At 66.5% G+C, this 53,453-nt stretch carries 58 protein-coding genes, 1 pseudogene and 2 riboswitches (1 of these 61 cut by a window edge); of the genes and pseudogenes, 24 read left to right on the forward strand and 35 right to left on the reverse strand.

The features are described from left to right. A partial coding sequence (locus AC3FKG_RS09675) for a lytic transglycosylase domain-containing protein (protein ID WP_488742933.1) occupies positions 1 to 1,912 on the reverse strand: 1,912 nt, incomplete at its 3' end. 112 nt (positions 1,913 to 2,024) lie between these two features. Between AC3FKG_RS09675 and AC3FKG_RS09680 the strand changes: the two genes are divergently transcribed. Continuing rightward, entirely contained in the window at positions 2,025 to 2,615 is a 591-nt protein-coding gene (locus tag AC3FKG_RS09680) for a 5-formyltetrahydrofolate cyclo-ligase (protein ID WP_483710201.1), read from the forward strand. A 44-nt stretch (positions 2,616 to 2,659) separates the two neighbouring features. Here AC3FKG_RS09680 and AC3FKG_RS09685 read toward each other — a convergent pair whose 3' ends face one another. The 6 genes and pseudogenes from AC3FKG_RS09685 to ahcY all read right to left on the reverse strand — a co-directional run bounded on the left by AC3FKG_RS09685 (position 2,660) and on the right by ahcY (position 6,509). Beyond that, a complete protein-coding gene (locus AC3FKG_RS09685; protein WP_488742934.1) occupies positions 2,660 to 3,403 on the reverse strand; it encodes a Mut7-C RNAse domain-containing protein in 744 nt (247 codons plus the stop codon). A 37-nt stretch (positions 3,404 to 3,440) separates the two neighbouring features. Beyond that, positions 3,441 to 3,635: pseudogene (locus tag AC3FKG_RS09690) on the reverse strand (TfoX/Sxy family protein); the annotation flags it as partial. A gap of 12 nt (positions 3,636 to 3,647) precedes the next feature. Next, positions 3,648 to 3,782, reverse strand: coding sequence for a TfoX/Sxy family protein (locus AC3FKG_RS09695; RefSeq protein ID WP_488742935.1), 135 nt, complete (start codon positions 3,780 to 3,782; stop codon positions 3,648 to 3,650). 2 nt (positions 3,783 to 3,784) lie between these two features. Beyond that, positions 3,785 to 4,615, reverse strand: a complete 831-nt coding sequence (gene metF, locus AC3FKG_RS09700) for a methylenetetrahydrofolate reductase [NAD(P)H] (RefSeq protein WP_488742936.1) — start codon at positions 4,613 to 4,615, stop codon at positions 3,785 to 3,787. Positions 4,616 to 4,676: 61 nt separating this feature from the next. Further along, positions 4,677 to 5,027, reverse strand: coding sequence for a phage holin family protein (locus tag AC3FKG_RS09705; protein ID WP_011296404.1), 351 nt, complete (start codon positions 5,025 to 5,027; stop codon positions 4,677 to 4,679). A 63-nt stretch (positions 5,028 to 5,090) separates the two neighbouring features. Beyond that, entirely contained in the window at positions 5,091 to 6,509 is a 1,419-nt protein-coding gene (gene ahcY, locus AC3FKG_RS09710) for an adenosylhomocysteinase (RefSeq protein WP_488742937.1), read from the reverse strand. A 141-nt stretch (positions 6,510 to 6,650) separates the two neighbouring features. Next, positions 6,651 to 6,732, reverse strand: a riboswitch (S-adenosyl-L-homocysteine riboswitch). Between the two features lie 70 nt (positions 6,733 to 6,802). Here ahcY and thiD point away from each other — a divergent pair. Both thiD and AC3FKG_RS09720 read left to right on the forward strand, forming a co-directional pair. Further along, positions 6,803 to 7,639 (forward strand): bifunctional hydroxymethylpyrimidine kinase/phosphomethylpyrimidine kinase, encoded by an 837-nt coding sequence (gene thiD / locus AC3FKG_RS09715; RefSeq protein ID WP_488742938.1) that lies wholly within the window; start codon positions 6,803 to 6,805, stop codon positions 7,637 to 7,639. Between the two features lie 11 nt (positions 7,640 to 7,650). Next, positions 7,651 to 8,085: a PGDYG domain-containing protein gene (locus AC3FKG_RS09720; RefSeq protein ID WP_488742939.1), complete on the forward strand. Its 435-nt coding sequence runs from the start codon at positions 7,651 to 7,653 to the stop codon at positions 8,083 to 8,085. A gap of 1 nt (position 8,086) precedes the next feature. On the opposite strand, the gene AC3FKG_RS09725 is transcribed toward AC3FKG_RS09720, so the two are convergent. The 7 genes from AC3FKG_RS09725 to thiC all read right to left on the reverse strand — a co-directional run bounded on the left by AC3FKG_RS09725 (position 8,087) and on the right by thiC (position 14,349). After that, positions 8,087 to 8,533 carry a PaaI family thioesterase gene (locus tag AC3FKG_RS09725; protein WP_483710194.1) on the reverse strand — a complete coding sequence of 149 codons (447 nt, stop codon included), beginning with the start codon at positions 8,531 to 8,533 and terminating at the stop codon, positions 8,087 to 8,089. Between the two features lie 108 nt (positions 8,534 to 8,641). Further along, positions 8,642 to 8,866, reverse strand: a complete 225-nt coding sequence (gene relB / locus AC3FKG_RS09730; RefSeq protein WP_488742940.1) for a type II toxin-antitoxin system RelB family antitoxin — start codon at positions 8,864 to 8,866, stop codon at positions 8,642 to 8,644. Between the two features lie 81 nt (positions 8,867 to 8,947). Next, a complete protein-coding gene (locus AC3FKG_RS09735) occupies positions 8,948 to 10,084 on the reverse strand; it encodes a thiamine phosphate synthase (RefSeq protein ID WP_488742941.1) in 1,137 nt (378 codons plus the stop codon). Beyond that, entirely contained in the window at positions 10,081 to 10,917 is an 837-nt protein-coding gene (locus AC3FKG_RS09740; protein ID WP_483710191.1) for a thiazole synthase, read from the reverse strand. Before AC3FKG_RS09740 ends, AC3FKG_RS09735 begins: the two co-directional genes overlap by 4 nt. 5 nt (positions 10,918 to 10,922) lie before the next feature. After that, a complete protein-coding gene (gene thiS, locus AC3FKG_RS09745) occupies positions 10,923 to 11,120 on the reverse strand; it encodes a sulfur carrier protein ThiS (RefSeq protein WP_483710190.1) in 198 nt (65 codons plus the stop codon). Between the two features lie 10 nt (positions 11,121 to 11,130). Beyond that, entirely contained in the window at positions 11,131 to 12,339 is a 1,209-nt protein-coding gene (locus AC3FKG_RS09750; RefSeq protein ID WP_483710189.1) for an FAD-dependent oxidoreductase, read from the reverse strand. Positions 12,340 to 12,468: 129 nt separating this feature from the next. After that, positions 12,469 to 14,349, reverse strand: a complete 1,881-nt coding sequence (thiC, locus tag AC3FKG_RS09755; protein ID WP_483710188.1) for a phosphomethylpyrimidine synthase ThiC — start codon at positions 14,347 to 14,349, stop codon at positions 12,469 to 12,471. Positions 14,350 to 14,449: 100 nt separating this feature from the next. Continuing rightward, a riboswitch (TPP riboswitch) is annotated at positions 14,450 to 14,552 on the reverse strand. A 199-nt stretch (positions 14,553 to 14,751) separates the two neighbouring features. Here thiC and AC3FKG_RS09760 point away from each other — a divergent pair. Further along, a complete protein-coding gene (locus AC3FKG_RS09760; RefSeq protein ID WP_488742942.1) occupies positions 14,752 to 16,413 on the forward strand; it encodes an acyl-CoA dehydrogenase family protein in 1,662 nt (553 codons plus the stop codon). A gap of 15 nt (positions 16,414 to 16,428) precedes the next feature. On the opposite strand, the gene AC3FKG_RS09765 is transcribed toward AC3FKG_RS09760, so the two are convergent. The 3 genes from AC3FKG_RS09765 to metK all read right to left on the reverse strand — a co-directional run bounded on the left by AC3FKG_RS09765 (position 16,429) and on the right by metK (position 20,483). After that, positions 16,429 to 18,108 carry a GMC family oxidoreductase gene (locus AC3FKG_RS09765; protein WP_488742943.1) on the reverse strand — a complete coding sequence of 560 codons (1,680 nt, stop codon included), beginning with the start codon at positions 18,106 to 18,108 and terminating at the stop codon, positions 16,429 to 16,431. A gap of 154 nt (positions 18,109 to 18,262) precedes the next feature. Further along, the gene (gene kdoO, locus AC3FKG_RS09770) at positions 18,263 to 19,171 is read right to left on the reverse strand and encodes a Kdo hydroxylase KdoO (RefSeq protein ID WP_483710185.1); all 909 of its coding nucleotides are present in this window, start codon (positions 19,169 to 19,171) and stop codon (positions 18,263 to 18,265) included. A 148-nt stretch (positions 19,172 to 19,319) separates the two neighbouring features. Next, entirely contained in the window at positions 19,320 to 20,483 is a 1,164-nt protein-coding gene (metK, locus tag AC3FKG_RS09775; RefSeq protein WP_488742944.1) for a methionine adenosyltransferase, read from the reverse strand. 307 nt (positions 20,484 to 20,790) lie between these two features. Between metK and AC3FKG_RS09780 the strand changes: the two genes are divergently transcribed. The 4 genes from AC3FKG_RS09780 (at position 20,791) to AC3FKG_RS09795 (ending at position 24,365) form a co-directional block, all read left to right on the forward strand. Continuing rightward, complete coding sequence (locus tag AC3FKG_RS09780; RefSeq protein ID WP_488742945.1) at positions 20,791 to 21,675, forward strand: lysophospholipid acyltransferase family protein; 885 nt, start codon at positions 20,791 to 20,793, stop codon at positions 21,673 to 21,675. After that, a complete protein-coding gene (locus AC3FKG_RS09785) occupies positions 21,672 to 22,565 on the forward strand; it encodes a lipid A biosynthesis lauroyl acyltransferase (RefSeq protein ID WP_488742946.1) in 894 nt (297 codons plus the stop codon). Before AC3FKG_RS09780 ends, AC3FKG_RS09785 begins: the two co-directional genes overlap by 4 nt. A 43-nt stretch (positions 22,566 to 22,608) precedes the next feature. Next, positions 22,609 to 23,475 (forward strand): diaminopimelate epimerase, encoded by an 867-nt coding sequence (gene dapF, locus AC3FKG_RS09790; RefSeq protein WP_488742947.1) that lies wholly within the window; start codon positions 22,609 to 22,611, stop codon positions 23,473 to 23,475. An 80-nt stretch (positions 23,476 to 23,555) separates the two neighbouring features. Then, positions 23,556 to 24,365, forward strand: coding sequence for a polyphosphate kinase 2 family protein (locus AC3FKG_RS09795; RefSeq protein WP_488742969.1), 810 nt, complete (start codon positions 23,556 to 23,558; stop codon positions 24,363 to 24,365). A 30-nt stretch (positions 24,366 to 24,395) separates the two neighbouring features. On the opposite strand, the gene AC3FKG_RS09800 is transcribed toward AC3FKG_RS09795, so the two are convergent. Both AC3FKG_RS09800 and pyrE read right to left on the reverse strand, forming a co-directional pair. After that, the gene (locus AC3FKG_RS09800; RefSeq protein WP_488742970.1) at positions 24,396 to 25,577 is read right to left on the reverse strand and encodes a patatin-like phospholipase family protein; all 1,182 of its coding nucleotides are present in this window, start codon (positions 25,575 to 25,577) and stop codon (positions 24,396 to 24,398) included. 187 nt (positions 25,578 to 25,764) lie between these two features. Next, positions 25,765 to 26,466 (reverse strand): orotate phosphoribosyltransferase, encoded by a 702-nt coding sequence (pyrE, locus tag AC3FKG_RS09805; protein ID WP_211946943.1) that lies wholly within the window; start codon positions 26,464 to 26,466, stop codon positions 25,765 to 25,767. Positions 26,467 to 26,496: 30 nt separating this feature from the next. On the opposite strand from pyrE, the gene AC3FKG_RS09810 reads away from it, so the two are divergent. Next, entirely contained in the window at positions 26,497 to 27,273 is a 777-nt protein-coding gene (locus AC3FKG_RS09810) for an exodeoxyribonuclease III (protein ID WP_488742948.1), read from the forward strand. A gap of 9 nt (positions 27,274 to 27,282) precedes the next feature. Here AC3FKG_RS09810 and AC3FKG_RS09815 read toward each other — a convergent pair whose 3' ends face one another. Next, positions 27,283 to 27,684: a type II TA system antitoxin MqsA family protein gene (locus AC3FKG_RS09815; RefSeq protein WP_488742949.1), complete on the reverse strand. Its 402-nt coding sequence runs from the start codon at positions 27,682 to 27,684 to the stop codon at positions 27,283 to 27,285. A gap of 31 nt (positions 27,685 to 27,715) precedes the next feature. Further along, entirely contained in the window at positions 27,716 to 28,012 is a 297-nt protein-coding gene (locus tag AC3FKG_RS09820; RefSeq protein WP_488742950.1) for a type II toxin-antitoxin system MqsR family toxin, read from the reverse strand. A 172-nt stretch (positions 28,013 to 28,184) separates the two neighbouring features. Here AC3FKG_RS09820 and argC point away from each other — a divergent pair, with 172 nt between their 5' ends. Further along, positions 28,185 to 29,132, forward strand: coding sequence for an N-acetyl-gamma-glutamyl-phosphate reductase (argC, locus tag AC3FKG_RS09825; RefSeq protein ID WP_488742951.1), 948 nt, complete (start codon positions 28,185 to 28,187; stop codon positions 29,130 to 29,132). A gap of 61 nt (positions 29,133 to 29,193) precedes the next feature. On the opposite strand, the gene AC3FKG_RS09830 is transcribed toward argC, so the two are convergent. Further along, the gene (locus AC3FKG_RS09830; protein WP_488742952.1) at positions 29,194 to 30,150 is read right to left on the reverse strand and encodes a M48 family metallopeptidase; all 957 of its coding nucleotides are present in this window, start codon (positions 30,148 to 30,150) and stop codon (positions 29,194 to 29,196) included. Positions 30,151 to 30,271: 121 nt separating this feature from the next. On the opposite strand from AC3FKG_RS09830, the gene AC3FKG_RS09835 reads away from it, so the two are divergent. Further along, a complete protein-coding gene (locus AC3FKG_RS09835) occupies positions 30,272 to 31,531 on the forward strand; it encodes a muropeptide transporter (protein WP_488742953.1) in 1,260 nt (419 codons plus the stop codon). Positions 31,532 to 31,550: 19 nt separating this feature from the next. Here the strand turns inward: AC3FKG_RS09835 and AC3FKG_RS09840 are convergent, their stop codons facing one another. The 6 genes from AC3FKG_RS09840 to argB form a co-directional block, all read right to left on the reverse strand. Next, the gene (locus AC3FKG_RS09840; protein WP_488742954.1) at positions 31,551 to 32,402 is read right to left on the reverse strand and encodes an acyl-CoA thioesterase; all 852 of its coding nucleotides are present in this window, start codon (positions 32,400 to 32,402) and stop codon (positions 31,551 to 31,553) included. Between the two features lie 87 nt (positions 32,403 to 32,489). Continuing rightward, positions 32,490 to 33,101, reverse strand: a complete 612-nt coding sequence (gene metW / locus AC3FKG_RS09845; protein ID WP_483710173.1) for a methionine biosynthesis protein MetW — start codon at positions 33,099 to 33,101, stop codon at positions 32,490 to 32,492. Further along, on the reverse strand, positions 33,098 to 34,270 hold the full coding sequence (gene metX, locus AC3FKG_RS09850; RefSeq protein ID WP_488742955.1) for a homoserine O-succinyltransferase MetX: 1,173 nt from the start codon (positions 34,268 to 34,270) through the stop codon (positions 33,098 to 33,100). Before metX ends, metW begins: the two co-directional genes overlap by 4 nt. Before the next feature lie 275 nt (positions 34,271 to 34,545). Next, complete coding sequence (slmA, locus tag AC3FKG_RS09855; RefSeq protein ID WP_483710171.1) at positions 34,546 to 35,211, reverse strand: nucleoid occlusion factor SlmA; 666 nt, start codon at positions 35,209 to 35,211, stop codon at positions 34,546 to 34,548. After that, positions 35,208 to 36,173, reverse strand: coding sequence for a pyrimidine 5'-nucleotidase (locus tag AC3FKG_RS09860; RefSeq protein ID WP_488742956.1), 966 nt, complete (start codon positions 36,171 to 36,173; stop codon positions 35,208 to 35,210). The genes slmA and AC3FKG_RS09860 overlap by 4 nt, the downstream gene beginning before the upstream one ends. Before the next feature lie 78 nt (positions 36,174 to 36,251). After that, positions 36,252 to 37,181 carry an acetylglutamate kinase gene (argB, locus tag AC3FKG_RS09865; protein WP_483710169.1) on the reverse strand — a complete coding sequence of 310 codons (930 nt, stop codon included), beginning with the start codon at positions 37,179 to 37,181 and terminating at the stop codon, positions 36,252 to 36,254. 237 nt (positions 37,182 to 37,418) lie between these two features. On the opposite strand from argB, the gene AC3FKG_RS09870 reads away from it, so the two are divergent. From AC3FKG_RS09870 to AC3FKG_RS09880, 3 genes are read left to right on the forward strand one after another with little or no spacing between them, the layout of a single operon-like run. Further along, a complete protein-coding gene (locus AC3FKG_RS09870; protein ID WP_483710168.1) occupies positions 37,419 to 38,012 on the forward strand; it encodes a sigma-70 family RNA polymerase sigma factor in 594 nt (197 codons plus the stop codon). 29 nt (positions 38,013 to 38,041) lie between these two features. Then, a complete protein-coding gene (locus AC3FKG_RS09875; protein WP_483710167.1) occupies positions 38,042 to 38,272 on the forward strand; it encodes a zf-HC2 domain-containing protein in 231 nt (76 codons plus the stop codon). Further along, the gene (locus tag AC3FKG_RS09880) at positions 38,269 to 38,487 is read left to right on the forward strand and encodes a cysteine-rich CWC family protein (protein ID WP_483710166.1); all 219 of its coding nucleotides are present in this window, start codon (positions 38,269 to 38,271) and stop codon (positions 38,485 to 38,487) included. The genes AC3FKG_RS09875 and AC3FKG_RS09880 overlap by 4 nt, the downstream gene beginning before the upstream one ends. Here the strand turns inward: AC3FKG_RS09880 and AC3FKG_RS09885 are convergent. Then, positions 38,472 to 38,987 carry a DMT family transporter gene (locus AC3FKG_RS09885; RefSeq protein WP_483710165.1) on the reverse strand — a complete coding sequence of 172 codons (516 nt, stop codon included), beginning with the start codon at positions 38,985 to 38,987 and terminating at the stop codon, positions 38,472 to 38,474. The two genes, AC3FKG_RS09880 and AC3FKG_RS09885, sit on opposite strands and share 16 nt — an antisense overlap. A 94-nt stretch (positions 38,988 to 39,081) precedes the next feature. Here AC3FKG_RS09885 and AC3FKG_RS09890 point away from each other — a divergent pair, with 94 nt between their 5' ends. Continuing rightward, positions 39,082 to 40,017: a LysR family transcriptional regulator gene (locus AC3FKG_RS09890; protein WP_483710164.1), complete on the forward strand. Its 936-nt coding sequence runs from the start codon at positions 39,082 to 39,084 to the stop codon at positions 40,015 to 40,017. On the opposite strand, the gene AC3FKG_RS09895 is transcribed toward AC3FKG_RS09890, so the two are convergent. Both AC3FKG_RS09895 and AC3FKG_RS09900 read right to left on the reverse strand, forming a co-directional pair. Next, positions 39,981 to 40,160 carry a hypothetical protein gene (locus AC3FKG_RS09895; RefSeq protein ID WP_488742957.1) on the reverse strand — a complete coding sequence of 60 codons (180 nt, stop codon included), beginning with the start codon at positions 40,158 to 40,160 and terminating at the stop codon, positions 39,981 to 39,983. The genes AC3FKG_RS09890 and AC3FKG_RS09895 overlap by 37 nt on opposite strands. Positions 40,161 to 40,184: 24 nt before the next feature. Next, positions 40,185 to 40,661, reverse strand: coding sequence for a copper chaperone PCu(A)C (locus tag AC3FKG_RS09900; protein ID WP_483711582.1), 477 nt, complete (start codon positions 40,659 to 40,661; stop codon positions 40,185 to 40,187). 173 nt (positions 40,662 to 40,834) lie between these two features. Between AC3FKG_RS09900 and AC3FKG_RS09905 the strand changes: the two genes are divergently transcribed. Next, on the forward strand, positions 40,835 to 42,190 hold the full coding sequence (locus tag AC3FKG_RS09905) for an ATP-binding protein (protein ID WP_488742958.1): 1,356 nt from the start codon (positions 40,835 to 40,837) through the stop codon (positions 42,188 to 42,190). Beyond that, a complete protein-coding gene (locus tag AC3FKG_RS09910; protein ID WP_488742959.1) occupies positions 42,187 to 42,798 on the forward strand; it encodes a response regulator transcription factor in 612 nt (203 codons plus the stop codon). The genes AC3FKG_RS09905 and AC3FKG_RS09910 overlap by 4 nt, the downstream gene beginning before the upstream one ends. 35 nt (positions 42,799 to 42,833) lie before the next feature. Here the strand turns inward: AC3FKG_RS09910 and AC3FKG_RS09915 are convergent, their stop codons facing one another. Beyond that, positions 42,834 to 43,127 carry a hypothetical protein gene (locus AC3FKG_RS09915; protein ID WP_483711581.1) on the reverse strand — a complete coding sequence of 98 codons (294 nt, stop codon included), beginning with the start codon at positions 43,125 to 43,127 and terminating at the stop codon, positions 42,834 to 42,836. 270 nt (positions 43,128 to 43,397) lie between these two features. Between AC3FKG_RS09915 and AC3FKG_RS09920 the strand changes: the two genes are divergently transcribed. Next, positions 43,398 to 43,955, forward strand: a complete 558-nt coding sequence (locus AC3FKG_RS09920; protein WP_483710160.1) for a YcnI family copper-binding membrane protein — start codon at positions 43,398 to 43,400, stop codon at positions 43,953 to 43,955. A 69-nt stretch (positions 43,956 to 44,024) separates the two neighbouring features. Here the strand turns inward: AC3FKG_RS09920 and hslU are convergent, their stop codons facing one another. The 3 genes from hslU to AC3FKG_RS09935 all read right to left on the reverse strand — a co-directional run bounded on the left by hslU (position 44,025) and on the right by AC3FKG_RS09935 (position 47,173). After that, complete coding sequence (gene hslU / locus AC3FKG_RS09925; protein WP_488742960.1) at positions 44,025 to 45,356, reverse strand: ATP-dependent protease ATPase subunit HslU; 1,332 nt, start codon at positions 45,354 to 45,356, stop codon at positions 44,025 to 44,027. Between the two features lie 50 nt (positions 45,357 to 45,406). Next, on the reverse strand, positions 45,407 to 45,943 hold the full coding sequence (hslV, locus tag AC3FKG_RS09930) for an ATP-dependent protease subunit HslV (RefSeq protein ID WP_483710158.1): 537 nt from the start codon (positions 45,941 to 45,943) through the stop codon (positions 45,407 to 45,409). A 243-nt stretch (positions 45,944 to 46,186) separates the two neighbouring features. Continuing rightward, on the reverse strand, positions 46,187 to 47,173 hold the full coding sequence (locus AC3FKG_RS09935; RefSeq protein WP_488742961.1) for a tripartite tricarboxylate transporter substrate-binding protein: 987 nt from the start codon (positions 47,171 to 47,173) through the stop codon (positions 46,187 to 46,189). A 319-nt stretch (positions 47,174 to 47,492) separates the two neighbouring features. On the opposite strand from AC3FKG_RS09935, the gene AC3FKG_RS09940 reads away from it, so the two are divergent. The 6 genes from AC3FKG_RS09940 to AC3FKG_RS09965 form a co-directional block, all read left to right on the forward strand. After that, positions 47,493 to 48,011 carry a Fur family transcriptional regulator gene (locus AC3FKG_RS09940; protein ID WP_483710156.1) on the forward strand — a complete coding sequence of 173 codons (519 nt, stop codon included), beginning with the start codon at positions 47,493 to 47,495 and terminating at the stop codon, positions 48,009 to 48,011. A 30-nt stretch (positions 48,012 to 48,041) separates the two neighbouring features. Next, positions 48,042 to 49,097: a CobW family GTP-binding protein gene (locus AC3FKG_RS09945; RefSeq protein ID WP_483710155.1), complete on the forward strand. Its 1,056-nt coding sequence runs from the start codon at positions 48,042 to 48,044 to the stop codon at positions 49,095 to 49,097. 582 nt (positions 49,098 to 49,679) lie between these two features. Beyond that, a complete protein-coding gene (dksA, locus tag AC3FKG_RS09950; RefSeq protein WP_211947140.1) occupies positions 49,680 to 50,099 on the forward strand; it encodes an RNA polymerase-binding protein DksA in 420 nt (139 codons plus the stop codon). A 190-nt stretch (positions 50,100 to 50,289) separates the two neighbouring features. Continuing rightward, positions 50,290 to 51,477 (forward strand): GTP-binding protein, encoded by a 1,188-nt coding sequence (locus tag AC3FKG_RS09955; RefSeq protein ID WP_488742971.1) that lies wholly within the window; start codon positions 50,290 to 50,292, stop codon positions 51,475 to 51,477. After that, a complete protein-coding gene (locus AC3FKG_RS09960; protein ID WP_483710154.1) occupies positions 51,467 to 51,877 on the forward strand; it encodes a hypothetical protein in 411 nt (136 codons plus the stop codon). Before AC3FKG_RS09955 ends, AC3FKG_RS09960 begins: the two co-directional genes overlap by 11 nt. Positions 51,878 to 52,032: 155 nt before the next feature. Beyond that, positions 52,033 to 53,453, forward strand: partial view of a TonB-dependent receptor gene (locus tag AC3FKG_RS09965; RefSeq protein WP_488742962.1) — the 5' portion only. Its footprint extends 709 nt past the window's final position; 1,421 of the gene's 2,130 nt are visible here — the first part of the coding sequence; it begins with the start codon at positions 52,033 to 52,035; the stop codon falls past the right edge of the window.

Below are 53,453 nucleotides of genomic sequence, written 5' to 3' on the forward strand. Positions count from 1 at the left end.
GGCGATACTTCAGCGACTGGGGCTGGCCACTCATCAATGCAGCATAGTACGTAGCGTTGGAAAGCACATTCTTCACGTATGTGCGCGTTTCGTTGAACGGAATGGTCTCGGCGAAGATGGCGCCTTCGACCGGGCGCGTCAGCGTGCTGCGCCAGGCCTTGGGCCGTCCCGGCCCGGCGTTGTAGGCCGCCGAGGCCAGCGTCCACGAGCTGTCCAGGTCGGTCAGCACCATGCTCAGGTAGTTGGTGCCGAGCACGATGTTGATGTTGGGATCCCCCATCATCGACGGCGAGAACTCCGCCATGCCGATCTTGCGCGCGACGTACTTGGCCGTGGCCGGCATCACCTGCATCAGGCCATGCGCACCGGCCGACGAGCGCGCGCTCATGATAAAGCGCGATTCCTGGCGGATCAGGCCATAGGCCCACGCCATGTCGAGGCCGACGTCGTCGGTGGCGCGCTGCATGAGCTCACGATACGGCATCGGGAAGCGCAGCGAGAAATCATGCTCGGCGCGCGTGCGGTCCGCGGTATTGACGGTGCGGTCCAGCAGCTCGATCCGGCGCGCATACTCGGCCGCGGCCAGCAGCTCGCGGTCGTTCATGCCACGCAGTTCCCAGTTCCATTCACGGGTACCCTCGAAGCGCAGGTTCAGGTTGTAGAACTTCTGCGCGCGCTGGAAGCCGGCGCGGCTGCGCATGGCCATGGCTTCGGCATCGGTCACCGTGGTGCGCACCGGCAACGTGATGCGGTTGCCCAGCTCTTCGGTGGCCAGCTGGCCGTAGAAGTTGAACTGGCCTGCGATCTGCTGGAACTGCTGCTGGGCCTCGGCATCGCGACCATCGGCCTTCAGCGAGCGGCCGTACCAGTAGGTCCAGGCCGGATCCTTGGCGCGCAGCTGGGGGCGCATCATTTCGATGGCCTGCCGCACCTGCTTCCAGTCGCCCTGGCGCAGCGCCGCACGCACGCGCCATTCCTGGGTTTCGTCGGACAACCACTGGTTGCCGCCCAGGTCCATCTGGCGGCGGTAGTAGCCGGCGGCGTCCGGCAAAAGCTTCTTGGCGGCGTACTGCCCCACCACGCCCCACGCCGCGCCCTGCTCGTCGCGCGACAGGGTGCCGGCGCTGGCGGTCAGGTAGGCCGCGGCCTGCGACGGGTCATTGCGCGCCATCTTGACGATGGTGGCCAGCATGTCGCTGTCCATGCGCGCATCGGGCACCGTGGCCGCGATCCTGGCGGCCAGCGAAACCAGGTTCTGTTCCAGCGCCTGGCGCGTCTGGAAAGCAACATCGCTGCGCTGGATCTGCTGGCTCTGCACCAGGTAGCTGATCAGGTCGACGCAGCCTTCGCCGTAGTAGCGCACATCGCTCAGCACGTTGCGCGTATCGGCCGCCACGTTCTGGCCCTTGAGCGCGCGCGACAGCAGCGCGTAGCACTCGACCTGCGTGTCGTCCTTGAGCACGAACTGCGGGTACTCCGCGTCGAAGTTGGCCCAGTCGCGCTTCTTGCCGAGCACCAGCAGCCAGTCGTTGCGCATGCGGTCGGCAATGGCTTCGCCCTTGTAGCGCTGCAGGAAGGCGCGCACCTGGTCATCAGGTGCATCGATGCGCGCCAGGCCGCTGCCGTCGAACATTTGCGGCTTGATGCGGAAGTACTCGACGTATGACGGAATCGGATAGTCCACCAGCGTCGCGGAGATCGCATAAGCGCGGTCCGCGTCGTTCTTGCGCGCCGCTTCGCGCAGCGCCGTGAACGCATCATCCGGGTCGGACGGGATGACCGGCGGCTGGGGCGCGCGCACGGCCGGTTGCTGCGGACGCTTCTGCGCCAGCACGGGGGTGGCAAGCAAGGCACACGCCACGGCGACCCATGCGGCCCGGCCGGCACGCCGCAGATATACTCCCTTCAGCATTCTTTGCTTCCTTGTTGTCGACGCGAGGCCGCGCCCGTCATGCCAGGCCTATCGCCACGCATGCGCGCCGCCGCCGTCAGTGTTGGTTTGTTCGCAGACATTATCCCACGCCATGTCAGCCACCCATACGCCTTCGCCGCCACCCGGCAACGGCGCCGAAGAAGATCGCCGCGCGCTGCGCACGCGCCTGCTCGCACAACGCGCGGCGGTGTCCGACCGCGCCAGCGCCGAGGCCAGCATCGCCGCCAGCCTGCTGCCTTTGCTCGAGCGGCTGGCGATCCGCTGCCTCGGTTTTTACTGGCCCATCCAGCAGGAATTCGATGCGCGCGCCGTCGTGACCCGGTGGCTCGCCGCGGACACCAGCCGCCATGCCGCGCTGCCGGCGGTCAGCCGCCCCGGCGTGCCGCTCGACTTCCATCTCTGGACCCCGCAGACCCCGATGGTCAAGGGGCACTACGGCATTCCGGTACCGGACGGCACCGACGCAGCCCAGCCCGATGCCTTGCTGATTCCTTGTGTCGGTTTCAGTGCCGACAAGTTCCGTCTCGGTTACGGCGGCGGCTTCTACGACCGCACGCTGGCCGCCATGCCGACGCCTCCAGTCGCCATCGGCATCGGCTTCGAGGCCTGCCGCATCGCCCTGCAGGCCCGGGAACATGATTTGCCGATGGATTGGATCGTCAGCGAAGCGGGCGTGTTCTGACGCCAGCACTAACCTAACGGTGAAACAGCGCGATGCTCTAGGACTCAGTTGGCTTGCACCAGCTCGTCCACGAGCATGCGCATGCAGCGCCAGTGCGAGCCTTCCCAGAACACGCGGCGGCACTGATCGCAGGTGACGAAGCGCTCATGGCGCTCCAGCACCGCCGGCGGCACGCGCCCCGCCACGGCCTCGCGCGCGACGTGCTGCAGCGGTACGTTGCAATCGAGGCAGAGCGAAAACGGCCGCGCGCTGCGGGCCAGGTCGAGCCGGCTGAAGATCTCGCGCACCTGAGGCGTGGACTTGATCGCGCGCACGTAGCAGCCATGGGTGATGCCGCGGCGCTTGAGCAGCTCGCGATCGCGCGTCAGCACGACACGGCCTTCCTGCGCGGCGATGCGCTCGATTTCGCTGTCTTCGAAGTGATTGTCGTAGAGGGTGTCGAAGCCCATCATGCGCAGCAGGTGCGCCAGGCCGCCCAGATGGGCGTCGGCCACGAAGCGGAGAATCCGCAAGGGATGCGCGCGTACCCGCAGCAGCGGGGAGACATCGAGGCATTCGAACTTGGGATAGACCGAGACGCGGTCGCCATCGCTCAGGATCCGCTCAAAGCCTGACGACTCACCGTTGACCAGGATGAGTTCGACCTCGGTATGCGGCACGCCCAGTGCCTCGATCATGTGCTTGACCGTGGCGGCGCGCGCGCATGGGCAGGACAGGTCACGCCCGCGCTGGTCCGGCGCAAGGAAGTCGTTCAGTTCCTCGTAGAAGCGGAAGGTGGCGGTGACCATGACACCGAGTATGACACCGATGGCACCGTGTCGGCACTCAGCCCTTCTGGTTCGCTAGGCGCAACGCCGCCTCCACCGCCATCTGCGCCCACGGCGTCATCGCCGCCCGCGATTCCAGGCATTCCGGCGGCAGCGTCAGATAGTGGCGCAACGTCACCTCGCCCCTTGACGAGACATAGCGGAACGCATGGCTGCCCTGAGCTTCAAAGCGCGCCAGCGTCTTGTCGTCGGCCTTGAGATAGCATTACATCAGCCCGTCGTAGAACAGGCCGTGGCCGCCGAACATGCGGCGCGCGGAGATCGCGCCGATGCGCGCCGCCAGCGGCCCCATCAGTTCGAGCAAGTGCTCGATGAAGGGATCGGGTCGGCGCGCGGCCACGCTCAGAGCTTCAGGCGCTGCCAGATCGCCTTGGTGGCGCCGGCGGCGTTGAGCGTATAGAAATGCAGGCCCGGCACGCCGCCCGCCAGCAGCCGTTCGCACAGCGCCGTGACCACGTCCAGTCCGAACGCGCGGATCGACTCGCGATCGTCGCCGAAGCCTTCGAGCCGCTTGGCCACCCAGCGCGGCACTTCGGAGCCGCACATCTCGGAGAAGCGCATCAGCTGCGAGTAGTTCGTGATCGGCATGATGCCCGGCACAATCGGCACGTCCACGCCCATCGCGCGCGCATCGTCGACGAAGCGGAAGTACGCGTCGGCGTTGAAGAAATATTGCGTGATGGCGGAGTTGGCGCCGGCCTTCACCTTGCGCACGAAGTTCTCCAGGTCATGGCGCGGCGACTTGGCCTGCGGATGGTATTCCGGGTAGGCCGCCACTTCGATCTGGAACCAGTCGCCAGTCTCGGCGCGGATGAACTCGACCAGCTCGTTGGCGTAGCGGAATTCGCCGATCTCGCCCATGCCCGACGGCATGTCGCCGCGCAGCGCGACGATATGGCGGATGCCGCCGTCGCGGTACTGCTGCAGGATCGTGCGGATGCTCTCGCGCGAGGACCCGACGCACGACAGGTGCGGCGCGGCCTCGATGCCTTCGCGCTGGATTTCCAGCACGGTGTCGAGCGTTCCCTGCTGCGTGGTGCCGCCGGCACCGAACGTCACCGAGATGTACTTCGGGTTCAGCGGAGCGAGCTGCGCGCGCGTATTGCGCAGCTTCTCGGCGCCCTCCGCCGTCTTGGGCGGGAAGAATTCAAAACTGTAGTAGCGGTCTTGCATGATAGTGGCGCGCCGCGTTGGCGCGGCGCGCTTGATAGGACCCCGCGGCAGTGCGTGGCCGTCAGGCCGCGCGTTCGCCCAGCAGCAGGCTGGACAGCAGCCACGAGATCACGCTGTACAGGATGGAGCCCAGCAGGGCCGCCCCGAAGCCGCCGACCGAGAAGCCCGACAGCAGGTTGCCGACGAACAGGAACAGCAGCGCGTTGATCACGAAGATGAAGAGCCCGAGCGTCAGCACCGTCACCGGCAGCGTCAGGATCACCAGGATCGGCCGGATCAGCGTATTGACCAGGCCCAGCACCAGCGCGGCCAGCATGGCCGAGCCAAAGCTCTTCAGATGGATCGACGGCAGGATGTACGGCAGCACGAACAGCGACACGGCGTTGATGATCCACACGATCAGCAGTCTCATGACGGCTCCTTGAAAGCGGTTTTTCCCCTCTCCCGCAAGCGGCAGAGGGGCCTTCCCTTCAGATCAATAGCGGTAGTGATCGGCCTTGTACGGGCCTTGCTTCTGCACGCCGATGTAGGCCGCCTGCTGCTCGGTCAGCTCGGTCAGCTGTGCATTCAGCTTCTTCAGCTGCAGGCGTGCCACCTTCTCGTCCAGGTGCTTGGGCAGCGTGTAGACGCCCACCGGGTACTTGCCGCTGTCGCGTTCCTGCCAGAGTTCGATCTGCGCGATGGTCTGGTTGGCGAACGAGCTGCTCATCACGTACGACGGGTGGCCCGTGGCGCAACCCAGGTTCACCAGGCGGCCCTTGGCCAGGATGATCAGCTTCTTGCCGTCGGGGAACTTGACGTGATCGACCTGCGGCTTGATCTCGTCCCATTCGTACTTCTCGATCGAAGCGATGTCGATCTCGTTGTCGAAGTGGCCGATGTTGCAGACGATGGCCTGGTCCTTCATTTTGGCCATGTGGTCATGCGTGATGACGTGGTAGTTGCCAGTGCAGGTGACGAAGATATCGCCGTGCTCGGCGGCGTAGTCCATGGTGACCACGCGGTAGCCTTCCATCGCGGCCTGCAGTGCGCAGATCGGGTCGATTTCGGTGACCCACACCTGGGCCGACAGCGCACGCAGTGCTTGTGCGCTGCCCTTGCCCACGTCGCCGTAGCCTGCGACCACGGCGACCTTGCCGGCGATCATCACGTCGGTGGCGCGCTTGATGCCGTCCACCAGCGATTCACGGCAGCCGTACAAATTGTCGAACTTGCTCTTGGTGACCGAGTCGTTGACGTTGATGGCCGGGAACTTCAGGTCGCCCTTCTGCGCCATCTGGTACAGGCGGTGCACGCCGGTGGTGGTTTCCTCGGTTACGCCGCGGATGGCGGCGAGGTTGCGGCTGTACCAGCTCGGATCCTTGGCCAGCTTTTCCTTGATCGCGGCGAACAGGAAGGTCTCTTCCTCGCTGCCCGGATTGGCGATCAGCGAAGCGTCCTTCTCGGCCTTGGCGCCCAGGTGCAGCAGCAGCGTGGCATCGCCGCCGTCGTCCAGGATCATGTTCGGGGTGCCGCCGTCGGCCCAGTCGAAAATGCGGTGCGTGAAATCCCAGTATTCCTTCAGCGACTCGCCCTTGAAGGCGAACACGGGGGTGCCACCCGCGGCGATCGCGGCGGCGGCGTGGTCCTGCGTCGAGAAGATGTTGCACGAAGCCCAGCGCACATCGGCGCCCAGTGCCGCCAGCGTTTCGATCAGCACGGCGGTCTGGATCGTCATGTGCAGCGAGCCGGCGATGCGCGCGCCCTTGAGCGGCTGCGCGGCGGCGAATTCGTCGCGGATCGCCATCAGGCCCGGCATTTCGGTTTCGGCGATGGCGATTTCCTTGCGGCCCCAGCCGGCCAGGCCGATGTCGGCCACGAGGTAATCTTGCTTGAGGTCGGTCACAGCGTTCATGTTTCACTCCCGGTGAAGAGTGGACGACGGTGACGGGCGGGAAATCAGGCCGCGCTTCCTGAAGGCACGAAACGCGATGCGTAACGTGCGCAACACCAATGAAGCGGGCGGATAGGTCGACTCGCCACCGTGCGAACCACGGATCAGCGAGCGCCGTTTGAGACAGTCCGAGCCTGGCGGAGGGCATGTTACGCCACGATCCGTTGCAACGCTCCTCGGAGTGGCGGTATTGTAGCCTGCCGGCGTGAACCCGTGCAAAATGCCGCCGGCTTTTTTCCGCTCACCTCTCTGACATGACCCCGACACCACCCCGCACCCTCACCATCGCAGGTTCCGACTCGGGCGGCGGCGCCGGCATCCAGGCCGACCTCAAGACCTTCTCCGCGCTGGGCTGCTTCGGCATGAGCGCCATCACCGCCATCACCGCGCAGAACACACTCGGTGTCAGCGGCGTGCATGCGATTCCCGCCGACATGGTGGCGGCACAGATCGACGCGGTGGCGAGCGATCTCGGCGTCGACGCGGCCAAGACCGGCATGCTGGGCACCGCCGCCATCGTCGAGGCCGTCGCCGCGGCGGCGGACCGCCACGGCATCCGCAAGCTGGTGGTCGACCCCGTGATGATTTCCACCTCCGGCGCGACGCTCTCCGATGACGCCACCAGCCAGGCCATGGTGCGCCTGCTGTTTCCGCGCGCCGTGCTGGTGACGCCTAATCTGCCCGAAGCCTCCTATCTGCTCGGCCGCACCATCACGCGCCGCGCAGAGATGGAGCAGGCCGCCGCCGACCTGATCGCAATGGGCTGTCCCGCGGTGCTGCTCAAGGGCGGCCACCTCGACGATGATGGCCCGGCCAGCACGAACGGCGCACTGGACGACCTGCTGATGCTGCCCGACGGCACCGTGCGCGTATTCACGCACCCTCGCATCGACACGAAGAACCTGCACGGCACCGGCTGCACGCTGGCTGCCGCCATCGCTGCGCAACTGGCGCGTGGCGACACACTGGAAGACGCGGCGGGCAAGGGACTGGACTATGTGGCGCGGGCGATTGCCGCCGGCGCCGGCCTGAGACTGGGCGCGGGCAATGGCCCGCTCAACCACGCCTTCGCACCGCGCGTGCTGGGCTGAACGGAGACGATATGCAGCCACTGAACGACATCGACCTGCGCGAAGACTCCGCTGCCGCGCGCTACGTCAAGGAAGAGCAGGTACAGGTGATGTTTGCCGCAAAGGCCGGCGAGCTGGAGAGCCGCGAAGGTCCCAACCGCTACCGCGTCGGCGACGCCATTGTCACCGGCGCGACCGGCGACCGCTGGGTCGTCTCGCGCGAGCGCTTTGATCCGAAGTACGTGGCCCTGGAGCCCTCGGCACACGGCGAGGACGGCCCCTACCGCAACAAGCCGGTGCCCGTGCTGGCGCGGCGCATGGAAGAGGCCTTCAGCATCGCCCGCTCCGATGGCGGGGATGTATTGCGCGGCAAGCCGGGCGACTGGCTGATGCAATACGCGCCTGGCGACTACGGCATCACCGAGCAGGCGCGTTTTGCGGCGGTGTACCGCCGCCTGCCGGACTGAATCAGTTGCCGCCGCTGGACAGCGGCACCAGCTTGAACGCGGCGCGTGCGACGCAAACCACCGTGCCCGAGGCGTCCTTGACCTCGCCCTCGCAGAAGGCGATGCGGGCGCCCCGGCGCATGCAGCGGGCTTCGAGCGTCAGCTCGCCGCGCGCCGCTGCCAGGAAATGTGTGGACATATCGATCGTGATCACGCCGGTTTCCGTGGGCGCGTGCGAACGCGCCGCGCCGCTCAGCGTGAAGTCCAGCGTGGCCATCAGCGTCCCGCCGTGCACGTCGCCGCGGCTGTTCACGAGCTGCGGGTGCGCGGGCAGGCGCGTGCGGCAATAGTCCGCTTCGATCAACTCCGGCTGCAGGCCGAAATAGCGCATCAGCGGGACGTCGATGCCGAAGTAGGGCTTTTCAGACGTGCCGGGGGCGGCGGGGACGATTTCGATCGGGCTGGACATGGTGGGAAACGCTGGATGATTGGCCGGGGATGCAGCACGACATGATAGCGGCGGGGTCGGATTCGGCTCCCGTGGCTGGGCGAATGTCGCACAAATCTTGGCCTGACTTCAATCTGCGAGGCCAAGCCGATCCTCAAGCTCATCAAGCGTTACTGTGGACTCGCTCCCCGCGCGGACACGTCGGGCAGTATTGTCTGCCCGATGCAGATCTTCGAGATATTTCAAGTGCCGCATGATGGCTTCGCGTGCATGGGACGTCTTCGTGCGACTTGTCCGCTTGGCTAAGGCTTCCAGGCGTTCCTCAATGTCGGCAGGTAATCGGATGGCAAGCATGACGGGCTGCAGCTCTGCTACGCAAACATAGCGAGCATGGTATCCCGTCAAAGCTCGGGCTGCCTCGCTACCGTATGAGGCTTAGCCAGTGGGAAACAGGTTGACCAGATGCGCCACGGCTGCCGGAACGTCGTCGGCCTCCGTGATGGCCCGCACGACGGCAGCGCTGCCGACGCCGACCGCTAGCACCTGGCTCATGTTCGAAGCATTAACACCGCCGATTCCCACCAGCGACGGAATCACCGGCTGCATCAGCTTCACATATGCCTGGAAGCGACCCATCCCTTGCGGCGCCGTCGGCATGACCTTGGTGGTAGTCGGGAAGATCGCGCCGAGCGCGAGATAGCTCGGCCGGATCGCCGCGACGCGCACCATCTCCGCATAACCGTGCGTGGACACGCCCAAACGCAGGCCTGAGGCCCGCAGGGCGTCGAGATCGGCCTCGTCCAGGTCTTCCTGGCCAAGGTGGATGCCATAGATACCGCTGTCGCCACCGCTGGCGGCATGCAGTTCAACAGCAATCTGCCAGTGGTCATTGATAAACAACCGCGACTGCGACCCCTTCGCGGCCTGCGCTGCACGCGCGACTTCCGCACGCACAGCGGCAGGATCCTCCGACTTGAAACGCAACTGCACCGTGGGCACGCCCAGCGGCACCAGCTTCTCGATCCATTCGGCGCTAGGCACCACGGCGTAAAGGCCGAGCGCCGGCGGGCACGGCGCAAAAGCCGGCACGGCGGCTTCCGGCGCCACCAGCGCGGCATGGCGCACACGCGGGAAGCGATCGAACTCCGTCGGCCATTCGGCCGAGCCCGGACGCCACGCACGTGCCAGGCACAGCGCGTCATGCGCGGGGAAATGCAGCGACAGGCTGGCCAGCAGCACCGCGACGAATGCCGGCGAGTGCGCATGATCATCATCCGCGCGAGCGGAAAGTACCCACGTGCCCATCGGCGAGCGCACGGTATCGATCCACTGTCCGCCTTCGCGGTCGGTTTCGATCAGCGTGGCGCCAGCCTCGGCCACGCGTGCGATCACGTCGGCATCGGCCTCGCCATCGGACAACAGCACATCGTGCGCCCCCGGGCTGGCAGGCGCGTCAGCGAGCCGCCATGCCTGCCACGGGTGATCGGACACGCCAAACGTTTCGCCGTAGTGTTCCAGCACGGCCTGGCGCAGCGGGCCGTCGCTTGCAGCATGGATCGCGTGGCGGGTCATGCGCGATGCTCCGCGCCCTCGGCGTGCCAGAACGGCATGCCGACCACCGGGGTGCTGGCCTGCGCGACTTCGCGCTCTGGCATCGGCCCCGCCAGGTAGGCGGTGCGGCCCGCTTCCACGGCCTGCGCGAACGCGCGTGCCATGTTGACCGGATAGGCGGCCTGCGCCACGGCGGTATTCAGCAGCACGCCGTCATAGCCCCACTCGAGCACCTGCGCGGCGTGCGACGGCAGGCCCAGGCCCGCGTCGACGATCAGCGGCGTGTCCGGCAGGCGCTCGCGCAGCACGCGCATCGCATGCGGGTTGACGGCGCCGCGGCCGGTGCCGATCGGCGCGGCCCACGGCATCAGCGCCTGGCAACCGACGTCGAGCAGGCGGCGGCACAGCACCAGGTCTTCCGTGCAGTACGGCAGCACCTTGAAGCCTTCCTTGATCAGCGTTTCCGCCACGGCGGGCAGGTTCAGCGTGTCGGGCTGCAGCGTGTAGTCATCGCCGATCAGCTCCAGCTTGATCCAGTCGGTCTCGAACACCTCGCGCGCCATCATGGCGGTGGTGATGACTTCTTGCGGCGCAAAGCAGCCGGCGGTGTTGGGCAGCACGGGCACGCCCAGCGCCTTGAGCATCTGCCAGAAGGCCTGGCCGCCCTCGCCTTCGCCCACGGCGCCCTGACGGCGCAGCGCCACGGTCACCATGGCCGGGCGCGAGATTTCCACGGCCGCCTGCAGCGTGGCCGGCGACGGATAACGGGCCGTGCCCAGCAGCAGGCGCGAGTCGAAGGACTCGCCATAAAGCACGAACGGGTCGCGCAAGGTTTCTGTCGGTTCGAATGTCATGAGGTTCAGCCTCCCGTCACGGGTTGGACGAGGTCGATGCGGTCGCCGGCCGCGAGGAGCGTGGCCGCGTGCGCCGCGCGCGGCACGAACTGGCCGTTGACCGCCGCGGCGAACGGCGGGGCAATGTTGGCCGCGACCACCGCGTCCGCCAGGGTGGCGGCGTCGGCAACAACGAGGGGGCGGCCATTCAGCAGGATATCCATGGGTTCAGCTTCAGTGCAGCAGGCCGGTGCGGCCCACGGGGGCCTCGGCGAGCGCGGGTGTTTCCGTCACGCCCTCGATCATGCCGGGCCAGCGCAGGGCGGCCGGCACCGCATGCGCGGCCGGGTCATCGTTGAGCAGCGCGTTCACCACCTCGCACGCCGCCTCGGTCACTGCCGGTGCGATCAGGAAACCGTGCCGGTACAGGCCGTTCACGCGCACCACGCGCGCCTGCTGGTCCACGCGGATCACGGGCAAGTGGTCGGGGCGCGTAGGGCGGCACTGCACGTTCAGTTCGAGCACGCGCGCCTCCCCAAATGCCGGATGCAGAGAATGCGCCGCCGACAGCAGCTCGAGCGCGGAACGCACGCTCATCGGCGAATCGTCCTCGCTTTCCAGCTCGGTGGCGCCGATCACATAGAGATCATTGGGCTTGGGTGCGATATAGATCGGGTAGCGTGGATGCAGCAGGCGCACCGGGCGGTGCAGCTTCACGTCGGGCGCATGCACGCGTACGACTTCGCCACGCAGCCCGCGCAGGCCAGGCAACGCGCCTCGACCGTCCTTGCCCGGCTCGGCGGGCCATGCGGCGCGCGCACCAAGGCCGCGGCAGTCGAGCACTACGCGTGCGCGAATGCCAAGCGATGGCAGCATAGCGACGTCTACATCTCCGGCTTCCCACACACAATGCACGCCGTCGCTGACCGCGCACGACAGCAGCGCGCGCAGCGCCCCACGATTGTCGAGCTGGCCTTCGCCGGACAGCAGCAAGCCTTGCGGAAAACGTCCTGCCAGCGCGGGCTCGACCTCGGCCACGCCCTTGCCGTCCAGCACGCGCATGCGCTGCGCCACCAGTTCCGGAGGCGATACGGCACGCACCCTGCTCGTGAACAGGGACATTTCGCCACGGTCGCGTGCATGCCATACCACGAGCGTACCGTCCTCCTGGAAGAACACGGGCTCCCGCAACTGCATGACCCAGGCGCGCCAGAGGCCGACGCTGGCAATGCCGAGGTCGACGATACGGCGCTCCGCGATGGCCGACTCTGCAAGCGGCGCCAGCATGGCGGCCGCAACGTGCGCGGCGGAGCCCGAACCGTCGGGGCTGCCACGCTCGACCAGCGCCACGCGCGCGCCCTGGCGCTCGAGAAGCCAGGCGGCCAGCCGCCCGGCCAGGCCGGCACCAAGGATGGCGACATCAAAGGACTGCACTGCTGTCATGGATGTGTGCCGGCTACCTGCGCAATCGACGCGGCTTCCGGCCTCCTTTTACGGATAGCCCGCCGCGCGGGGCGCTGCGCGACAGGCGGAACGAACGGGGGCACGGTTGCGAACCATGCCCGTACTGCCTTACGAGTAGATCTTGCTGCCCTTCTTCAGGAACTCGATCGACTTCTCCTCCATGCCCTGCTGCGCTTCCTTCGGCAACGAGGCCGCGTAGTCGCGCACTTCCTGCGTGATCTTCATCGAGCAGAACTTCGGCCCGCACATCGAGCAGAAGTGGGCGATTTTGGCGCCTTCGGCCGGCAGCGTGGCGTCGTGGTACGAACGCGCGCGTTCCGGATCGAGGCCGAGGTTGAACTGGTCTTCCCAGCGGAACTCGAAACGCGCCTTGGACAGCGCGTTGTCGCGCAGCTGCGCGCCGGGCCAGCCCTTGGCGAGGTCGGCGGCGTGGGCGGCGATCTTGTAGGTGATGATGCCCTCGCGCACGTCTTCCTTGTCCGGCAAGCCGAGGTGCTCCTTCGGCGTCACGTAGCACAGCATGGCGGTGCCCATCCAGCCGATATTGGCCGCGCCGATACCGCTGGTGATGTGGTCGTAGCCCGGGGCAATGTCGGTCACGAGCGGTCCGAGCGTGTAGAACGGCGCTTCATAGCAGTGCTTCAGCTCTTCATCCATATTGGCCTGGATGCGCTGCAGCGGCACGTGGCCCGGGCCTTCGATCATGACCTGCACGTCGTGCTTCCATGCCTTGGCGGTCAGCTCGCCGAGCGTGCGCAACTCGCCGAACTGCGCGTCGTCGTTCGAGTCCGCGATGCAGCCCGGACGCAGGCCGTCGCCGAGGCTGAACGACACGTCGTAGGCCTTCATGATTTCGCAGATCTCGTCGAAGTGCGTGTACAGGAAGTTTTCCTTGTGATGCGCCAGGCACCACTTGGCCATGATCGAGCCACCGCGCGAGACGATGCCCGTCACGCGGTCCGCCGTCAGCGGCACGTAGCGCAGCAGCACGCCGGCGTGGATCGTGAAGTAGTCCACGCCCTGCTCGGCCTGCTCGATCAGCGTGTCGCGGAACATCTCCCAGGTCAGGTCCTCTGCGATGCCACCGGTCTTGTCCAGCGCCTGGTAGATCGGCACCGTGCCGATGGGCACCGGCGAGTTGCGCAGGATCCATTCACGCGTTTCGTGGATGTGCTTGCCGGTCGACAGGTCCATGATGGTGTCGGCGCCCCAGCGGATCGACCACACCATCTTTTCCACTTCCTCGGCCAGCGACGAGGTCACCGCGGAGTTGCCCAGGTTGCCGTTGATCTTGACGCGGAAATTGCGCCCGATCGCCATCGGCTCCAGCTCGGTGTGGTTGATGTTGGCGGGAATGATCGCGCGGCCCGTGGCGATTTCGTTGCGCACGAATTCCGGCGTGATGTCTTCCGGACGCAGCGGCAGTCCCGCGCCCAGCGCGTTGCCCGGGTGCTGGCGCAGCAGGGCCTTGTATTCCGGCTTGTCATACAGCGCCTGCAGGTTCAGCGACTCGCGCAGCGCCACGTATTCCATTTCCGGCGTGATGATGCCCTTGCGCGCATAGTGCATCTGCGACACATTGGCGCCGGCCTTGGCGCGGCGCGGGTTGGTCAGCTGGGCAAAGCGCAGGTGCGCGGTGGCGGGGTCGTTGGCGCGGTCGCGGCCGTATTCCGACGAAAGACCCTTGAGAATTTCAGTGTCGCCGCGCTCGTCGATCCACTTCGCGCGCAGCGCCGGCAGGCCGGCCTTCAGGTCGATATGCACGTCCGGGTCGCTGTAGGGGCCCGACGTGTCGTAGACGGGGATCGGCGGGTTGGGCATATCGCCCTTCTCGGTCCGCGTGGACGTTTGCAGGATGGTACGCAGCGGCACGCGGATATCCGGGCGGCTGCCGGTCAGGTAGGTCTTGCTGGAAGCCGGGTAGGCGAATTTCTGGTCGAGATCGCTTTCGAGCGATTCGAAGGAAGCAGCGGGGGCAGTACGGGCCATGGGTGTCGTCCTCTCTCTTGCGGGGTGGACGAAACCAGGAGCCCTGTGAGCGCCGCCGGGGCCTGAGGCCTGGAGGCGAGTCCCGGAGGGACAAGAGCGTTTGGTCTTGCTAGAAACTTCCCACGCCGGCATTAACCGGATCGGGTTCGAAGGGACTCTCTCAGCTCGCACGGCCCATCCGTACGGCACCCCTGTTTCATCCAACGGGGTGAATTTAAGCACAAGCCCCCGGCCGGCGCCAGTGCCAGTTCCCACTCATTCGTGGTGCCACAGCTGTGCGCAGGAGTATCGAATTGCCGATGTTGCGCCGCAAGAATCGACAACAGGGGCACAACGGCGCACTCTTGTGGCGGCTACGTGCCCTACCATGCAATCAAATGGCCAGCTGACCCAGGAGACATCATGACCGACGCCGCCACGCATCGCGTCTTCAACCAGGTGCCGGATCTCGCGCACTACAACCTCTTTGGCTGCGATCCAATCGTCAGCGACGCGCTGGAGCGCCTTGGCGGCGGCTGGCATGCCGCAGCGCTGGCCGGCTATGGCGCACGCCTGGGCGAGCCCGAGGTGCAGGGCTGGGCCGCCGACGCCAACCGGTACGCGCCCGAACTGCATACGCACAGCCGCACCGGCGAGCGCATCGACCAGGTCACTTTCCACCCGAGCTGGCATGCGCTGCTGTCGCTGCTGCGCACCCAGCAACTGCAGGCGCTGCCGTTTGCCGAACCGCGCGAGGGCGCATGGATAGCGCGCACGGCGGGCTATTTCCTGCAGGCCCAGGTCGAGTCAGGATCGCTGTGCCCGACCACGATGACGTTCGCAAGCATTCCCGTGTTGCGCAAGGAAACCGCGCTGTTCGCCGAGCTCGAACCGCGCCTGTATGCGAAGGACCATGATGCGCGCGACCTGCCCTGGCGCGACAAGACCGCGATCATGATCGGCATGGGCATGACCGAAAAGCAGGGCGGCTCCGACGTGCGCGCCAATTCCACCGTGGCCCGCCCCGTGCGCGGCGAAGGCCGTGGCGCCGAATACCTCCTGACCGGCCACAAGTGGTTCTTCTCGGCGCCGATGTGCGATGCGCACCTTGTGGTCGCGCGCATGGGCGCCGAAGACGGGCCGCTGTCCTGCTTCTTCGTGCCGCGCTTTCGCGACGACGGCAGCAAGAACCCGATCCTGATCCAGCGCCTGAAGGACAAGCTCGGCAACCGCTCCAACAGCAGCAGCGAAGTCGAGTTCCGCGAGGCCACCGGCATCCTGATCGGCGAGGAAGGGCGCGGCATCCCGACCATCATCGAGATGGCGACCAGCACGCGGCTCGACTGCGTGATCGGCAGCGCCGCGATCCTGCGCGCCGCCTATGTCCAGGCCCTGCACCACACGCGCCACCGCAGCGCCTTCGGCCGCCTGCTGGCCGACCAGCCGCTGATGCGCAACGTGCTGGCCGACCTGGCGCTCGAAAGCGAGGCCGCCACGCTCCTGATGATGGAACTGGCCCATGCCTTCGAGCACGCCGACAGCGACCCGCTTGCCGCCGCGTGGAAACGCGTGGTGACGCCCGCAGCCAAGTTCTGGATCTGCAAGCGCGCGATCGAGGCCACGGGCGAAGCCATGGAAGTCTGGGGCGGCAACGGCTATGTCGAGGACGGCCCGATGGCGCGCCTCTATCGCGAAGCGCCGGTGAATTCGATCTGGGAAGGCTCGGGCAACATCATGTGCCTGGACGTGCTGCGCGCGATCCAGCGCACGCCCGATGACGCGGCGCTGCTGCTGCAGGACCTGTCGCGCCGCGCCACGTCCCACCCGGCCGTGCGCGCGGAGCTGGGTTCGCTCCAGGCCATGCTACGCCAGCCGGCGGAACAACTGGAAGCGAATGCCCGCCGCTTTGCACAGGGACTGGTGCTGACCGCACAGGCCGCCTTGATGCTCGAACATGCCGACGCCGAAAACGCCGAAGCCTTTGTCGCGAGCCGGCTGGGCCGGCAGCATGGGCGCGTGTTCGGCACGCTCGACCTGGAAGCCGAAACCCTGAAGCGGGTGTTCGAGCGCGGCTGGAGCGCCTGAAGCCGGTACCGCGCCTCAGGCTTCCATGGGCTCTCGGATCCGCAGCAGCACGCGCGGCGCGTAGCGGATCAGGTCATGCGCGCGCTCGCCGATCATGATCGCGGGCGCGTTGGTGTTGCCGCCGACCAGCGACGGCATGATCGAGGCGTCGACCACGCGCAGTCCCTCGACCCCACGCACGCGCAGTTGCGGATCGACCACCGCCAGCGCATCCATGCCCATGCGGCACGTGCCCACCGGGTGGTAGATGGTGTCGGCGCGTTCGCGGATCATCTCGCGCACCGCCGCGTCATCGCTGCCGTCCGCCTGCAGATGCGCGGAATACAGTTCGCGGCCGCCAAAGCACGCAAGCTGCGGCTGGGCAAAGATCTGCCGCACGATTTTCACGCCGGCCACCATGTCGTCGAGGTCGCGCGGATCGGAAAGATAGCCGGGGTCGATGCGCGGCGCGCGCCGCATGTCGGACGAAGCAAGCCGCACTTCGCCGCGGCTGCGCGGGCGCAGCACGCACACATGGCAGGAATAGCCGTGGCCAAAGCGGATCGTGCGCATATGGTCGTCGGCCATGCCCACCACGAAATGGAGCTGCAGGTCGGGCTCGGCCAGCTCGGCACGGCTGCGCAGGAAGCCGCCCGCCTCGGCAAAGTTCGAACTCATCATGCCGGCGCGTTCGCGCCGGTAACGCAGCATCTCGGACAGCATGTGCATGGCGCCGCCCAGCGACAGGCCGAACAGCTCCGGCGCGGCGACGCGCTTGTGCAGGATGATGTCGAGGTGGTCCTGCAGGTTGCCGCCCACGCCCGGCAGGTCATGTACCACCGGTATCCCATGCTCGCGCAGGTGAGCGGCGGGCCCGACGCCGGAGGCCATCAGCAGCTGTGGCGAGCCGAAGGTGCCGGCCGACAGGATCACGTCGCTGCGCGCGCGCAGCAGGTGCTGGCGGCCATTGCGCACAGCCAGTACGCCCACCGCATGCCTGCCCTCGAACACAATGCGCAGCACCTGCATGCCGGTGAGCACGTGCAGGCCGGCACGTCCGCCGTTACAGGCCTTGTCGCGTGCGTTGCCGCCATGCAGGTAGGCACGCGCTGCGTTCCAGCGCTCGCCCTCATGCTGCGTGACCTGGTACCAGCCGACACCTTCCTGCTCCTCGCCGTTGAAGTCGTCGTTGCGCACATAGCCGGCCTGCTGCGCGGCGTCAATGAAATGCTGCCCGAATGGATTGGGCGTGCGCAGGTCCGACACATGGAGCGGGCCCGTGCCGCCATGCAGCGGATCGTCGTCGCTGCCCGCCACGCGCGCATTGCACTCGGCGCGGCGGAAATACGGCAGCACGTCGTCCCAGGACCAGCCGTCGCAGCCGGAGGCGGCCCAGGCGTCGTAATCGGCCGGACGGCCGCGCGTGTAGATCATGGCGTTGATCGACGAACTGCCGCCCAGCCCGCGTCCCCGCGGCTGGAAGCCGCGCCTGCCGTTCAGGCCCGGCTGGGGCACCGTCTCGTAGGCGTAGTTGCGCGCGCCGGCGCGCGGCAGCATCGCCGCGGCGCCCGCGGGTGTGCGCACCAGCACATGGTGGTCGTGATGGCCCGCTTCGATCAGCGCGATACTGTCGCTGCCGCTGTCGGCCAGCCGCCCGGCCAGGGCGCATCCGGCCGAACCCGCGCCGACAACGACATAGTCATACGTGGTTTCCATCTGTCTCCCCGCGACCCCGGAGATTGCGGCGGGGCGTGCGCCCTCTGCCCGCTCCGGAGGATGGCAAGCCTGAAGACCAGTGTAGGCGCTGGCGCAGCGTGAAGTGAAGGCCGGTGGCCACGCGCCTTGCGACGTCGCAGGGCGCGCGGGACGGTCAGGAAACCAGCATCGGCCGGCTCAGCATGCGCGACAGCACGGCTTCCGGCGAGTGGGTATGGTCCGAGATGGCCTTCGGATCCAGGTAGATGGTCTGCTCCATCATCGCGCGGCCACGCATGGCTGCATGCAGCAACTGGTCGCTGAAGACGATCCAGGTCGATCCGGGCGGAAAGTGGAATTCCTGCTGCGGCACGCTGGCCTGATAGTCCAGATCCGCCTTGGCCAGATCGTGCAGTTGCAGCATGCGATGGTCATATTCCGAACGCGTGCGCTTGGTGATGTGCAGCAGCTTCATCAGCGCCGCCTGCCCGGGCCACATGCCGTGGGTCTTCGGCACAAAGCGCTGCGCAAAATCGGCAAACGGCTCGCCCACGCGCCACACGCGCGGCGCTTCCGGATCGATGTTGTGGAACACGCGCAGCAGGCGCTTCCCGAGCAGCGGATTCGACGGGAAGGAATCGACGTGCAAGCGCGTGTCGTCCTTGCGCCAGCTGACGGCGCGGCCGGCAATCTGGCTCGGGCGCAGCGACGTGCCCGCGCGCGTCATGTGCGGGCCGTACTCCGGGAACAGCGAGAGCACCAGCTTTTCGCTGAATTCGGCATAGCGGTGGATCAGGCGGTACAGGTCGGCGAGGTCCTGCTCGGTGCCTTGTGCCCCGCGCACGGCGGTGTCGGTGGCGCGCAGGTTGATGTTCTTGGACTTGCCATCCGAATAGCGGCTGTCGAGAAAGCGTTCCTCGCCCGGCTCGAAGCGGAAGTGCAGGTCGGGGAAATACAGCACCGCGCCTTGCTCGAGTTGCCGGCGCAAGTCCGCCTGCGTCGCGGCATCCACCGCGGGCGACCAATCGGTGTATGGCTGCGGACGGATCAGGTCGAGTTTTTCGGAAGAGGTAGCGGATGGCATGGGCTTTCTCGGTTTGCCGGATGGGCCGATTTTACCGCGTCATTTTTGCGTGATGACTTGATCACAACCATGCGCCGGCAACTCACCCAATAAAAAACCCCGCTGAGCGGCAGCCAGCGGGGTTTTTACCTCGGTCCAGCGACTTTGCTTACAGGCCGGCTGCCGCGCGCAGCACCGCTGCCTTGTCGGTCGCTTCCCACGAGAATTCCGGCTCTTCGCGACCAAAATGGCCGTAAGCCGCAGTCTTCTCGTAGATCGGGCGCAGCAGGTCCAGCATCTGCACGATGCCCTTCGGGCGCAGGTCGAAATGCTCCTGCACCAGTTCGGCGATCTTGTCGTCAGGAATCTTGCCGGTGCCTTCGGTGTAGATGGTCACGTTGATCGGGCGCGCTACGCCGATGGCGTAGCTCACCTGCACCTGGCACTGGCGCGCCAGGCCGGCGGCGACCACGTTCTTGGCCACGTAGCGGGCGGCGTAGGCGGCCGAGCGGTCGACCTTCGACGGATCCTTGCCCGAGAACGCGCCGCCGCCGTGCGGCGAGGCGCCGCCGTACGTGTCGACGATGATCTTGCGGCCGGTCAGGCCGCAATCGCCCTGCGGGCCGCCAATCACGAAGCGCCCGGTCGGGTTCACCAGGTACTTGGTGTTCTTGAGCATCTCGGGCGGCAGCACCGGCTTGATGATCTCTTCGATCACGGCTTCGTGGATCTGGGCCTGGGTGATGTCCGGGGCATGCTGGGTCGACAAGACTACGGTGTCGACGCTGTGCGGACGGCCATCGACATAGCGCACCGTGACCTGCGACTTGGCGTCGGGACGCAGCCAGGGCAGGCGGCCGTCGCGGCGCAGCTGCGACTGGCGTTCGACCAGGCGGTGCGAGTAATAGATCGGGAACGGCATCAGTTCCGGGGTCTCGTCGCAGGCGTAGCCGAACATCAGGCCCTGGTCGCCGGCACCCTGGTTCAGGTAGTCGTCGGAGGCGCGGTCCACGCCTTGGGCGATATCGGGCGATTGCTTGTCATAGGCGACCAGCACCGCGCAGCCCTTGTAGTCGATGCCGTACTCGGTGTTGTCGTAACCGATGCGCTTGATGGTGTCGCGTGCGACCTGGATGTAGTCGACGTTGGCCGTGGTGGTGATTTCCCCGGCCAGCACGACCAGCCCGGTGTTGCAGAGCGTCTCGGCAGCCACGCGCGCGTACTTGTCCTGCGCCAGGATGGCGTCCAGGACCGCGTCGGAAATCTGGTCTGCGACCTTGTCGGGATGGCCTTCGGAGACGGACTCCGAAGTGAAAAGGAAGTCGTTTGCCACGAACTTGTTCTCCAGGTTGGCTATTGCGTGCCTGCCTGTCGGATCATGGCGGCGACGCTTTAGCGGTATTTTCAGGCCGCCCGGTTAGAGCGGTATCGCCCCGCAAGTTGTCAGTTAACTCGGCGATACACGCTATTATACGCGCCTGCCGGCACAATGCAGGCAGTGGCTCCGGGGCCACCGGACGCCGGCATGCGCCGGTGCAATCCATGGTTAGCGGCAGGAGTCGCCCGGATCCTGAGCCCTGCATGAATTTTTGGCTGCTTCGCAGATCGGCTCCCGCCGGGAGCACCCACCGCCACGTTCGATGACTTTCCTGTTCTGGCTGATTTCCCGCCTTCCGCTGCGCCTGCTCCAGGCGGTCGGCGGTGCGCTCGGACTGCTGGCCGCCCGCCTGCCAGGCCGCTACGGAAGTCGGCTGCGGGAGAATTTCCTGCTTGCCTACCCGGACGCAACGGAATCGATGATCGACGACGCGGCGCGCTCGGCCGGGTGCATGGCCCTGGAAATGCCCTACTTCTGGAGCCGCAAGACCATTGGCGCCAAGCTGTATGGCTTCGACGATTACCTCTGGCCGGCACTGGAAACGCTGCAGGCACGCGGCCACGGCCTCATTATCCTCACGCCTCACCTTGGCTGCTTCGAAGTTCTGCCGCAATCGCACGCCTTGTTGCGCCCGGTAACGGCATTGTTCAAGCCGCCTCACCAGGTCTGGCTGCGCGACTGGATCGAGCGCATGCGCACCCGGCCAAACCTGGCGATGGCGCCCGCCACGCCGCGCGGCGTGCGCATGCTGGTCAAGGCGCTCAAGCGCGGGCAGGCCGTCGGCATCCTGCCGGATCAGGTGCCAAGCGGCGGCGAGGGCCACTGGGCACCGTTTTTCGGCAAACCCGCCTACACCATGGCACTGGTCCATCGCCTGCAGCAACTGACGCGCGCCCCGGTGGCCGCCATCTTCGGCGAACGCCTGCCGCGCGGTGCCGGCTATCGCGGCCATCTTCGCATCATCAACGATGGCGGCATGTTGCCCGAAGATCCGGCTGAAGCCGCCGCCGTCATCAACCGCACCATCGAGGAACTCGTGGCGATTGCGCCCACGCAGTACCTCTGGAGCTACAACCGCTACAAGACCCCGTCCGGCATGGAGCGTCCGCCCCACGCACTGCCGGCCACCGAATCCTCGCACTCATGAGCCGTATCTTTACGTGGCTTGGCATCGGTCTGCTGACCGTGCTGGGCAAGTTGCCTTATCCACTGGTTGCCCGTTTTGGCGAAGGGCTGGGCAGCGTGCTTTACCTCGTCCCCAGCAGCCGGCGCCGCATCGTGCAGGCCAACCTGCGCGCCGCTTTTCCCGACAAAGGCGAGGCCGAGATCGACGCGTTGTCGCGCGAGTCGTTCCGCACCGTGTTCCGCAGCTTTGCCGAGCGCGGCATTTTCTGGACTGGCAGTGAAGCGCAGATGCGCCGCTGGGTGCAGATCGACGACCAGGCCGATCTCGTGGCCATGGACGGCACGCCCCATATCCTCGTCACGCTGCACCTGTCTGGCGTGGAGGCCGGGGCTATCCGCCTGACCATCCACCTGCGCGACAACGTGGGCCGCTCGGGCGCGTCGCTCTACACCACGCAGAAAAACACGCTGTTCGACGGCTTCCTCAAGCATGCGCGCGGCCGCTTCGGCGCGAAGATGATCTCGCGCGGCGACAGCGCGCGCGACATCCTGCGCTGCCTGAAAAAAGGCGAGGCGCTGCAACTAATTGCAGACATGGACTTCGGCGAACGCGATTCGGAATACGTCGAGTTCTTCGGCGTGCAGGCGCTGACGCTGACTTCCGTGTCGCGCCTTGCCCGCATGACCGGGGCCAAGGTGGTGCCCATCTACACGGAGATGCTGCCCGATTACCAGGGCTACGTGCTGCGCATCCTGCCTGCCTGGGAAAACTATCCCGGCGACAGCGTGGCCGAGGACACGCGCCGCATGAACGCCTTCTTCGAGGACTGCATCCGACCCCGCGTTGCCGAGTACTACTGGGTGCACAAGCGCTTCAAGAATCGCCCGCCCGGCGAACCGTCGATCTACTGACCGCGGCCGGCAGGCCCGGCCATGCACGGCTACAATTCGCACCATGAAACTCCAGTTCACCAAGATGCACGGTGCCGGCAACGACTTCGTCGTGTTCGACGGCATCCACCAGCAACTCGACCTGACTACCGGGCAGTGGCGCGCGCTCGCCAGCCGGCATTTCGGCGTGGGCGCCGACCAGATGCTGGTCGTCGAAAAGCCCACGCGCGACGATGCTGACTTCCGTTACCGCATCTTCAATGCCGACGGCAGCGAAGTGGAGCACTGCGGCAACGGCGCGCGCTGCTTCGTGCGCTTCGTGACCGACAAGGGCATGACCGACAAGCGCTCGGTGCGTGTCGAGGTCATGAACGGCATCATCACGCTGACGCTGCAGGATGACGGCCAGGTCACGGTGGACATGGGTGCGCCCGAACTGGAACCGGCCCGCGTGCCGTTCCGCGCCGAAGGCCTGCCCACGCGCGCGCAAGGCGAAGACACGCTCTACGGACTCGAGGTCAACGGCCGCACGGCCTGGATTTCGGCCGTGTCGATGGGCAATCCGCACGCCGTGCAGGTGGTCGACCATGTCGAGGACTTCCCGGTACTCCAGGATGGCCCGATCGTGGAAAACCACCCCACCTTCCCGAACCGCGTAAATGCCGGCTTCCTGGAAGTGGTCGACCGCCACACCGCCCGCCTGCGCGTGTACGAACGCGGCGCCGGCGAAACCCTCGCATGCGGCACCGGCGCCTGCGCGGCGGTCGTCGCCGGCATCCGCCGCGGGCTGCTGGATTCGCCGGTCAAGGTTCACACGCACGGCGGCGACCTGAGCATTGCCTGGGACGGCGCCGCCACGCCCGTGCGCATGACCGGACCCGCCACCACGGTATTCGAAGGCACCATTGACCTGTCCGCCCTGCCGGCGTAACCATAGGGGCCTGTGCGCCCCGCTTCGCTTCATCGCTGCGTGACTGCGGGGGGCTTCCGAACGAGACGATGGAGCCCTATATGCCGCTGGACGACTACCGCATCACCTCGGGCAAGCGCCTCAGCCTTGCCAGCTTCGACCCGGGAAGCAAGCCGTTTTCAATCGGCGACAAGCAGGAAGACCAGGCACGCATCGCACAAATCAGCGGCGAACTGGATCTCGAACAGGACATCTTCTACGCCGAGCACCGGCGCAAGGTCCTGGTCGTGTTGCAAGGGATGGACACTAGTGGCAAGGACGGCACCGTGCGTTCGGTGTTCCGCAGCTTCGATCCGCTTGGCATCCGCGTGGTCAGTTTCAAGGCGCCGACCCCGGAAGAGCTTGCGCGCGACTATCTATGGCGCGTTCACCTGCAAGTACCCAAATCCGGCGAGATCGTACTGTTCAACCGCAGCCACTACGAAGACGTGCTGATCACGCGCGTGCATGGCTGGATCGATGACGAGGAATGCGAGCGGCGCTACCGGCAGATCCGCGCGTTCGAGACGCTGCTGACCGAGACCGGTACCACCATCGTCAAATGCTTCCTGCACATCTCGAAGGATGAGCAGAAGTCGCGCCTGGAAGCGCGCCTGGCCGATCCGCAGAAGCAGTGGAAATTCGATCCGACCGACCTGGCCGAGCGCAAGCACTGGAAGGCTTACATGAGCGCCTACGAGTCGGCCATTGCCGCCACCAGCACGCCGGAATGCCCGTGGTACGTCGTGCCGGCGGACTCCAAGACCCACCGCAACCTGATGGTGGCCGAAATCCTGTCCGAGGTGTTCCGCCAGCTCAAGCCGGATTATCCGCCGCCGCAGCCCGACCTGGACAAGATCAAGATCGAGTAGCGCGAGCGCAGCAGCGGCACCGCTGCCGCGTCACTCGTGGTCGCCGTTGCCGCGATGGACGTCGTGGGTCACGAACGGGTGCTCCCGGCTGGGCATCGCCAGCCATTTTGGATGGCGCAGCGTGTCGCGGATATCGTCGAGCCCGCTGGACCAGTGCTCCTGCATCGCGAGCAAGCCGAACTGGTAGTCCTTGGCGCTGTTCTCGAATGACTTGTCGCGATAGATCAGCTGGATCACGTTGCGGCGCGCATCGCACGCATGCTCGGCCGCGCGGCGATACCAGTCACTGTCGCGCTTGGACGGCGGCACCAGGGCCATCACTTCGCTGAGCATGCGCCGGAAATTCTGCTGCTCGCGCATGTAGTCGGTGATCGTGCGCGTACGGCTGGAATACTGGATGTCCTTCTGCCGCTCGGCCACTTCGCTGAGGTCGTGCGGCAGCTTGCCGCGCGCGCTCCAGAGATCGACCTGGAAGATCAGCGCATCGCGGCGCGGCTGGGCGGTGAGGACTTCGGCCAGCGGCGTGTTGGAGACCAGCCCGCCGTCCCAGTAGTACTCGCCCTCGATTTCCACCGCCGGGAAACCGGGCGGCAGCGCGCCGGAGGCCATGAAATGCTCGGGTAGCAGCGTGTCACGCGTATTGTCGAAATAGGCGAAGTTGCCGGTCCGGACATTGACCGCGCCCACCGACACCCGCATCTCCTTGGGCCGGTTGATCAGGTCGAAGTCGGCAAAGCGCTCGAGCGTGGCCTTGAGCGGCGTGGTGTCGTAGTAGCTGGCGCGCGTCGGGTCGGTATAGCGTGTGATCAGTTCCAGCCAGTTGCGCGGCATGAAGAAGCCGCGCTGGCCTTCGAACATCGCGCGCGCGGCATGCAGCCCGTCGAACCAGACGCGCAGCGGTTCGGGCCAGGACTCCGCATTCTCGAACATGTTCGAATGCGCAAGGCTGGGGAGCCACGGCTGCGCGCAGATGTATTCCCAGAACGCGCGCAACTGCTCCACGCGCCGCTCGGGCGGATTGCCGGCGATGATCGCCGCATTCAGCGCGCCGATGGAGATGCCAGCGACCCAGTTCGGGTAGACGCCGCCTTCAGTCAGGCCCTGGTAGACGCCAGCCTGGTAGGCGCCCAGCGCGCCGCCGCCTTGCAGCACCAGCGCGCGCACGGCGTAGGCCTCATGGGGTGGGCGCCCCGGCTCGGGGCCCTTGGGCAAGTCCTCCGCGGGCCCGCACGGATCTACCTGCGCCTTGCGCTTGCGCGCGGGCTTTGCTCGTGCTCCAGCTTCCTGCGTTTCCTGCCGCTCTTTGCCCGCCACACCATGCTCCTTGCCAAGTGAAGAGTCCTGCCACGGCGCCGCCCGCCCGGGACCGTTCCGGGGTGGCGATGCGCCGGGATTCCGGTCAGACGCCGTAGCGCTGACGGTAAGCAGCCACCGCCTCGCGCGAAGCCGACAGCGACGGATTGTTGGAGGCATCCAGGTAGGCCAGCAGGTCCTTCAGGCTGGCAATCGCGATCACGGGCACGCCGTATTCGCGCTGCACGTCCTGCACGGCCGAATGCGTGCCGATCTGTTCGGCGGTGCCGCTCTTCTCCATGCGGTCCAGCGCGATCAGCACCGCGGCAGGCTCGGCGCCCGCGGCGCGGATTAGCTGCATCGATTCGCGCACCGAGGTGCCCGCGGAGATCACGTCATCGATGATGACGACCTTGCCCTGAAGCTTCGCGCCCACCAGAGTGCCGCCTTCGCCATGGTCCTTGGCTTCCTTGCGGTTGTAGGCAAAGCCGACATCGCGGCCCATGCCCGCCAGCGCCACCGCGGTAGCCGAAGCCAGCGTGATGCCCTTGTAGGCCGGCCCGAACAGCACGTCGAACTGCACGCCCGAGGCCAGCAGGGTTTTCGCATAGAATTGCGCCACCTGGCCCAGCATGGCGCCCTGGTTGAACAAGCCGGCATTGAAGAAGTACGGCGACTTGCGGCCCGCCTTGGTGACGAACTCGCCAAAGGACAGCACGCCGGCGTCCAGCGCGAAGCGGATGAAGGTCTGGCTGAGGTCCGGCTGGCCGGCCTGCTGCGCGGTGGAAGGCGTCGTCTGCTGCGTCATCTTTTCTCTCTGAATTCAAAAATTTCCCGCATGTTACGGATTATCAGCGCCAACCTCAACGGCATCCGCTCCGCGTCCAAAAAGGGCTTTTTCGAGTGGATGGGCAAGCAGGACGCGGACATGGTCTGTGTACAGGAGCTCAAGGCGCAGGCCGCCGACATGACTGAAGCGTTCCTGGCGCCACATGGCTACCACGGCTATTTCCACTACGCCGAGAAGAAAGGCTACAGCGGTGTCGGCCTCTACACACGGCACAAGCCCGAGCGCGTAATCACCGGTTTCGGCAATCCGGAATTCGACGGCGAAGGCCGTTACGTGGAAGTGCAGTATCCGAACCTCGCCGTGATCTCCGTCTATGTGCCCTCGGGCTCGAGTTCGGAGGAGCGCCAGCAGGCAAAGTTCCGCTTCATGGAGGCCTTCCTTCCGCACTTGTTGCAACTGAAGGCCAGCGGGCGGGAAATCGTGCTGTGCGGCGATGTGAACATCGCGCACAAGGAAATCGATATCAAGAACTGGAAGGGCAACCTGAAGAACTCTGGATTCCTGCCGGAAGAGCGCGCCTGGATTGGCGCCCTGTTCGATACCCACGGCTATGTGGACGTGTTCCGCCAACTCGATTCGCGGCCCGAGCAGTACACCTGGTGGAGCAACCGCGGCCAGGCCTACGCCAAGAACGTCGGGTGGCGTATTGATTACCACCTGGCCACGCCGAAGATCGCCACCACGGCGCACGTGTGCTCGATCTACAAGGACGAGAAGTTCAGCGACCACGCGCCGCTGTCGATCGATTACGACTACCCGCTCTGAGAGGGGGCTTTACGCCGCCCGGACTTCTGCAAGGAGCTCTGGGTGGCGGTCCAGTAGCTTGAGGAGCTGGATCAGGGCCAGCGGTGGTTTAGTCTTGCCCGTTTCGTAGCGGGAGAACGCGTTGACGCCACCGCCGAAAATGTCTGCGGCTTCCCGCTGGTCAAGGCAAAGTTTCTTGCGGACGGCGGTGATATATGTGGGATCCACGAGTGACGCATTGACCTGTTTATTGAAGGCCAGCATCGACTCGCTAACTCTATCGCCGTCGTTGATGTCCAGTACACCGTCGCCGCATTTGTGACACCACTCCCCCTGCACATCGCAGATTACGGTGGTTTCTCCGCGATACGTATAAGGCATGTCACGCACACCTTTCACCAGTGCCGCACCACCACAAGCAGGACACCTCATCCGCAACTCCTTAGTCGCCCGGATCGTTGGTTTATCGAGGCTTGAACGACACCACGAGCACCTTATCCGTCATTGTCAGCTTTACGTAAAGGCCACCATATCGCGTGACGGGTGGGTAGACGTCCTGCCACACCCGATGATCCTCATAAGTAGTCATACTTTTATGGAAATCCGCCGGCTCAAGGCGCAGCAGGATGTCGAGCACCCCGTGCCAATCCAGTTTCATTCGCGCCGCTCCGGCGTACGCGACGTAGGTCATTTTCATCTGACCTGCCGCCAGCATGTCCTTCACATGCCGCAGCTTGTAATGCGCCGTGCCCTTCTCCATGCAAATTAACCTACTAGGTTAAATCCCGCAAGCCTCGAACCACGCCAGACCGCAATAATCCAATCGGTACAAACCCCTGCGACCGGCCCCCAAGCCCGCTACAATGCAGGTTCGCCCCTGCGCCCGGCAGGAGATGTTTCGCATTCCCCGCATTTCAAAGAGCGAGTCCGCCATGGTTTTCAAAGTGTTCGTCGATGGTCAGGAAGGCACGACCGGTCTCCGGTTGCTTGACTATCTTTCCGGTCGTTCCGATGTGGAGCTGCTGCGCATTGCAGAAGACAAGCGCAAGGATCCGGCTGAGCGAGCACGCTTCCTGAACGCCGCGGATGTCGCCTTCCTGTGCCTGCCGGACGTGGCATCGCGCGAGGCTGTGTCGCTGGTGGCCAACCCGAATACCTGCGTGATCGACGCCAGCACGGCGTTCCGTACCGACGACAACTGGGCCTACGGCCTGCCTGAACTGGTGCGTGGCCAGCGCGAGAAGATCCGCGCCAGCAAGCGCATCGCGGTGCCGGGGTGCCACGCCAGCGCCTTCGTGCTGGCGGTGCGCCCGCTGGTGGATGCCGGCGTGCTGCCGCGCGACTATCCGGTCTCGGCGTTTTCGCTGACCGGCTACAGCGGCGGCGGCAAGAAGATGATTGCCGACTTCGAAGCCGGCGGTAACCCGAAGCTGCACAGCCCGCGCCCCTACGCGCTGGGTCTGCAGCACAAGCACCTGCCCGAGATGCGCGTGCAGGGCGGCCTGGCGTCGGACCCGATCTTCAACCCGATCGTCGGCAACTTCCTGAAGGGCCTGGCGGTAACGGTGCCGGTGTTCGCGGATCGCCTGGCGCGCAAGGTGAGCCCGGAGCAGATCGTCGACATCTACCGCAAGCACTATGAAGGCGAGCAGTTCGTGCGCGTCATGCCTTACAACGGCGCCGACAACCTCGACGACGGATTCTTCGACGTGCAGGCCAACAACGACACCAACCGGGTCGACCTGTTCGTGTTCGGCACGCCCGAGCGCCTGAACCTGGTCGCGCGCCTGGACAACCTGGGCAAGGGTGCGGCTGGCGCAGCAGTGCAATGCATGAATGTGCATGTGGGCGCCGACGAGGCGACCGGCCTGCAAGGCTGACCGCTCTCACGCTCAAGCAAAAAGCCGGCATTGCCGGCTTTTTTGTTTCGCGCGGGGGCGATCAGCGTTTCAGCGGCCGCTGGCGATCGTCATCGCCGGAATCGACCGGCGCATCGCCGAGGTCGGCCATATTGGCGCGATACGGCGGCAGGCGATCCACTGTGGTGTGGATGGCGCGCGCATACAGCGGCAGCACCTCCGGCATGTGCTTCTCAAGGTCGGCAATACGGCTGCGCCCCGACGGATGCGTAGACAGGAACTCGGAACCCGACTGCGTGACCTTGGCCATCTTCTGCCAGAGCGTCACGGCCGCGCGCGGGTCATAGGCGGCGCGCGCGGCGATGTCCATGCCGATCAGGTCGGCCTCGCTTTCGTCCGCGCGCGAGAAGCGCAGCGTCAGCAGGTGCGCGCCGGTCCCCAGCGCCATATTGCCGAGATTGCCGAAACCGAACAGCTGCGAAACGACATTGGCGCCAAGGTTTGTGATCTCCGACTTGGCGGCGCGCTCGCGCGCATGTTCCCGCAGCGCGTGCGCGATCTCGTGGCCCATGGCCATGGCGATCTCGTCGTCGGTCAGCTTGAGCTGGTCGAGCAGGCCGGTGTAGAAGGCGATCTTGCCGCCCGGCATGCAGAAGGCATTGACCTGCTTCGAGCCGATCAGGTTGATTTCCCACTGCCACTGGCGCGCGCGCTCGTTCCAGCGCACGGTTTCCGGCAGCAGCCGCTTGCCGATGGCACGCAGGCGCTGCAACTGCGGATTGCTGTCGCCGGCCAGCGCACGCTTGGCGATCGCCTCCTGCTTGATCTGCTCGTACTCCTGCACGGCCTGTTGCTCGATGACCTCGACCGGCACGATGTTTCGTACCGCCGAGCCGCCGCGCTGCAAGCGGATGCCGTCTTCCTGGACGCCGTCCTGCTGGGCCAGCGCCGGCGCCACCGTGATCGCCGCGCCCACGGCCAGCACGCAGGCCATGCGGGACAGCACAGGACGCGAAACACCTGGCAGGTGGCGGGACATGTTCGGTTCCTTGGGGGCGATAGGGAAAGCCGGTGGCAGTCGGACACAAAGCGGGCAAACGGGTGATGCAATAATACACGGCGTCCACGCAGCCGCGCGGCGCCATCCGCCCACGCCATCCATGACTTTCCAGGACTATCTCGACATCTTCCGCAACCGCCGCATCGGCGCCATGCTGGCGCTTGGCTTCGCTTCCGGGCTGCCGCTGGCGCTGACGTCCGGCACGCTGCAGGCCTGGATGACGGTGGAAGGGCTCGACATCAAGACCATCGGCTTCTTCTCGCTGGTGGGCCAGGCCTATATCTTCAAGTTCCTGTGGGCGCCGCTGATGGACCGCTACACGCCGCCGCTCATGGGCCGGCGCAAGGGCTGGCTGCTGGTCACGCAGCTCGGGCTGGTGGCGGGCATCGCGGCCATGGCGTTCTGCCCCCCGCGCGAAGCGCTCTGGACGCTGGCGGCACTGGCCACGCTGGTGGCCTTCCTGTCGGCGTCGCAGGACATTGTGTTCGACGCCTACAGCACCGACGTGCTGCGGCCGCCCGAACGTGGCGTGGGCGCGGCTGTCAAGGTGCTGGGCTACCGGCTGGCGATGCTGGTCTCGGGCGGGCTCGCGCTGTGGCTGGCGGACCGCGTGATGGGCTGGTCGCAGATGTACCTGCTGATGGCCGCACTGATGGGCATTGGCATCGTCACGCTGCTGTGGGCACCGGAGCCCGACGTGCCGGCACGCGCGCCGCGCTCGCTTGAAGAAGCGATCGTGGGACCGCTGCGCGATTTCTTCTCGCGTCCCGGTGCCTGGTGGCTGCTGCTGCTGATCGTGCTCTACAAGCTTGGCGATGCGTTTGCGGGAAGCCTGTCCACGACCTTCCTGATCCGCGGTGTCGGCTTCTCCGCCGGCGAGGTCGGCATCGTCAACAAGACACTGGGACTGGCCGCGACCATCGTCGGCGCGCTGTTCGGCGGCACGCTGATGGTGCGCCTGGGGCTGTACCGGTCGCTGATGCTGTTTGGCGTGCTGCAGGCGGTGTCCAACCTGGGCTACTGGATCCTGTCGGTGACGCCGCCGCACCTGTGGTCGATGGGCACCACCATCGCGATCGAGAACCTGTGCGGCGGCATGGGCACGGCAGCGTTCGTGGCGCTGCTGATGACGCTCTGCAACCGCTCGTTCTCGGCCACCCAGTACGCGCTGTTGTCGGCGCTGGCTTCGGTTGGCCGCGTCTATGTCGGGCCGACATCCGGCTACATGGTGGAGGCGTGGGGCTGGGCGCCCTTCTACCTCGGCACGGTGCTGGTGGCGCTGCCCGGCGTGCTGCTGCTCTGGGCCATGCGCCGCACCGTCCATCGCTACGAAGCCCAGGCGCGCGAGGCGATCGCCTGAACCGCTTCCTGCGGTCGGGTCACTCCTTGTAGTACACGATCTGATGCGACGTGGCGAGCAACTCGCCACCCGCGCTCCAGACCTGCGCGCTCTGGTCGAAAAAGCCCTGGCGGAACACCTGGGCCCGCGCGCTGCACAGCACGTGGCTGTCGCCGAGCGCGGCCAGCGTGGCCGCATCCGCATGGAAATACGTGGTCAGCGACACCGTGCCAGCCGGCACGAAGCCCGCGCGCTTGAGGAAGATGCGCGGGTAGAAGCTGTCGCACCATGCGGCCATGGCAGGGAAGTCCGGCGTGCGCGCTGGCTCGTCGCGCAGCCAGAATTGCGTCAGGCTGTCCGGATGTTCCGTGCCGGGTTCCGTGGTCGGCTTTGCACCGCGGACCGGGCGCATGTCATAGGACTTGAGCCAGCGCACTGGCGCAAACCCGGCCATGGCCGGCACCTCGTCCGCCGAAGGGGCCTCGGGCCGCACCGCCTCCGCGCACGACCATGTCTCGCGGCGCAGCGAAAACACCGCGGTGGCCGTGGTGGCCACCGCATCGCCCTGGCGCAGCTCGATCTGCCAGTGCTGGGTCGAACGGTTGGTGCGTGTGGGCCGCGCCTCGATCTCGAATGGCCCTTCGGCGATCGGCCCCGCGAAGTTAACCGTCAACGCGAGCGGATCGCCCAGCCGCTCCGGATGCTGCAGGGCCGCCTGCAACAGCGTGGCGGCCGTGATGCCGCCAAACGGCCCGATCATGTTCCAGTAGGCCGGTGTGGTGCGGCCCAGGAAGCGATGCTCGCCGGCTGGCTCGAGGACGAGCGCGTCGTCAAAGGGGTGAAGCAGCGTGCCGGCGGCAGCGGCGGTAACGGTCCGGGGCGCGGAGGTCATAGCAAAAGCACGGTCGTTCGATACCTGCCTACATTAACCGTAGCCAGGATTCGCGTCAACGCCAATCGCCGTCCCGCAAATTCTCAGTCAAGCGGAGCAGACCCGGTACACCGCCAGGCTGCCGCGCCAGTTCTCGCCCCAGTTCACGGTGATGCCCTCATGCATGACCACGCGGTCAAGCACGCGCAGGCCCACCTTGGGCGCCAGCGCCTCGAAATCGCTAATGGTCAGCACGCGCACGTTCGGCGTGTTGTACCACTGGTACGGCAGCGATTCCGACACCGGCATGCGCCCGCGGAACACCGACAGGCGGTGCGGCCAGTAGCCGAAGTTCGGGAACGAGACAATGCACTCGCGCCCGACGCGCAGCGTGTCGCGCAGGACCTGTGCGGTGTTGTGGATAGTCTGCAGCGTCTGCGACAGGATCACCGTGTCGAAGCTCTTGTCCTCGAACAACGCCAGGCCGCCTTCCAGGTTTTGCTGGATGACATGGACGCCCTTCTGGGCGCAAGCCAGCACGCCTTCGTCGCGGATCTCGATGCCGTAGGCCTGCACTTCCAGTTCGTCCTGCAGGACGCGCAGCAGGCTGCCGTCGCCGCAGCCGAGGTCGAGCACGGTGGATTTGGGCTCGACCCAGCGGGCGATCGCGCGGAAATCGGGCCGCAGCGCCAGGATGTTCGGATTGGCGAGGGCGTTCATGCGCCGATCTCCTCTGCGATGCGCTCGTAGTAGGCGCGCATCAGGTTGTGGTAGCGCGGGTCGTCGAGCAGGAACGCGTCATGGCCGTGCGGCGCGTCGATCTCGGCGTACGAGACCGGGCGCTTGTTGTCGAGCAGCGCCTTGACCAGTTCGCGGCTGCGGTTCGGCGCGAAACGCCAGTCGGTGCTGAAGCTCGCCACGAGAAAGCTCGCCTGCGTCTGCGCCATGGCGCGCGTCAGGTCGCCGCCGTAGGCCAGCGCCGGATCGAAGTAGTCCAGCGCGCGCGTGATCAGCAGGTAAGTGTTGGCGTCGAAGTACTCGGCAAACTTGTCGCCCTGGTAGCGCAGGTAGCTCTCGACCTGGAATTCGACATCGAACGAGAAGCGGATGTCCTCGGACTTCAGCTCGCGGCCGAATTTCTCGGCCATGTCCTCGTCCGACAGGTAGGTGATATGGCCGATCATGCGAGCCACGCGCAGGCCGCGCTTGGGCTTCACGCCATGCGCGTAGTAGTTGCCGCCGTGGAAATCGGGGTCCGACAGGATCGAGCTGCGCGCCACCTCGTTGAACGCGATGTTCTGCGCCGACAGCTTGGGCGTGGACGCGACCACGATGCAGTGGCGCAGGCGCTGCGGATACATCAGGCTCCAGGCCACCGCCTGCATGCCGCCCAGGCTGCCCCCCATGACCGCGGCGAACTGCTCGATGCCGAACACATCGGCCACGCGCGCCTGCGCGTTGACCCAGTCCTCCACCGTCACCACCGGGAACATCGCGCCATAGGGCTCGCCCGTGGCCGGGTTGGTGCTCATCGGCCCCGTGGAACCGAAGCAGGAGCCCAGGTTGTTCACGCCGATGACGAAGAAGCGGTTGGTGTCCAGCGGCTTACCCGGCCCCACCATGTTGTCCCACCAGCCCACATCGCGCGGATTATCAGCGTAGACGCCGGCCACGTGATGCGACGCGTTGAGCGCGTGGCAGACCAGCACGGCATTGGAGCGGTCTGCGTTGAGCGTTCCGTAGGTCTCGACCATCAGGTCGTAGGCGGCGATGGACGAGCCGTTGCGCAGCTTCAGCGGCTCCTGGAAATGCATGCGCTGCGGCGTGACCACGCCGACGGAATCATTCGGCAGCGTGAGCGCGGCAGGCGGCAAGGCGACATCTGTCATGGAATCGGCCCGCGTCAAGCAGGCATAAAAAAACCCGACCGGCAGTGCGTATAAAGCGTCGCAGCCAAGTCGGGCATTCGCGGAGTTCCGCGTGCCGGCGTGATTCCCGAACCTGCCTTGGGGGCGCCGACCCAACTTCTTTAGCCGCATTTATATTCGCAGGCGGAGATCCCAGGTTTTCCAGGTCCATCCGGCTGCCGCGCGCCCGCAAGCCAGTCATCAAATCGGCGCGACCGGGCAATTATAGAGCAATTGGCCCAGGGTGATGCCGGGGGCTATCCCAGCAACACGCGCAGCTGCGCCTCCGCGCGCTCGCCCGGCGACTTGCGCAAGCCGCTCTTGGCATAGCGGTGCCACTGGCCCTGAACGTAGGCCATGACCAGCGCGGCGCGCAGCGCAACGTCGGCATCGGCCGGGAACGCGCCCTGCGTCACGGCGATCTTCAGGCACTGGCGCAGCGACGCCTCGATGCGGTCGACCATCTGGTTGATGCGCTCCTGCAGGCGCTCGTGCTCCCCCACGAGCGCCTCGCCCGTCAGCACGCGGGTCATGCCGGGGTTCTTCTCGGCGAACGACAGCAGCATGCGCACGATGGCCTGCACCTGGCGCAGGCCGTGCTCTTCGTTGGCCGTGATCTGGTTGATCAGGCCGAATACGGTCTGCTCGATGAAGGCGATCAGTCCTTCGAACATCTGCGCCTTGCTGGCGAAATGGCGGTACAGCGCCGCTTCCGACACGCTCAGGCGCCCCGCCAGCGCGGCGGTGGTGATTTTTTCCCCGCGCGGATGCTCCAGCATGGCCGCCAGCGTCTGCAGGATCTGGACGCGGCGCTCGCCCGGCCGCGGGCGCTTGCGCGCCGGCGGCGCGCTCTCGCTCGCCGGCGCGTCGTCCTGCCCTTCCGGCAGGACCGCCTCCGGCGGGGTTCCGTTGCTTTCCATCATGACCCGGTTCTCCGCATTCTTCGTTGTAGTTGATGCATGGATTGTACTTTTATGTCCACATAGGCCGGCCGGTTCGGCACGCGCGCCCGCACGCGCGGCGCGTCGGGCTGCGACTGCGGCGACAGCGCGGCGGCCCCGGCAGCGGGCGGCACCTGGGATTCGGCCGCGACCAGCGTCACCGAGCGCTCCTGCGCGGCATGGCTGGCGTGCTGGCGGTCTTCGGCCTCGAGCGTGGAGCGCACCGCGGCATCGCCGCGGCTGCCCGCCGCTTCCGGCGCGGCAACCACGTGCGGGCGCGACGGCGCGATCATGCGCAGGTAGCCCGTTACCCACGCCGTGCGGATACCCATGCCGGCGTAGCGCTTGAGGTGCGACAGCGTGTCTTCCACCAGTACCGCGCGGTGCGGCGCGATGCCGGTCTGCGCCAGCAGGCGGCGCAGCATGCGCCGGTCAGGCTTGGGGCGCAGGTGCCCGTGCACCCACATATGCTCGATCGCCACCACGCGCTCGAAGCAATGGCTGATGCCGGCAATATCGAGCACCGCGCGCGCATAGTCCTGCGGCGCGTTGGTGACGATGATCTTGCGCCCTGGCAGCCGTCGCAGATGCGCGGCCAGCCCGCGCCGCACGCGAACCATCCCGGCCAGTTCCGGGAACTCGTGCGCCGCGCGCAGGAAATCCGCCGGGTCCACGCCGTGGTGGCGGATCATGCCGAGCAGCGTCGCCCCATAGCGTTGCCAGTAGTCCACGCGCACGCGGCTCGCGGTAGCGTCGTCGCAGCCGAGCACGCGCGCGACATACGCTGTCATCAGCCGGTTGATCGCCGGGAAGATCGCGTGCGAGGCGTCGTGCAGCGTGTTGTCCAGGTCGAACAGCCACACCGTGTCGCCGGACTGGTCGCCGGCCGGCCGGCGGCGCAGGCGCACCGGCACGCGGCGCGAAGTGGAATGACTGTATGGCACGCCGGACTGTTGGAATTGCAAAGGAGGAAGGAGGCAGCGGGCAGCGCGCAGATGGGCGCGCCGCCCCGCGGATGCCGCTCAGTGCGAGCGGATCATCGTGCCGAACGCCTGTTCGGTCAGGATTTCCAGCAGCAGCGAATGCTCGATGCGGCCGTCGATGATGTGCACCGAATGCACGCCGCTCTTGGCGGCGTCGAGCGCCGACGAGATCTTGGGCAGCATGCCGCCCGAGATGGTGCCGTCGGCGAACAGCTCCTCGATCTCGCGCGCGGACAGGTCGGTCAGCAGGTTGCCCTTCTTGTCCATCACGCCGGGGATGTTGGTCATCATCACCAGCTTCTCGGCCTTGAGGATCTCGGCCATCTTGCCGGCCACCACGTCGGCGTTGATGTTGTAGGCCTGGCCGTCGTCGGAGAAGCCGATCGGCGAGATCACCGGAATGAAGGCGTCGTCCTGCAGCGCCTTGACCACGGCCGGGTTGATCGCCTCGATATCGCCGACGTAGCCGATGTCGATGAAGGCACCCGGGTTTTCGCGGTCCGGCATCTGCAGGCGCTTGGCGCGGATCAGGCCGCCGTCCTTGCCTGTCAGGCCCACGGCCTGGCCGCCATACTGGTTGATCAGCATCACGATGTCCTGCTGGACTTCGCCGCCGAGCACCCACTCGACCACTTCCATGGTCTCTTCGTCGGTGACGCGCATGCCCTGCACGAAGGTGCCCACCTTGCCGACCTTCTTGAGCGCCTCATCGATCTGCGGGCCGCCGCCGTGCACCACCACCGGATTCATGCCGACCAGCTTCAGCAGGATCACGTCGCGCGCGAAACCGTGCTTGAGCTTTTCCTCGGTCATGGCATTGCCGCCGTACTTGACCACGATGGTCTTGCCGTGAAACTTGCGGATATAGGGCAGCGCCTCGGCGAGAATCTCGGCTTTGAGGGCGGGGGCAATAGCGGCCACCGCAGTCGCGGCAGCTCCGGGGTGGTCGGCGTTCATGGCTTGGGACATCCGTGAGATTCAACAGGTATGATGGCAAATCGGCCGCAGACCTGGCGGGGAAACTCGCGGGGATCACCCGAAAGTGCACCATAGGGCCACGGCAGGCGCCGATTTTACAAGAATCCGCGAGGAGCGCGGGCAGCCGGCCCCAGAGGCCCGGCACAAGCCGTCCCGATGCGCCGCGTGGCGCACGACACGGCGCGCCGGCGTCATCTTTGCGCAACAGCGTCCGACCCCGCCGCCCCGATGCCTCACGACACCGCCGACCTGGAGTCCCTGCGCCCCCACTTGCTGCGCTTCGCCCGATTGCAATTGCGCGACGAAGCACTGGCCGAGGACGCGGTGTCCGACACCCTGCTGGCCGTGCTGGAACACCCGGAGCGCTTTACCGGCCAGTCGGCATTGAAGACCTACCTGATCGGCATCCTCAAGCACAAGATCATCGACCTGCTGCGCAGCGGACGGCGCGAGGTCCGCCTGGCCCTGGCCACGGACGACGACGGCGCGGCCCAGTCCGAGCAGGATGCCTTCGACGCGCTCTTCACCCGCAACGGCCACTACCAGGACATGCCGTCCGATTGGGGCAACCCCGATCGCACGCTGGAGCGGCGCGAGTTCTTCGAGGTGCTGCAGGCCTGCGTCGACCGCCTGCCGGCGAAGACGGCGCGCGTGTTCATGATGCGCGAGTGGCTGGAGCTGGAGACCGAAGAAATCTGTCAGGATCTGCAGCTCAGCGCGACCAATGTCTGGGTGATCCTGTACCGCGCCCGCATGCGCCTGCGCGAATGCCTGGAGCTGAACTGGTTCGGGCTGCCGCCCGGCGCCGGCAAGGCACGCTGACCCGCCCGCAAGGACCCCGACACGAATCCATGTCCGACTCGCCACGCCCTCACCGCCTGCTGCCCGACTGCGAGGAAGTCCACCACCTCACCATGAAGGCCATGGACCGCCCGCTCGGCTGGACCGAGCGCGTGCGCATGCGCGGCCATCTGCTGATCTGCGCGGCCTGCACGCGTTTCGACGCGCAGATGCGGCTGATGCGCTCGGCCATGCACCGCATGGGCCAGGATGGCGACGAACCGCCGCGGAGCCGGCCATGACCGATCCGTCCACTGTCCTTACGGGGCAGTTGCGCCCGGTCGAACACTGCAGCGAATGCGGCGCAGGCTTCGTATGCGGCCATGTGGCCGGCCTGCCCGGGTGCTGGTGCGCCAGCCAGCCGCTGCTGCCCGCGCGCAGGATCGTGCCGGACCAGCATTGTCTGTGCCCCGCTTGCCTGAAAAAGAGGCAGGAGCAACTTCAGGCGCCGGACTGAAGCGGCGGCGCGGCTTGGGGCCGTGCTTGCGCCGAACTCCACTGCATCACCACCATGCCGGCGACGATCAGCGCCGCGCCGGCGAGACGCCCCGGCGTCAGCGCGCGCACTGCGAAGCCAGCCAGCCCGAACTGATCGACCAGCAAGGCCGCTGCCACCTGGCCCGCGACGACCGCGGCGATAAAGCCGCCGGCGCCCAGGCGCGGCGCCATGAGCAGCGCCGCCGTGATATAGAACACGCCTAGCACACCTCCGATCCACATCCATGCCGGCTGGCGAGCCGCAACTGGAAGCGCTGGCAGCGGCACCTTCAGCAGCCACAGCAGCGGCACGATGGCGGCAAGGCTGACCAGCAGCGACGCCACGGTGGCCCATAGCGGATGCCCGAGCGCCCGGCCCAGCGTTGCATTGGCGCCGGCCTGGATCGGGATCGCGGCACCGGCCAGCATGGCGGTGGCAAATGGGAGAAGCAGGTTCGCGGGCAGCGTCGTGCCGGACATGGCGCACTCCGTAAGGCAATATTCGGTACCCGATAGTGTGAAATATCGCAGAATGAATTTCCAATTCTGCTTTCATACGTTTAACATTCGCGGAATGAATACCCTACGCGGAATCGACCTGAACCTGCTGGTGGTGCTGGAAGCACTGCTGGCCGAACGCCATATCTCGCGCGCAGCGCTGCGCCTGCACCTGAGCCAGCCCGCCGTCAGCCACGCACTGGGACGCCTGCGCCAGCTGCTCGACGACCCTATCCTGGTACGCGGCAAGGGCGGTCTGGTGCCGAGTGCCCGCGCCCATGAAATCTCCGGACCTCTGGCCGAAGCGCTGGCGCAGGTGCGCATCCTGCTCGGTCCGGGCGGCTTCCAGCCGTCAACGGCGCGCCGCAGCTTCCGCCTGGCCATGTCCGACTACGGCGCGCTGGTGGTGCTGCCGCGGCTGCTGCGCGCGGTGCGCAAGGCCGCGCCGAATATCGACCTGGTGGTAACCCAGGCCAGCCGCGAAGCCATGACGGCGCAAGTGGCCGATGGCGAGATCGACATGGCGCTGGGCGTCTTCTCCCATCAGCCTGAAGACGTGCATGCGGTCGCCCTGTTCGAGGAAAGCTACGCGTGTGCGGTCGACGCGGCCACGGTGCGCGATGCGGGCCGGCTGGATCAGGTTGCCTACCTCGCGCGTTCGCATGTGCTGGTCGCCACGCACAGCGAGCGGGTCGATGCCATCGACGCGGCCGTGGCAAAAATTGGCGGGCGCCGCAAGATCGCCTGCGTGGTGCCGCACTGGAGCGTGGCGCCGGCGCTGATCGCGGGGACCAACCTCGTCCTGACCACCGCACGCCGCAGCCTGGCCGCGCTGGAAGCGGACCCGCGCTACGCGGTCTTCGATCCGCCGTTCGCGCTCGAGAACTTCACCTTCAGCATGATCTGGCACGACCGCACGGACGCCGATCCGGGCCATACCTGGCTGCGCGAACGCGTGCAGGCCGCCGCGGCCGCTCAGGAATCGGACGAACCGATCAGCTTGCGCGGCTGACGCCGCACCGGCGTCTTGCCTGCCGCGTTGCCGGTCTGCGGCGGACCTGGCTTGCGGCCGGCGCGCTTGTCACGCGGCGGCGGCGAGCCCGTGCCGCCGCGGAACACCATCTTCTGCCGGGTGCCGAGCTGCTTGTTGGCCATGGCTGCCCCGCAGTCCAGTCAGATTCAGTGCTTGTGATCGCCGTGGCCAGCCGGGCTGGCGGCACTCGCGGTCATATCGCGCACTTCGGCGTTCACCTTTTGCTCGATGACCTTGCCGCCCTGCTCGATCTTGAGCGTGATGGGCACCGTGTCGCCTTTCTTGAGCTGGCCTTTCAGGTCCATCAGCATCACGTGGTAGCCGCCGGGCTTGAGTTCCACGTCCTGCATCTTCGGCAGGTCCAGCGACTGCAACTGGCGCATGCGCATGACGTTGCCTTCCATCTTCATCTCGTGCAGCTCGGCCACCGCGACCGGCGACGACACGCCGACCAGCTTTGCATTCTCATGTGCGTGCAGGACCATGAAGGCGCCCGACGCCGTTTGGGTCGGCACCGTGCCGCGCACCCAGGCGTTGCTGACATCGACCTGCGCCAGCGCGGCGCCCGAGGCCAGCATGGCGAACGAGGCGGCCAGCGTGGCCGCGTGGAATTTGGCTTGCACGAATTTGGCTTGCATACAGGGCTCCCCGAAAGCAGACATTAGACCACGCCACCGCAGGCTGGTGCCGGCGGCGCGGATAACCCGACAGTCTGGCAGCACCGCCCCCGCGCGACCAATGCGGCAAGGTGTCGCACTGGCCGGCGCCTGCGGGCCGCATTGATACACTCGCGTGCATGCATGCCGTCCCTGCCGTGACCCACCCGCCAGCCCTCACCGCCTCGCCGCCGCTTCCGGCCGGCCCGGCCGCGCGCCCGAGCCTGGTGAGCCTGCGCCGGCTGTTCTGGCTGCGCTGGGCGCTCCTGGCCGGGCAGGCACTGGGCATGATGTCGTGCGAGCCGATTATCGGCGTCGCGCTGCCGACCAGCCCCCTGCTGGTGGTCTTCGCCCTGCAGGCGCTGTTCAACGTGCTGACCGGCCTGCGCCTGCGGCTGCACACCCGCCACGGCTCGGCGCCCGGCGAAGCCGAGCTGATGGGCCAGTTCCTCGTCGACCTGACCGCACTGTCCGCGATCCTGTTCTATACGGGCGGCGCCACCAACCCCTTCGTCTCGTTCTACCTGCCGGGCCTGGCCATCGCCGCGGCCATCCTGCCGTGGCGGCAAGTGGTGGCGCTCGCCTGCTACGCGCTGGCCTGCTACACGGTGCTGCTGTTCGAGTACCTGCCGCTGGACCTGCACGATCCCGACAAGGCGGTGAACTACCACCTGGCCGGCATGTGGCTGAATTTCGTGGCCAGCGCGGTGATGATCGCCCTGTTCGTGGCACGGCTTTCCGGCGTGCTGCGACAGCGCGAGGCGCAACTGCATCTGGCCCGCGAACAGCTGCTGCGTGAAGCACGCGTGGAAGACCTCAATGCCCAGGCCGCGGCGGTCGCACATGAGATCGGCACGCCGCTGGCGACGCTGGCGGTCATCGCGGGCGAACTGCGCGGCGACGCCTCGGACCGCGCGCGCGGCGCCACGCCGGTGGCCGATTACCTGCCGGACCTGCTCACCGTGGAGCAGCAACTGGAACTGTGCCGCACGATCCTGGCGCGCCTGCGCGAAGATCCGGCCACGCTGGCGCCGCAGCGCATCGACGCATGGCTGGGCAGCTTCGCGGAGCGCTGGCAGCTGCGCCACCCCAATGCCACGCTGCAAGCCAGCGCCTCGCCTCAGGCTGGCGAACTCGCGATCGAGCCCGCCCGCGTGGGACAGATCCTGACCATCCTGCTCGACAACGCCGCGCGCAGCCAGCAATCGGCCGGGCGCGCGCAGATGCCGCTGCAGCTCGACATTGCGCTCGAGCATGGCGACCTGGCGTTTCGCGTGAGCGACCGCGGCGACGGCATTCCGCCCGCGCTGCACGCGCAGTTGGGCGAAGCGCCCGTCGCCAGCCCGCACGGCGGCCAGGGCATCGGCCTGTACCTGGCGCAAAGCGGCGCGCGGCAAATGGGCGGGGGGCTCGCGTGGCAGGACCGTCCCGGCGGCGGCACCGTCGCGGCGCTGCGCGTGCCGGCCTCTTCCACCCTTGCAGTGAATCCGTCATGACCGTTATCCACCATCCGGTTCCCGAGTCGATCGCGCCGGCAGGCTCGCCCTTCCTGGTCATCGACGACGATGCCGTGTTCTCCGGCACGCTGGCCCGCGCGCTGACACGCCGCGGCTACGCCGTGCAGGTCGCGCACAACACCAGCACCGCGCTTGCGCTGGCCGCGCGCACGGCGTTCGCCTACGTCACGCTGGACCTGCACCTGGGGCCGCCGCCCGAGGCGGGCAGCACGGCCGCGGCCGAATCGGGCCTGCAACTGGTGGGGCCGCTGCGCCAGGCGCTGCCGGACGCGCGCATCCTGATCCTGACCGGCTACGCGAGCATTGCCACGGCAGTCGCCGCGGTGAAGCAGGGGGCGGATGAATATCTGGCCAAACCCGCGAACGTGGATTCGATCCTTACCGCCCTGATGGCGGGCATCTCGGAAGATGCGGCGGAAGCCGCGCTGGAAGAGCCGGTGCCGCTGTCGGTGGCCAGGCTCGAATGGGAGCATATCCAGCGCGTCCTGAACGAACACGCCGGCAATATCTCGGCGACTGCGCGCGCGCTCAACATGCATCGGCGCACCTTGCAACGCAAGCTGGGCAAGCGCCCGGTGTCGCGCTGAGCCAAAGGCGATTCCGCTCAGCCCGCGGCGATCCTTTACAGGCGAAGCTGAACGTAGTCCCACTCGAGCGCGTCGCCCGCGCCATCGGGGCCATCGCCCTGCGCGACGACGCGCAAGGCATCACTCGCGTGGCGGTCCGCCAGCGTGAAAAGCTCTCCGGATTGCAGTGCCAGCGTGGCGGCGACCGCCGCGGCGCCCAGGTTGCCGTGATGGGGGGCATGCGCGGTGGCGTTCGCCGGACGCATGCACAGGAATGCAGTGGCCGCCGCCAGCGTGGCCAGCAGGCCGGCGGTCGCGATCATGACGCGGCTGAATTGTGTCTTCACCAGGTTTTCCTCCTGCCAGTAGGTAGTTTGCAATGCGGTGGCTCCCGCATCTGCCATGGGCTCAAGGTGCGCAAGCGTCTCATTGCGCGATGGGTGTGCGCCAGTGTGCTTACCAATGCTTACCAACCTTACCGACAGGTGGCACCCCGATACGCCCTGACATGAAGCCTTGTCCTAGGAGGGCGCAGCCAAGGTGCGGCACTAAGCCGCATCCGGCGCCAGCGCGCGCCGCAGCGTGCAACGCTAGACTAGCGGCCTGACAAGGAGCTCTTCATGCATTTCCCGCTTTCCCCGCGCCGGCAGGCACGCCAGTGGCTGCTGCCGGCGGCGCTGATGGCGCTGTCCGCCACCGCATCGGGCCACGTCGTCTTCGAGCAGAAACAGGCGGAAGCCGGCAGCTATTACAAGGGCGCGCTGATGGTCGGCCATGGCTGCAACGGCAGCGCCACGCGCGCCATCACCGTCACCATTCCCGAAGGCGTGCAGGGCGCGCATCCGCAGCCCAAGGCCGGCTGGCAACTCGAGGTCAAGCGCGCGCCGCTGGCCAGGCCGGTCCAGTCGCACGGCAAGCTGATGACCGAGGACGTGCGCACGCTGCGCTGGTTCGGCGGCACGCTGGCCGACGCGCATTTCGATGAATTCGTGATGCTGATGAAGCTGCCCGAGCAAGGCGGCAAGCTCTACTTCCCGGTGGTGCAGGAGTGCGAGAACGGCACGGCCGAATGGACACAGGTGCCGGCCGATGGGCAGACCACGCGCGACCTGAAATCGCCCGCCGCGGCACTGGAGGTGCTGGCGCCCGAGGGACACGCGCACGGGCATTCGCACTGATACGTTCGGCGCAGACGCAAAAAAGGGCGCACCAGGTGCGCCCTTCTTGTTGGCGATCCGCCGTCGCGCTTACAGCACGTAGCGCGACAGGTCTTCGTTCACCGCCAGATCGCCGAGCCGCTCGTTGACGTAGGCGGCATCGACCGTCACCGTCTCGCCCGACGACTTGGTCGCGTGGAACGACAGGTCTTCCAGCAGCCGCTCCATCACCGTGTACAGCCGGCGCGCGCCGATGTTCTCGACCTTCTCGTTGACCGAGAACGCGATCTCGGCCAGCCGGCGGATGCCGTCCGGCGCGAACTGCAGCTCGACCTCTTCGGTCTTCAGCAGCGCCTGGTACTGCTTGGTCAGGCTCGCGTCGGTCTGCGTCAGGATGGCCTCGAAGTCCTGCACGGACAGCGAGTCGAGCTCGACGCGGATCGGGAAGCGGCCCTGCAGTTCGGGAATCAGGTCGCTCGGCTTGGACAGGTGGAACGCACCCGAGGCGATAAACAGGATGTGGTCGGTCTTGATCATCCCGTACTTGGTGCTCACCGTGGTGCCTTCCACCAGCGGCAGCAGGTCGCGCTGCACGCCCTGGCGCGACACTTCGCCGCCGCCCATTTCGCTGCGGTTGGCGATCTTGTCGATCTCGTCCAGGAACACGATGCCGTTCTGCTCGACGTTGGCAATGGCCTTGTGCTTGAGCTCTTCGTCATTGACCAGCTTGGCGGCCTCTTCGTCGATCAGCAGCTTGAAGGCTTCCTTGACCTTCATCTTGCGGCGATGCTTCTTGCCCTGCCCCATGCCGGCGAACATCGAGCGGATCTGCTCGGTCATTTCCTCCATGCCCGGCGGCCCCATGATGTCCATGCTCGGCAGGCCGGCGGCGACTTCCAGCTCGATGTCCTTGTCGTCGAGCTGGCCTTCGCGCAGCTTCTTGCGGAATACCTGGCGCGTGTTGGAATCCTTCTCTTCGGGCTGCGAGAAGCCGATGTCGCGCGGCGGCGGCAGCAGCACGTCGAGCAGGCGGTCCTCGGCCGCTTCTTCGGCCTTGGTGCGCACCTTCTTCATCTCGGATTCGCGCGTCTGCTTGATCGCCATCTCGGCCAGGTCGCGCACGATGGTGTCCACGTCACGGCCGACGTAGCCGACTTCCGTGAACTTGGTCGCCTCGATCTTGATGAAGGGCGCATCCGCCAGCTTGGCCAGGCGGCGCGCGATCTCGGTCTTGCCGACGCCGGTCGGGCCGATCATCAAAATGTTCTTGGGCGTGATTTCCTGGCGCAGCGGATCGGCCACCTGCTGGCGGCGCCAGCGGTTGCGCAGCGCCACGGCCACGGCCTTCTTGGCCTTGTTCTGGCCGATGATGTGCTTGTCGAGTTCGGAAACGATTTCCGACGGGGTCATGGTATGCGACATGGTATCCGTTCAGTGGGGGCGTGCCGGCCCGTGCGCGGGCCGGGCGGCGCTTATTCCAGCGTTTCGATGACGAAGTTGGTGTTGGTGTAGATGCAGAGCTCGCCGGCGATGGTCAGCGCTTTCTCGACCACGTCCTTCGGCGCCAGCTCGGTGTTCTCCACCAGCGCCTTCGCGGCCGACTGCGCGTACGAGCCGCCCGAGCCAATCGCGGCGATGCCGCCCTCGGGGTCCAGCACGTCGCCGTTGCCGGTGATGACCAGCGTGGTGTCGCGGTCGGCTGTAATCAGCATGGCTTCCAGCCGGCGCAGCGCGCGGTCCGACCGCCAGTCCTTGGCGAGGTCGACCGCGGCGCGGGTCAGGTTGCCCTGGTACTTTTCCAGCTTGGCCTCGAAGCGGTCCAGCAGCGAAAACGCGTCGGCCGTGCTGCCGGCAAACCCAACCAGCACTTTGCCGTTGTAGATGCGGCGCACCTTGCGGGCGGTGCCCTTCATCACGATATTGCCGAGAGTGACCTGACCATCACCGCCGAGCGCGACCTGATTGCCGCGGCGGACGCTGACGATGGTAGTGCCGTGATACTGTTCCATGGTTGCTTCCGTGAATATGTCAGGACGGTAGGTGGCGACGCATCAGGCCGGTTTCAAGGGCCGCCCGGCGCTACGCCATCGGCAGGTGCGCAGTCGCATCCACGCAATCTGACAAATATAGGACGCCGCCGCGCCCGGTACGGTTCGGTCGCCCGCAAAACAAAAAGGCCATGCGCAGTCGCATGGCCTTTTTGCTGGTTCGAGGCAGGCAGCACCAACCGGCACCCCCGCCTCTCGCATCACTCAGTCGGCATAGACGCCGGCCTTCTTGATCACCGGGGTCCACTTGTTGATTTCCGCGCCCAGGTAGGTGCGCAGCGAATCCGGCGTGGCACGCTGTGCCGGCACCGCCTCGGCACCCAGCTCGGCCATCTTGGCGCGGAATACCGGGTCGGTCACGGACTTCTGCAGCGCGGCCGACAGCTTGTCGATCACCGGCTTCGGCGTGCCCTTGGGTGCGTACATGGCGTGCCAGACCTTGACTTCGACGCCCGGCATGCCCTGCTCCTGCGCGGTCGGCACGTCCTTGAACGCTTCCACGCGGCGCGCCTGCATGGCCGCGTACGGCTTGACCGAACCGGCCTTGAGGTGGCCAGCCAGGTTGGTGGTCTGGTCGCACAGCAGGTTGACCTGGCCGCCCAGGATATCGGTCAGCGCCGGTGCGGCACCCTTGTACGGCACCGTGGTCAACTCGGTCTGGATCGCGCTCTGGAACAGCAGGCCGCACAGGTGCGAGGCCGAACCGATGCCGGCATTGGCCAGCGACAGCTTGCTGGCATTGGCCTTGATGTACGGCAGCAGGTCCTTGAAGCTATTCGGCGGCAATTGCTTGTTGCCGACCATGATCATCGGCACGTCGGCAATCTCGCCCACCATCTCGAAGTCCTTGAGCGGATCGAAGCCCAGGTTGCGGTACAGCGCCGGGGCAGTGGCCATGCCGATATGGTGGATCAGCACCGTGTAGCCGTCGTTCTTGGACTGGGCCACCTTCTTGGCGCCGATGGTGCCGCCAGCACCGCCGAGGTTCTCGATCACAACGGTTGTGCCCAGGTGCTTGGACATGATCGCCGTCAGTTCGCGCGCGACCTTGTCGGTCGGACCGCCTGCCGAGAAGGGCACCACGGCCGAAATCGGCTTGCCGCCCGGATAGTCCTGAGCCTGCGCGCCGACAGATGCGCCCATCGCGCCCACTGCCGCGACTGCGGCGACCAATTTTGCAACTCGTTTCATAGTGCTCTCCAATTCTTTCCGTCTGCAAAGCGCCGCCGGTGCCGGATGCCGCGTGTCATGACGCGGTCCGTGCGCAATCAGGCGGGGTAGTCCCGTTGCGCGATCGACCATGGCTGTTGGCAGCGCGGCCCATTCGACTGTATGGCTTGTATGACGGCCGGGCCGGGCGTTGATGTTACCAACTGCAGACATTCAAACGGAATCAGGGCTAACCCGCTGCATCTTGATGCGACAGGCAGCGGGAATATACGGAGCCACTGCGGCCGGCCCACACGCAACTGAATTGCAACAGCGCGGGGCCTATGGTTAAATCTTCCGCATGACCCGTCTGATCCCGAGCCAGCCCGACACCCCACCCGCGCCGGCCGTTTTCGAAGCAGCCCAGGAACGCTTGCGCCGGCTAGGCGCCCGCGTGACGCAGCCGCGGCTGTGCATCCTTGCCTGCCTGATCGCCAGCGACGAGGCCCTGACGCACCAGGCCGTGATCGACCGCCTGCCCGGAGCGGGCGAGGCCATCGACCGCGTCACGGTGTATCGCGTGCTGGACTGGCTGGTGGAGCAAGGCGTGGCGCAGAAGCGCGCCGGCAACGACCGGGTGTTCCGCTTCAGCCTGATCGAGCACGAGGCCGCGCGCGCCGAGGTGCATCGCCAGCACAGCCACTTCCACTGCACGCGCTGCGACCGCACCTTCTGCCTCGACGACGCCAGCGTCCCGGCACAGCCCGCCCCCCCGCGCGTGCCCAGCGGCTTTGCCATCGAACATGTCGAACTGACCGTGAACGGCGTGTGCGCCGACTGCGGCGCGCGCATGCCGCGGCTGCCAGGCTGCCCGTCCTGAGACGCCCCCATTCCCCCGGAGAACCCACCCATGTCCAAACTGATCCCGGTCACGATCCTGACCGGCTTCCTCGGCAGCGGCAAAACCACCCTGCTCAAGCGCATCCTCACCGAGCAGCACGGCATGAAGATCGCCGTGATCGAGAACGAATTCGGCGAAGAAAACATCGACAACGAGATCCTGGTGCAGGACGGCCGCGAGCAGATCGTGCAGATGAGCAACGGCTGCATCTGCTGCACCATCCGGGGCGACCTGGTCCAGGCGCTGTCCGACCTGATGACCAAGCGCGACGCCGGCGAGTTCGACTTCGACCGCGTGGTCATCGAAACCACGGGCGTGGCCAATCCGGGCCCGGTGGCACAGACCTTCTTCATGGACGACGAGATCGCCTCGCGCTACCTGCTGGACGCGGTGATCACGCTGGTCGATGCCAAGCATGCTCACCTGCAGCTCGACAAGCAGGAAGAAGCCCAGCGCCAGGTCGGCTTTGCCGACGCCATCTTCATCACCAAGTCGGACCTGGTCAGCGAAGCCGAAGTGGCCGACCTGCGCCACCGCCTGCTGCACATGAATCCGCGCGCGCCGATCCGCCAGGCCAATTTCGGCGAAGCGCCGATCGACACCATCTTCGACCTGCGCGGCTTCAACCTGAACGCCAAGCTGGAGATCGACCCGGAATTCCTCAGCGCCGACGATCACGACCATGATCACAAGCACGAGCACGGCGAGCACTGCGGCACGGACTGTGGCCATGACCACAGCCACGACCACCACCACCATCACCACCACACCGACCACATCGCGTCGTTCGTCTTCCGCAGCGACAAGCCGTTCCACTATGGCAAGCTGGAGGAATTCCTGTCGGGCATCCTGGCCGTCTACGGTGAAAAACTCTTGCGCTACAAGGGCGTACTATATATGGAGGGTGTGGACCGGAAAGTCGTGTTCCAGGGTGTCCACCAGTTGATGGGCAGCGACGTCGGCGCCAAGTGGGAGGACGAGACTCCCGGCACCAAGATGGTGTTCATCGGCGTGGACCTGCCCCGGGACGCGATTCTGAAAGGCCTGGCCAACTGCCTGGCCTGAGTGCGGCAGCCGCCTCATGGCGGCCCCTCGCTACGTGTCGTCCCCGAGATCTCCCCCATTCGGGGTACCGGGGAAACACCGAAGTTATGGCAAGGCCTTTTCCGTATCTTGGAAAATTTTGTTCAAGTACAATAGGCCGGATTTGATACCGACGGCGCACCTTTTTCCCGCCGCCGGTGTTGCAGGGCGGCGGTTGTCGTCAGCACGAGGCAGGCCGCCGGCAGGTGCGGTCGCAGGGCTTCGTGCGGAGACCGCCCTCCGCTTGGGGATCCCGGCACGCGCCGTTCCATACCGACGCGAGAGAGAGGTGTCCCCATGACAGCCGCAACAAAGACCAAAGAAAGCCGCAGCAAGACAGGTAGTGCCGCGGCAGAGACGCTCAAGGCGCAGTCTGTGAAGGCTGCGCCGGCTCCCCGCGGCGGTACGGCCCACGCCGGCGCGGTCGAGACCAAGGGAGGCCCGCGAAGCAGCAAGACTGCAGCCAGCCAGAGTGAAACGTCCGCCCCGCGCAAGCACGCGGACACAGCACCCGAGCGGACCCAGACGCCGCCGGTCAGATCAACAAGAGAATCAGCAGCAACCATGAGCAGCAACAAACTTCTGACTGAAGCTGAAATCCTGAAGATGAGCGACAAGGATTACATGAACGAAGCGCAGCTCGCCTTCTTCAAGCATCGCCTTGAGCAGCTGCGCGACGAAATCCTGAAGAACGCTGATCAGACCACGGAGCACCTGCGCGAAACGGTCATCGTGCCGGATCCGGCTGACCGCGCCACGATCGAGGAAGAGCACGCCCTGGAACTGCGCACGCGCGACCGCGAGCGCAAGCTGCTCAAGAAGGTCGAGCAGTCGCTGACCCGCATCGAATCCGGCGATTACGGCTGGTGCGAGGAAACCGGCGAGCCGATCGGCGTGCCGCGCCTGCTGGCCCGTCCGACCGCCACGCTGTCGCTCGAAGCCCAGCAGCGCCGCGAACTGCGCCAGAAGCTGTTCGGCGACTGAGCCAGCGCCCGCTTCTGATTGCCCCGACGGCCCGGATCTCCCGGGCCGTTTTACTTTGTCGCGGCGCGTCCACGACATTACTATGGTCTAGGCCTGCCGGCTGTCGGCGGCAGGGCCTTTCTGGTACAGTCGCAACTTTGTTGCAATAACACCGGGTGCGCCGCACGGCGCCCCTTTGCTCGTCCCTACCATGGCCAATCGCCTGCCCGTTACCGTGCTGTCCGGATTCACTGGCGCCGGCAAGTCCAGCTTGCTGCAGCATCTGCTTGCCGCCAGTGCCGGCAAGCGCGTAGGCGTGGCCGGCAATTTGCCGGAGGCCACCGGGCTTGCGAGCAGCGGCAGTTTCGATCACTTGCTGCTTGAGGCCGAGGGAACGGATGACCCCATGGCAATCGCCGAGGCCGTTCTGTTCGAAGACGAGCACGGCGCGGGCACTGCCTTGCGTCTGGACACACTGGTCACCGTGGTGGATGCCTCAGCCTTCCAGCGCGACGTCAACGACGCCGAGTTCCTGCGGGACCGCGTCGCGCCGCAGGCCGATGACAGCGATGAGGATGACCGCACCGTGGTCGACGTGCTGATCGCCCAGGTCGAGTTCGCCGATGTGATCGTGCTGAACAAGGCGGATCTCGTCAGCGCCAATGCGCTGGCGCAGCTCGGCGCCATCCTGCGCGCGTTCAACCCACGCGCGGAAGTCATCCCGGCGAGCTTCGGCAAGGTTCCGGCCGCGAGCGTGCTGGACACAAACCGTTTTGACTTCGAGGAAACCGCCAGCGCACCAGGCTGGCTGGCGCTGCAGCGCGGCGAGTCGTTGCCGGAGTCCCATGGCGTCGGCGGCTTTGTCTACCGCCGCCGCCGGCCGTTTCATCCTGGCCGCTTTGCCGACCTGATCCATACCGAATGGATGCGCGAGCATGGCAACGTGCTGCGTTCCAAGGGCCTGTTCTGGCTCGCCAGCCGCATGGGCATCGCCGGCGACTGGGCCCAGGCCGGCGGCGTATGCCGTCCCGCCGCCGCGGGCGCATGGTGGGCCGCGCTCGATCCGTCCGAATGGCCGACCGATGCGGCGGACCGCGCGGCGTTGGACGCCGACATGCTCGAGGACGGCCAGCCGGCGCCATACGGGGATCGCCGCCAGGAACTGGCGCTGGTCGGCGTGGATCTCGACCGCAACGCGCTGGAAGCCTGCCTCGACACCTGCCTGCTGACCGACGCCGAAATGGCTGCCGGCCCCGATGCCTGGGCCGCATATGCCGACCCGTTCCCCGCCTGGGAAGATGCCTTCGACGACGAGGGCCACGATCACGGCCATGGCCATCATCACGGCCATGACCACACGCACGGCGACTGCGACTGTGGCCACCCGCATGATCACTGAGATCACCCGGTCTCTCGTCCGCCTGCGCGCGCGTGGTCCGGGGCTGTGGCAGTCCCTGTGGCTGGTGCTGTGCCTGCTGGGCGCGCAGCATGCGGGCCTTGTTCACCGTGTGGCCCACGGTGGCCTGATGGGCGCGCCGCTGTCGGTCATGGCCGCCGAAGCGGGCTCCGCGGATCATGGCGACGCCAGTCCGTTCGCGCAGAAGCTGGCGGGCCACTCGTGCGTGCTGTTCGATGGCGCCACCGTCGCCGACAGCCATTTCTGCCACCTGCCGGCGATCACGCCGGCCTTCGGCAAGCCGGTCAAGCCGGCCAACCTGGCCTGGCGCTGGCCCGATCTTCCCTCCGCCTACCCCTTCCGCTCGCGCGCGCCGCCGGCGCACTCGCCCGCCTTCGCCTGATCCGGGCCGCGGCCATGCCGCCTGCCCGCAGTACGAACGCGTGCGTCCATGCCGGCCGGCTTTGCGCCCGTCCCGCACCTGATCGTGCGGAGCGCGCGCACCACCGCCACCGGCACGGCCGTCCGCCCGATTGCCATCGCATCGAATCGCGAGCCATGTCTCATACCCTGCATCACCCCATCCTGCGGCGCACGCCGCCGGCAGCCATTGCTGCCCTGATTGTTTCCACCAGCGCGTTTGCCCAGACCGCAAGCGAACCCGCGACCACCGCCGCGCCCGCTGCCGCCACCCTCAAGGAAGTGGTGGTCACCGCGAACCCGCTTGGCAGCGAGCTGAACGACATGGTCGCGCCGGTCTCAGCACTGAGCGGTGACGCGCTGTCGCTGCGCCAGAACAGCACGCTCGGCGAGACGCTGGACAAGCTGCCTGGCGTGTCGTCGAGCTACTTCGGCCCCAACGCCAGCCGACCCATCATCCGCGGCCTCGATGGCGACCGCATCAAGGTGCTGCAGAACGGCGGCTCCACCGTCGATGCCTCGACGCTGTCCTACGACCACGCGGTGCCGGTCGACCCGCTCGTGGCCGAGCGCATCGAAGTCGTGCGCGGGCCGGCCGCGCTGATGTACGGCGGCAATGCCATCGGCGGTGTGGTCAACGTGATCGACAACCGCATTCCGAAGGAGCCGGTCGAGGGCATCGGCGGCGCGGTCGACGCGAGCGCCACCGCCGGCGGCGATGTCGCGCGCAATGCCAGCGCATTGATCGAGGCCGGCAACGGCAAGTTCGCTGTACACGCCGATGCCTTCGCGCGCAAGACCAGCGACCTGCATATCCCCGGGTTCGCGCGCAGCGCGCCCCTGCGCGCCAGCCAGCCGCTGCCCGAAGGCGAGACCGAGGCCAGCGGCCGCCTGCCCAACACCAGCGCGCAGCAGGACGGCGGCTCGCTGGGCGGCTCCTACACCTGGGCCGACGGCTTCATCGGCGCCGATTACAGCGCCTACCGCAACGAATACGGCACGCCGGCCGAGGATGACGTACGGCTGAAGATGCGGCAGGACCGCTTCGCGCTCGAAGGCGAGGCGCGCAACCTGCAAGGCAACACCTCCGGCCTGATCGAATCGGTCAAGGGCAAGTTCAGCTACACGGACTACGAGCACAAGGAAATTGAGGATGGCCAGACCGGCACCATCTTCAAGAACCAGGGCTGGGACGCGCGCTTCGAGGCCAGGCACGCGAAGATTGGCAGGATGGACGGTGTCATCGGCACGCAGTTCGGCCACACGCAATTTTCCGCGCTCGGCGAGGAAGCGTTCGTGCCGAATACCAACACCGACAACGCCGCGCTGTTCGTCTTCGAGGAAATGCCGCTCGACAGCGCCGGCGACTTCAAGCTCAACGTCGGCGGCCGGCTGGACCACAGCAGCATCCGCGCCAGCGCCAATGGCAATGACCGCTTCACCGATGCCAACCGCAGCTTCAATGCCACCAGTGCCTCGGCGGGCCTGCTGTACAAGCTGAACGCGCTGTGGTCGCTCACCAGCAATGTCTCGTACACCGAGCGCGCGCCGACCTTCTA

It is taken from the genome of Cupriavidus sp. 22TCCZM04-2, assembly GCF_057798895.1.

Bases quoted from the DNA above. Each gene is read 5' to 3' on its own strand.
- AC3FKG_RS09680 (WP_483710201.1), top strand. From the start codon at position 2,025: ATGTCAGCCACCCATACGCCTTCGCCGCCACCCGGCAACGGCGCCGAA.
- AC3FKG_RS09685 (WP_488742934.1), bottom strand. From the start codon at position 3,403: ATGGTCACCGCCACCTTCCGCTTCTACGAGGAACTGAACGACTTCCTT.
- metF (WP_488742936.1), bottom strand. From the start codon at position 4,615: ATGCAAGACCGCTACTACAGTTTTGAATTCTTCCCGCCCAAGACGGCG.
- AC3FKG_RS09705 (WP_011296404.1), bottom strand. From the start codon at position 5,027: ATGAGACTGCTGATCGTGTGGATCATCAACGCCGTGTCGCTGTTCGTG.
- ahcY (WP_488742937.1), bottom strand. From the start codon at position 6,509: ATGAACGCTGTGACCGACCTCAAGCAAGATTACCTCGTGGCCGACATC.
- thiD (WP_488742938.1), top strand. From the start codon at position 6,803: ATGACCCCGACACCACCCCGCACCCTCACCATCGCAGGTTCCGACTCG.
- AC3FKG_RS09720 (WP_488742939.1), top strand. From the start codon at position 7,651: ATGCAGCCACTGAACGACATCGACCTGCGCGAAGACTCCGCTGCCGCG.
- AC3FKG_RS09725 (WP_483710194.1), bottom strand. From the start codon at position 8,533: ATGTCCAGCCCGATCGAAATCGTCCCCGCCGCCCCCGGCACGTCTGAA.
- relB (WP_488742940.1), bottom strand. From the start codon at position 8,866: ATGCTTGCCATCCGATTACCTGCCGACATTGAGGAACGCCTGGAAGCC.
- AC3FKG_RS09735 (WP_488742941.1), bottom strand. From the start codon at position 10,084: ATGACCCGCCACGCGATCCATGCTGCAAGCGACGGCCCGCTGCGCCAG.
- AC3FKG_RS09740 (WP_483710191.1), bottom strand. From the start codon at position 10,917: ATGACATTCGAACCGACAGAAACCTTGCGCGACCCGTTCGTGCTTTAT.
- thiS (WP_483710190.1), bottom strand. From the start codon at position 11,120: ATGGATATCCTGCTGAATGGCCGCCCCCTCGTTGTTGCCGACGCCGCC.
- AC3FKG_RS09750 (WP_483710189.1), bottom strand. From the start codon at position 12,339: ATGACAGCAGTGCAGTCCTTTGATGTCGCCATCCTTGGTGCCGGCCTG.
- thiC (WP_483710188.1), bottom strand. From the start codon at position 14,349: ATGGCCCGTACTGCCCCCGCTGCTTCCTTCGAATCGCTCGAAAGCGAT.
- AC3FKG_RS09760 (WP_488742942.1), top strand. From the start codon at position 14,752: ATGACCGACGCCGCCACGCATCGCGTCTTCAACCAGGTGCCGGATCTC.
- AC3FKG_RS09765 (WP_488742943.1), bottom strand. From the start codon at position 18,108: ATGGAAACCACGTATGACTATGTCGTTGTCGGCGCGGGTTCGGCCGGA.
- kdoO (WP_483710185.1), bottom strand. From the start codon at position 19,171: ATGCCATCCGCTACCTCTTCCGAAAAACTCGACCTGATCCGTCCGCAG.
- AC3FKG_RS09780 (WP_488742945.1), top strand. From the start codon at position 20,791: ATGACTTTCCTGTTCTGGCTGATTTCCCGCCTTCCGCTGCGCCTGCTC.
- AC3FKG_RS09785 (WP_488742946.1), top strand. From the start codon at position 21,672: ATGAGCCGTATCTTTACGTGGCTTGGCATCGGTCTGCTGACCGTGCTG.
- dapF (WP_488742947.1), top strand. From the start codon at position 22,609: ATGAAACTCCAGTTCACCAAGATGCACGGTGCCGGCAACGACTTCGTC.
- AC3FKG_RS09795 (WP_488742969.1), top strand. From the start codon at position 23,556: ATGCCGCTGGACGACTACCGCATCACCTCGGGCAAGCGCCTCAGCCTT.
- pyrE (WP_211946943.1), bottom strand. From the start codon at position 26,466: ATGACGCAGCAGACGACGCCTTCCACCGCGCAGCAGGCCGGCCAGCCG.
- AC3FKG_RS09810 (WP_488742948.1), top strand. From the start codon at position 26,497: ATGTTACGGATTATCAGCGCCAACCTCAACGGCATCCGCTCCGCGTCC.
- AC3FKG_RS09815 (WP_488742949.1), bottom strand. From the start codon at position 27,684: ATGAGGTGTCCTGCTTGTGGTGGTGCGGCACTGGTGAAAGGTGTGCGT.
- AC3FKG_RS09820 (WP_488742950.1), bottom strand. From the start codon at position 28,012: ATGGAGAAGGGCACGGCGCATTACAAGCTGCGGCATGTGAAGGACATG.
- argC (WP_488742951.1), top strand. From the start codon at position 28,185: ATGGTTTTCAAAGTGTTCGTCGATGGTCAGGAAGGCACGACCGGTCTC.
- AC3FKG_RS09830 (WP_488742952.1), bottom strand. From the start codon at position 30,150: ATGTCCCGCCACCTGCCAGGTGTTTCGCGTCCTGTGCTGTCCCGCATG.
- AC3FKG_RS09835 (WP_488742953.1), top strand. From the start codon at position 30,272: ATGACTTTCCAGGACTATCTCGACATCTTCCGCAACCGCCGCATCGGC.
- AC3FKG_RS09840 (WP_488742954.1), bottom strand. From the start codon at position 32,402: ATGACCTCCGCGCCCCGGACCGTTACCGCCGCTGCCGCCGGCACGCTG.
- metW (WP_483710173.1), bottom strand. From the start codon at position 33,101: ATGAACGCCCTCGCCAATCCGAACATCCTGGCGCTGCGGCCCGATTTC.
- metX (WP_488742955.1), bottom strand. From the start codon at position 34,270: ATGACAGATGTCGCCTTGCCGCCTGCCGCGCTCACGCTGCCGAATGAT.
- slmA (WP_483710171.1), bottom strand. From the start codon at position 35,211: ATGATGGAAAGCAACGGAACCCCGCCGGAGGCGGTCCTGCCGGAAGGG.
- argB (WP_483710169.1), bottom strand. From the start codon at position 37,181: ATGTCCCAAGCCATGAACGCCGACCACCCCGGAGCTGCCGCGACTGCG.
- AC3FKG_RS09870 (WP_483710168.1), top strand. From the start codon at position 37,419: ATGCCTCACGACACCGCCGACCTGGAGTCCCTGCGCCCCCACTTGCTG.
- AC3FKG_RS09875 (WP_483710167.1), top strand. From the start codon at position 38,042: ATGTCCGACTCGCCACGCCCTCACCGCCTGCTGCCCGACTGCGAGGAA.
- AC3FKG_RS09880 (WP_483710166.1), top strand. From the start codon at position 38,269: ATGACCGATCCGTCCACTGTCCTTACGGGGCAGTTGCGCCCGGTCGAA.
- AC3FKG_RS09885 (WP_483710165.1), bottom strand. From the start codon at position 38,987: ATGTCCGGCACGACGCTGCCCGCGAACCTGCTTCTCCCATTTGCCACC.
- AC3FKG_RS09890 (WP_483710164.1), top strand. From the start codon at position 39,082: ATGAATACCCTACGCGGAATCGACCTGAACCTGCTGGTGGTGCTGGAA.
- AC3FKG_RS09895 (WP_488742957.1), bottom strand. From the start codon at position 40,160: ATGGCCAACAAGCAGCTCGGCACCCGGCAGAAGATGGTGTTCCGCGGC.
- AC3FKG_RS09905 (WP_488742958.1), top strand. From the start codon at position 40,835: ATGCATGCCGTCCCTGCCGTGACCCACCCGCCAGCCCTCACCGCCTCG.
- AC3FKG_RS09910 (WP_488742959.1), top strand. From the start codon at position 42,187: ATGACCGTTATCCACCATCCGGTTCCCGAGTCGATCGCGCCGGCAGGC.
- AC3FKG_RS09920 (WP_483710160.1), top strand. From the start codon at position 43,398: ATGCATTTCCCGCTTTCCCCGCGCCGGCAGGCACGCCAGTGGCTGCTG.
- hslU (WP_488742960.1), bottom strand. From the start codon at position 45,356: ATGTCGCATACCATGACCCCGTCGGAAATCGTTTCCGAACTCGACAAG.
- hslV (WP_483710158.1), bottom strand. From the start codon at position 45,943: ATGGAACAGTATCACGGCACTACCATCGTCAGCGTCCGCCGCGGCAAT.
- AC3FKG_RS09935 (WP_488742961.1), bottom strand. From the start codon at position 47,173: ATGAAACGAGTTGCAAAATTGGTCGCCGCAGTCGCGGCAGTGGGCGCG.
- AC3FKG_RS09940 (WP_483710156.1), top strand. From the start codon at position 47,493: ATGACCCGTCTGATCCCGAGCCAGCCCGACACCCCACCCGCGCCGGCC.
- AC3FKG_RS09945 (WP_483710155.1), top strand. From the start codon at position 48,042: ATGTCCAAACTGATCCCGGTCACGATCCTGACCGGCTTCCTCGGCAGC.
- dksA (WP_211947140.1), top strand. From the start codon at position 49,680: ATGAGCAGCAACAAACTTCTGACTGAAGCTGAAATCCTGAAGATGAGC.
- AC3FKG_RS09955 (WP_488742971.1), top strand. From the start codon at position 50,290: ATGGCCAATCGCCTGCCCGTTACCGTGCTGTCCGGATTCACTGGCGCC.
- AC3FKG_RS09960 (WP_483710154.1), top strand. From the start codon at position 51,467: ATGATCACTGAGATCACCCGGTCTCTCGTCCGCCTGCGCGCGCGTGGT.